This window comes from Ruegeria intermedia, from assembly GCF_900129345.1.
GTDB lineage: Bacteria > Pseudomonadota > Alphaproteobacteria > Rhodobacterales > Rhodobacteraceae > Ruegeria > Ruegeria intermedia.
In genome coordinates this window covers 1-53,729 of sequence record NZ_FQVK01000025.1, presented here as the reverse complement: position 1 = coordinate 53,729, position 53,729 = coordinate 1, and the positions used below count along the sequence as shown (strand labels likewise).

The 53,729-nt window shown below is 63.7% G+C and carries 61 protein-coding genes and 1 pseudogene (1 of these 62 running past the window's edge); 34 read left to right on the top strand and 28 right to left on the bottom strand.

Annotated elements, in window-relative coordinates; genetic code table 11:
- Positions 1-139 carry the 5' portion of a polyprenyl synthetase family protein gene (locus F3H26_RS15910; protein WP_149776993.1) on the bottom strand. The gene continues 860 nt to the left of window position 1, outside the view, so the window shows 139 of its 999 coding nt (coding positions 1-139); the start codon lies at positions 137-139; the stop codon falls past the left edge of the window.
- Positions 140-195: 56 nt separating this feature from the next.
- Between F3H26_RS15910 and F3H26_RS15905 the strand changes: the two genes are divergently transcribed.
- The 3 genes from F3H26_RS15905 (at position 196) to F3H26_RS15895 (ending at position 1,472) form a co-directional block, all read left to right on the top strand.
- Positions 196-411 (top strand): putative signal transducing protein, encoded by a 216-nt coding sequence (locus F3H26_RS15905; protein WP_149776992.1) that lies wholly within the window; start codon positions 196-198, stop codon positions 409-411.
- Complete coding sequence (locus F3H26_RS15900) at positions 408-1,181, top strand: tRNA1(Val) (adenine(37)-N6)-methyltransferase (RefSeq protein WP_149776991.1); 774 nt, start codon at positions 408-410, stop codon at positions 1,179-1,181. Before F3H26_RS15905 ends, F3H26_RS15900 begins: the two co-directional genes overlap by 4 nt.
- 120 nt (positions 1,182-1,301) lie before the next feature.
- On the top strand, positions 1,302-1,472 hold the full coding sequence (locus tag F3H26_RS15895) for a YdcH family protein (RefSeq protein ID WP_149776990.1): 171 nt from the start codon (positions 1,302-1,304) through the stop codon (positions 1,470-1,472).
- Here F3H26_RS15895 and yddG read toward each other — a convergent pair.
- From yddG to F3H26_RS15845, 10 genes are all read right to left on the bottom strand, one after another.
- The gene (gene yddG / locus F3H26_RS15890) at positions 1,462-2,328 is read right to left on the bottom strand and encodes an aromatic amino acid exporter YddG (protein WP_149776989.1); all 867 of its coding nucleotides are present in this window, start codon (positions 2,326-2,328) and stop codon (positions 1,462-1,464) included. The genes F3H26_RS15895 and yddG overlap by 11 nt on opposite strands.
- A complete protein-coding gene (locus F3H26_RS15885) occupies positions 2,325-3,272 on the bottom strand; it encodes a transcriptional regulator GcvA (protein ID WP_149776988.1) in 948 nt (315 codons plus the stop codon). Before F3H26_RS15885 ends, yddG begins: the two co-directional genes overlap by 4 nt.
- 298 nt (positions 3,273-3,570) lie before the next feature.
- Positions 3,571-4,293 carry an acetoacetyl-CoA reductase gene (phbB, locus tag F3H26_RS15880; RefSeq protein WP_149776987.1) on the bottom strand — a complete coding sequence of 241 codons (723 nt, stop codon included), beginning with the start codon at positions 4,291-4,293 and terminating at the stop codon, positions 3,571-3,573.
- 196 nt (positions 4,294-4,489) lie between these two features.
- Positions 4,490-5,665, bottom strand: coding sequence for an acetyl-CoA C-acetyltransferase (locus F3H26_RS15875; protein WP_149776986.1), 1,176 nt, complete (start codon positions 5,663-5,665; stop codon positions 4,490-4,492).
- A gap of 195 nt (positions 5,666-5,860) precedes the next feature.
- Positions 5,861-6,694: an EAL domain-containing protein gene (locus tag F3H26_RS15870; protein WP_149776985.1), complete on the bottom strand. Its 834-nt coding sequence runs from the start codon at positions 6,692-6,694 to the stop codon at positions 5,861-5,863.
- 86 nt (positions 6,695-6,780) lie between these two features.
- Entirely contained in the window at positions 6,781-6,972 is a 192-nt protein-coding gene (locus tag F3H26_RS15865) for a hypothetical protein (RefSeq protein ID WP_149776984.1), read from the bottom strand.
- A gap of 88 nt (positions 6,973-7,060) precedes the next feature.
- Positions 7,061-8,032 carry a sterol desaturase family protein gene (locus tag F3H26_RS15860; RefSeq protein WP_149776983.1) on the bottom strand — a complete coding sequence of 324 codons (972 nt, stop codon included), beginning with the start codon at positions 8,030-8,032 and terminating at the stop codon, positions 7,061-7,063.
- A complete protein-coding gene (locus tag F3H26_RS15855; RefSeq protein WP_149776982.1) occupies positions 8,029-8,415 on the bottom strand; it encodes a hypothetical protein in 387 nt (128 codons plus the stop codon). The genes F3H26_RS15860 and F3H26_RS15855 overlap by 4 nt, the downstream gene beginning before the upstream one ends.
- Before the next feature lie 59 nt (positions 8,416-8,474).
- On the bottom strand, positions 8,475-8,804 hold the full coding sequence (locus F3H26_RS15850; protein WP_149776981.1) for a hypothetical protein: 330 nt from the start codon (positions 8,802-8,804) through the stop codon (positions 8,475-8,477).
- An 81-nt stretch (positions 8,805-8,885) separates the two neighbouring features.
- Positions 8,886-9,452, bottom strand: a complete 567-nt coding sequence (locus F3H26_RS15845; RefSeq protein ID WP_149776980.1) for a TlpA disulfide reductase family protein — start codon at positions 9,450-9,452, stop codon at positions 8,886-8,888.
- Positions 9,453-9,473: 21 nt separating this feature from the next.
- On the opposite strand from F3H26_RS15845, the gene argH reads away from it, so the two are divergent.
- Genes argH through F3H26_RS15830 form a run of 3 tightly spaced genes read left to right on the top strand, consistent with a single transcriptional unit; the run spans position 9,474 to position 11,267 of the window.
- On the top strand, positions 9,474-10,865 hold the full coding sequence (argH, locus tag F3H26_RS15840; protein WP_149776979.1) for an argininosuccinate lyase: 1,392 nt from the start codon (positions 9,474-9,476) through the stop codon (positions 10,863-10,865).
- The gene (locus F3H26_RS15835) at positions 10,862-11,044 is read left to right on the top strand and encodes a hypothetical protein (RefSeq protein WP_149776978.1); all 183 of its coding nucleotides are present in this window, start codon (positions 10,862-10,864) and stop codon (positions 11,042-11,044) included. The genes argH and F3H26_RS15835 overlap by 4 nt, the downstream gene beginning before the upstream one ends.
- Positions 11,045-11,066: 22 nt before the next feature.
- Positions 11,067-11,267: a hypothetical protein gene (locus F3H26_RS15830; RefSeq protein WP_149776977.1), complete on the top strand. Its 201-nt coding sequence runs from the start codon at positions 11,067-11,069 to the stop codon at positions 11,265-11,267.
- 17 nt (positions 11,268-11,284) lie between these two features.
- Here F3H26_RS15830 and F3H26_RS15825 read toward each other — a convergent pair whose 3' ends face one another.
- Both F3H26_RS15825 and F3H26_RS15820 read right to left on the bottom strand, forming a co-directional pair.
- Positions 11,285-11,671 (bottom strand): glycine zipper family protein, encoded by a 387-nt coding sequence (locus F3H26_RS15825; protein WP_149776976.1) that lies wholly within the window; start codon positions 11,669-11,671, stop codon positions 11,285-11,287.
- A 93-nt stretch (positions 11,672-11,764) separates the two neighbouring features.
- Entirely contained in the window at positions 11,765-12,118 is a 354-nt protein-coding gene (locus F3H26_RS15820) for a hypothetical protein (RefSeq protein ID WP_149776975.1), read from the bottom strand.
- A gap of 219 nt (positions 12,119-12,337) precedes the next feature.
- Here F3H26_RS15820 and F3H26_RS15815 point away from each other — a divergent pair, with 219 nt between their 5' ends.
- The 3 genes from F3H26_RS15815 (at position 12,338) to F3H26_RS15805 (ending at position 16,849) form a co-directional block, all read left to right on the top strand.
- On the top strand, positions 12,338-12,943 hold the full coding sequence (locus F3H26_RS15815) for a TetR/AcrR family transcriptional regulator (RefSeq protein WP_149776974.1): 606 nt from the start codon (positions 12,338-12,340) through the stop codon (positions 12,941-12,943).
- A 69-nt stretch (positions 12,944-13,012) separates the two neighbouring features.
- Positions 13,013-14,278 carry a diaminopimelate decarboxylase gene (gene lysA, locus F3H26_RS15810; protein ID WP_149776973.1) on the top strand — a complete coding sequence of 422 codons (1,266 nt, stop codon included), beginning with the start codon at positions 13,013-13,015 and terminating at the stop codon, positions 14,276-14,278.
- Between the two features lie 36 nt (positions 14,279-14,314).
- Entirely contained in the window at positions 14,315-16,849 is a 2,535-nt protein-coding gene (locus F3H26_RS15805; protein ID WP_149776972.1) for a TIGR02302 family protein, read from the top strand.
- Between the two features lie 6 nt (positions 16,850-16,855).
- Here F3H26_RS15805 and F3H26_RS15800 read toward each other — a convergent pair whose 3' ends face one another.
- The gene (locus F3H26_RS15800) at positions 16,856-17,599 is read right to left on the bottom strand and encodes a zinc-ribbon domain-containing protein (RefSeq protein ID WP_149776971.1); all 744 of its coding nucleotides are present in this window, start codon (positions 17,597-17,599) and stop codon (positions 16,856-16,858) included.
- 182 nt (positions 17,600-17,781) lie between these two features.
- Between F3H26_RS15800 and F3H26_RS15795 the strand changes: the two genes are divergently transcribed.
- The 4 genes from F3H26_RS15795 to F3H26_RS15780 are packed head-to-tail and all read left to right on the top strand — an operon-like array spanning position 17,782 to position 20,687.
- Positions 17,782-18,459, top strand: coding sequence for a cell division ATP-binding protein FtsE (locus F3H26_RS15795; RefSeq protein WP_149776970.1), 678 nt, complete (start codon positions 17,782-17,784; stop codon positions 18,457-18,459).
- Entirely contained in the window at positions 18,456-19,355 is a 900-nt protein-coding gene (locus F3H26_RS15790) for a cell division protein FtsX (RefSeq protein ID WP_149776969.1), read from the top strand. The genes F3H26_RS15795 and F3H26_RS15790 overlap by 4 nt, the downstream gene beginning before the upstream one ends.
- The gene (locus F3H26_RS15785; RefSeq protein ID WP_149776968.1) at positions 19,355-20,098 is read left to right on the top strand and encodes a lysophospholipid acyltransferase family protein; all 744 of its coding nucleotides are present in this window, start codon (positions 19,355-19,357) and stop codon (positions 20,096-20,098) included. The genes F3H26_RS15790 and F3H26_RS15785 overlap by 1 nt, the downstream gene beginning before the upstream one ends.
- Positions 20,082-20,687 carry a pyridoxamine 5'-phosphate oxidase family protein gene (locus F3H26_RS15780; protein ID WP_149776967.1) on the top strand — a complete coding sequence of 202 codons (606 nt, stop codon included), beginning with the start codon at positions 20,082-20,084 and terminating at the stop codon, positions 20,685-20,687. Before F3H26_RS15785 ends, F3H26_RS15780 begins: the two co-directional genes overlap by 17 nt.
- On the opposite strand, the gene F3H26_RS15775 is transcribed toward F3H26_RS15780, so the two are convergent.
- On the bottom strand, positions 20,688-21,281 hold the full coding sequence (locus F3H26_RS15775; protein WP_149776966.1) for an NAD(P)H-dependent oxidoreductase: 594 nt from the start codon (positions 21,279-21,281) through the stop codon (positions 20,688-20,690). It abuts the gene before it with no gap.
- 102 nt (positions 21,282-21,383) lie between these two features.
- On the opposite strand from F3H26_RS15775, the gene F3H26_RS15770 reads away from it, so the two are divergent.
- Entirely contained in the window at positions 21,384-21,962 is a 579-nt protein-coding gene (locus tag F3H26_RS15770) for a TetR/AcrR family transcriptional regulator (RefSeq protein ID WP_149776965.1), read from the top strand.
- A gap of 18 nt (positions 21,963-21,980) precedes the next feature.
- Here the strand turns inward: F3H26_RS15770 and lpdA are convergent, their stop codons facing one another.
- From lpdA to mdh, 8 genes are all read right to left on the bottom strand, one after another.
- Positions 21,981-23,369, bottom strand: coding sequence for a dihydrolipoyl dehydrogenase (gene lpdA, locus F3H26_RS15765; protein ID WP_149776964.1), 1,389 nt, complete (start codon positions 23,367-23,369; stop codon positions 21,981-21,983).
- Between the two features lie 68 nt (positions 23,370-23,437).
- Complete coding sequence (locus F3H26_RS15760) at positions 23,438-23,707, bottom strand: hypothetical protein (RefSeq protein WP_149776963.1); 270 nt, start codon at positions 23,705-23,707, stop codon at positions 23,438-23,440.
- A gap of 4 nt (positions 23,708-23,711) precedes the next feature.
- Positions 23,712-25,208 (bottom strand): 2-oxoglutarate dehydrogenase complex dihydrolipoyllysine-residue succinyltransferase, encoded by a 1,497-nt coding sequence (gene odhB / locus F3H26_RS15755; RefSeq protein WP_149776962.1) that lies wholly within the window; start codon positions 25,206-25,208, stop codon positions 23,712-23,714.
- A gap of 6 nt (positions 25,209-25,214) precedes the next feature.
- On the bottom strand, positions 25,215-28,169 hold the full coding sequence (locus F3H26_RS15750) for a 2-oxoglutarate dehydrogenase E1 component (RefSeq protein ID WP_149776961.1): 2,955 nt from the start codon (positions 28,167-28,169) through the stop codon (positions 25,215-25,217).
- On the bottom strand, positions 28,166-28,708 hold the full coding sequence (locus F3H26_RS15745) for a DUF805 domain-containing protein (RefSeq protein WP_149776960.1): 543 nt from the start codon (positions 28,706-28,708) through the stop codon (positions 28,166-28,168). The genes F3H26_RS15750 and F3H26_RS15745 overlap by 4 nt, the downstream gene beginning before the upstream one ends.
- Before the next feature lie 44 nt (positions 28,709-28,752).
- Positions 28,753-29,637: a succinate--CoA ligase subunit alpha gene (gene sucD, locus F3H26_RS15740; protein ID WP_149776959.1), complete on the bottom strand. Its 885-nt coding sequence runs from the start codon at positions 29,635-29,637 to the stop codon at positions 28,753-28,755.
- Between the two features lie 84 nt (positions 29,638-29,721).
- Positions 29,722-30,915: an ADP-forming succinate--CoA ligase subunit beta gene (gene sucC, locus F3H26_RS15735; RefSeq protein ID WP_149776958.1), complete on the bottom strand. Its 1,194-nt coding sequence runs from the start codon at positions 30,913-30,915 to the stop codon at positions 29,722-29,724.
- A gap of 310 nt (positions 30,916-31,225) precedes the next feature.
- Positions 31,226-32,188, bottom strand: a complete 963-nt coding sequence (gene mdh, locus F3H26_RS15730) for a malate dehydrogenase (RefSeq protein ID WP_149776957.1) — start codon at positions 32,186-32,188, stop codon at positions 31,226-31,228.
- Between the two features lie 160 nt (positions 32,189-32,348).
- Here mdh and F3H26_RS15725 point away from each other — a divergent pair, with 160 nt between their 5' ends.
- Entirely contained in the window at positions 32,349-33,104 is a 756-nt protein-coding gene (locus tag F3H26_RS15725) for a sulfite exporter TauE/SafE family protein (protein ID WP_149776956.1), read from the top strand.
- 3 nt (positions 33,105-33,107) lie between these two features.
- Here F3H26_RS15725 and F3H26_RS15720 read toward each other — a convergent pair whose 3' ends face one another.
- Positions 33,108-33,413 (bottom strand): hypothetical protein, encoded by a 306-nt coding sequence (locus F3H26_RS15720; protein WP_149776955.1) that lies wholly within the window; start codon positions 33,411-33,413, stop codon positions 33,108-33,110.
- Between the two features lie 168 nt (positions 33,414-33,581).
- On the opposite strand from F3H26_RS15720, the gene F3H26_RS15715 reads away from it, so the two are divergent.
- The 11 genes from F3H26_RS15715 (at position 33,582) to F3H26_RS15665 (ending at position 42,024) form a co-directional block, all read left to right on the top strand.
- Complete coding sequence (locus F3H26_RS15715; protein ID WP_149776954.1) at positions 33,582-34,439, top strand: HpcH/HpaI aldolase/citrate lyase family protein; 858 nt, start codon at positions 33,582-33,584, stop codon at positions 34,437-34,439.
- Positions 34,440-34,445: 6 nt separating this feature from the next.
- Entirely contained in the window at positions 34,446-35,000 is a 555-nt protein-coding gene (locus F3H26_RS15710; protein ID WP_149776953.1) for an NnrU family protein, read from the top strand.
- 12 nt (positions 35,001-35,012) lie between these two features.
- Complete coding sequence (locus F3H26_RS15705; protein ID WP_149776952.1) at positions 35,013-35,219, top strand: DUF1737 domain-containing protein; 207 nt, start codon at positions 35,013-35,015, stop codon at positions 35,217-35,219.
- The gene (locus F3H26_RS15700) at positions 35,219-36,247 is read left to right on the top strand and encodes a MaoC family dehydratase (RefSeq protein WP_149776951.1); all 1,029 of its coding nucleotides are present in this window, start codon (positions 35,219-35,221) and stop codon (positions 36,245-36,247) included. The genes F3H26_RS15705 and F3H26_RS15700 overlap by 1 nt, the downstream gene beginning before the upstream one ends.
- A 60-nt stretch (positions 36,248-36,307) precedes the next feature.
- A complete protein-coding gene (locus F3H26_RS15695; protein ID WP_149776950.1) occupies positions 36,308-36,970 on the top strand; it encodes a DUF1194 domain-containing protein in 663 nt (220 codons plus the stop codon).
- 213 nt (positions 36,971-37,183) lie between these two features.
- Positions 37,184-37,570, top strand: a complete 387-nt coding sequence (sdhC, locus tag F3H26_RS15690; RefSeq protein ID WP_149776949.1) for a succinate dehydrogenase, cytochrome b556 subunit — start codon at positions 37,184-37,186, stop codon at positions 37,568-37,570.
- Positions 37,571-37,583: 13 nt separating this feature from the next.
- Positions 37,584-37,955, top strand: a complete 372-nt coding sequence (gene sdhD / locus F3H26_RS15685) for a succinate dehydrogenase, hydrophobic membrane anchor protein (protein WP_149776948.1) — start codon at positions 37,584-37,586, stop codon at positions 37,953-37,955.
- A 19-nt stretch (positions 37,956-37,974) separates the two neighbouring features.
- A complete protein-coding gene (gene sdhA / locus F3H26_RS15680) occupies positions 37,975-39,780 on the top strand; it encodes a succinate dehydrogenase flavoprotein subunit (protein ID WP_149776947.1) in 1,806 nt (601 codons plus the stop codon).
- A gap of 12 nt (positions 39,781-39,792) precedes the next feature.
- Entirely contained in the window at positions 39,793-40,572 is a 780-nt protein-coding gene (locus tag F3H26_RS15675; RefSeq protein WP_005978906.1) for a succinate dehydrogenase iron-sulfur subunit, read from the top strand.
- Between the two features lie 134 nt (positions 40,573-40,706).
- The gene (locus F3H26_RS19505) at positions 40,707-40,853 is read left to right on the top strand and encodes a hypothetical protein (protein ID WP_005978904.1); all 147 of its coding nucleotides are present in this window, start codon (positions 40,707-40,709) and stop codon (positions 40,851-40,853) included.
- 325 nt (positions 40,854-41,178) lie between these two features.
- Positions 41,179-42,024, top strand: coding sequence for an urea carboxylase-associated family protein (locus tag F3H26_RS15665; RefSeq protein WP_149776945.1), 846 nt, complete (start codon positions 41,179-41,181; stop codon positions 42,022-42,024).
- A gap of 31 nt (positions 42,025-42,055) precedes the next feature.
- Here F3H26_RS15665 and deoD read toward each other — a convergent pair whose 3' ends face one another.
- Together deoD and F3H26_RS15655 are read right to left on the bottom strand one after the other, a co-directional pair.
- Complete coding sequence (gene deoD, locus F3H26_RS15660; RefSeq protein ID WP_149776944.1) at positions 42,056-42,766, bottom strand: purine-nucleoside phosphorylase; 711 nt, start codon at positions 42,764-42,766, stop codon at positions 42,056-42,058.
- A gap of 579 nt (positions 42,767-43,345) precedes the next feature.
- Positions 43,346-43,594 (bottom strand): hypothetical protein, encoded by a 249-nt coding sequence (locus F3H26_RS15655; RefSeq protein ID WP_149776943.1) that lies wholly within the window; start codon positions 43,592-43,594, stop codon positions 43,346-43,348.
- Between the two features lie 510 nt (positions 43,595-44,104).
- On the opposite strand from F3H26_RS15655, the gene F3H26_RS19500 reads away from it, so the two are divergent.
- Positions 44,105-44,260, top strand: a complete 156-nt coding sequence (locus F3H26_RS19500; RefSeq protein ID WP_188127793.1) for a hypothetical protein — start codon at positions 44,105-44,107, stop codon at positions 44,258-44,260.
- Between the two features lie 314 nt (positions 44,261-44,574).
- On the opposite strand, the gene F3H26_RS15650 is transcribed toward F3H26_RS19500, so the two are convergent.
- Positions 44,575-46,539, bottom strand: coding sequence for a protein meaA (locus F3H26_RS15650; protein WP_149776942.1), 1,965 nt, complete (start codon positions 46,537-46,539; stop codon positions 44,575-44,577).
- Positions 46,540-46,685: 146 nt separating this feature from the next.
- Between F3H26_RS15650 and F3H26_RS15645 the strand changes: the two genes are divergently transcribed.
- The 7 genes from F3H26_RS15645 to F3H26_RS15615 all read left to right on the top strand — a co-directional run bounded on the left by F3H26_RS15645 (position 46,686) and on the right by F3H26_RS15615 (position 53,582).
- Positions 46,686-48,071: a 1-acyl-sn-glycerol-3-phosphate acyltransferase gene (locus F3H26_RS15645; RefSeq protein WP_149776941.1), complete on the top strand. Its 1,386-nt coding sequence runs from the start codon at positions 46,686-46,688 to the stop codon at positions 48,069-48,071.
- Positions 48,072-48,183: 112 nt separating this feature from the next.
- A complete protein-coding gene (ccrA, locus tag F3H26_RS15640) occupies positions 48,184-49,470 on the top strand; it encodes a crotonyl-CoA carboxylase/reductase (RefSeq protein ID WP_149776940.1) in 1,287 nt (428 codons plus the stop codon).
- Between the two features lie 205 nt (positions 49,471-49,675).
- Positions 49,676-49,894: a hypothetical protein gene (locus tag F3H26_RS15635; RefSeq protein ID WP_149776939.1), complete on the top strand. Its 219-nt coding sequence runs from the start codon at positions 49,676-49,678 to the stop codon at positions 49,892-49,894.
- On the top strand, positions 49,833-50,552 hold the full coding sequence (locus tag F3H26_RS15630) for a helix-turn-helix transcriptional regulator (RefSeq protein WP_149776938.1): 720 nt from the start codon (positions 49,833-49,835) through the stop codon (positions 50,550-50,552). The genes F3H26_RS15635 and F3H26_RS15630 overlap by 62 nt, the downstream gene beginning before the upstream one ends.
- A gap of 82 nt (positions 50,553-50,634) precedes the next feature.
- Positions 50,635-51,273: an acyl-homoserine-lactone synthase gene (locus tag F3H26_RS15625; RefSeq protein ID WP_149776937.1), complete on the top strand. Its 639-nt coding sequence runs from the start codon at positions 50,635-50,637 to the stop codon at positions 51,271-51,273.
- 51 nt (positions 51,274-51,324) lie between these two features.
- Complete coding sequence (locus F3H26_RS15620) at positions 51,325-52,857, top strand: ATP-dependent DNA helicase (protein WP_149776936.1); 1,533 nt, start codon at positions 51,325-51,327, stop codon at positions 52,855-52,857.
- Positions 52,854-53,582, top strand: a complete 729-nt coding sequence (locus F3H26_RS15615; protein WP_149776935.1) for an SDR family oxidoreductase — start codon at positions 52,854-52,856, stop codon at positions 53,580-53,582. The genes F3H26_RS15620 and F3H26_RS15615 overlap by 4 nt, the downstream gene beginning before the upstream one ends.
- Here F3H26_RS15615 and F3H26_RS15610 read toward each other — a convergent pair.
- Positions 53,579-53,729 (bottom strand): annotated as a pseudogene (locus F3H26_RS15610) (IS5/IS1182 family transposase); the annotation flags it as partial. The gene F3H26_RS15615 and the pseudogene F3H26_RS15610 sit on opposite strands and share 4 nt — an antisense overlap.

Genomic DNA, 53,729 nt, shown 5'->3' with positions numbered 1-53,729 from the left:
GATGCGCGGTCACCTCGGGAATGCGGGGCGCGTGCTCCGAGGCCATGCGGGTGCGGATCAACGTGTTCACCGCGTCCATTTCGCCGGCCAGCAACTCGGCCAGTCGCTCATGCGGTTTCGAGATCGTGCCGATGTCCATCACACTCCTGTCACAAGGCTCGACTTTCGCCCCGCCTTGCCCTTACATCCATCCCCATGAAAGAACTTCTGCGCAGCACCGATCCGACCGTCATGGCCTTTGCGTCCGCTCTCCTTGAGGGCGAGGATATAGACTGCTTTGAGATGGACGTAAACATGAGCGTGCTCGAAGGCGGAATCGGCATCTTCCCCCGCAGGCTGATGGTGCGGTCCGAAGACCTGGACCGCGCGCAGCGCGTAATGCGCGACAACGACATTCCTCTGGGGCGATGACCGCGTTCACCGATACCGATCTGACCTGCAACGATTTTCTGGGCGGGCGGCTGCGCCTGTGGCAGCCGCGCGACGGGTATCGGGCCGGGGTCGATCCGGTGCTGCTTGCCGCGGCGGTTCCGGCCAGCCCCGGCCAATCGGTGCTGGAACTGGGGTGCGGGGCCGGGGCTGCGGTTCTTTGCCTCGGCACCCGCGTCCCCGATCTGCGCCTGACCGGCGTGGAGTTGCAGCCGGCCTATGCGGATCTGGCCCGGCGGAACGCACGCGAAAACGGCATTGCCTTGTCGGTCCACGCCGCCGATCTGGCGCATTTGCCGTCCGAGCTGCGCCAGCTTCAGTTCGATCATGTCATCGCGAATCCGCCCTATTACCGCGCCGGGGCGCATAGTGCCGCGGCGGATGCCGGTCGCCGCGTCGCGCTGGGCGAACAAACGCCGCTGGCCGCCTGGATCGAGACCGCAGCCCGCCGTCTGGCACCGCGCGGCTATCTGCACGTGATCCAACGCGCCGACCGCCTGCCGGACCTGATGGCCGCCTGCACGGATCGGCTGGGCTCGCTCGAAATCCTGCCGTTGGCGCCGCGCGTGGGACGGGCGGCCGAACTGGTGATCTTGCGCGCGCGCAAAAGCGGACGGGCCGCGTTTCGCCTGCATGCGCCGCTGATTCTGCATCAAGGCGACCGCCATGAGCGCGACGAGGACAGCTATGCGCCCGCGGTGTCCGATGTCCTGCGACACGGGCGGCCGCTGCGCTGGCCCGGGCAGCCTTAGGCAAAGACCAGCCGAAATTGTCGGATTTGTGACAGATTCTGTGCGTCTGCGGCGTGACAGGGTGGAAATGATGTGGTCAACTTCCCATGTGAGATAGATCAACAGAGAAGGAGGATCGCCATGAGCGTGAGCGCACATCTGAGTGAACTGAAGAAGAAGCACGCAAACCTCAGTCTCCAGGTCGAAGAAGCCCAGCGCGCGCCAGGGATTGACGATCTCCACATCGCCCAACTGAAGAAGCAGAAACTGAAGCTGAAGGAAGAGATCGAGCGTCTCTCCGTCAGCGCCTGAGACTGGCCCGCGCCGCAATCGCGGCGCCGCCGGTTATCAACACGGCCGCGATCGCCAGTGTCCACGAGGGCGCGGCGATCCCGGCCACAACCAGCACGAGGGTCGACAGCAGTGGCGCCGCGTACGAGCTGGTGCCAAGCATCTGGATGTCACCCTGCTTGACCCCGATATCCCAGACATAGAAGGCCAGCCCCACCGGACCCAACCCCAGCGCGACGGTCGAGGCCCAGCCCAATGTGCCTTGCGGCCAAATCGTGTCTTCGAGGCCGAAATGCAGCGCCCACGAGGCAAGCGCGGTCAGCATGCAGAACACCGCGACCGAGCTGGTGGGTGTCTGACCCAACCGCCGCGACAGAACGGAATACCCCGACCATGTCAGCGCGCACAGCAGCGCCAAAGCATAGCCGGGCAGGTATTCCGCCTGAAACCCGGCGCTGCCGCCGCCGGTGATGATGAGCGCGGCGCCGGAAAAGCCCAGACAGGCCCCCAGCAGATGCCCCGCGCGCAGGGATTCCCCCGGCAGCAGGCCCGAGAACAGCACGATCAGCAGCGGCCAGAGATAGGCGATCAAGCCCGCCTCGGCCGCGGGCGCCATGCGTAGGGCCGAGAAATACAGCGCGTGGTAGCCGAACAACCCCAGGGCTCCGAAGGCGAACACCTTCCAGCTGATTTGGCGCAACTGGGCCAACCCGCCGCTGCGCCATGTCCAGATCAGCCCCAGCGTGCCGCCGATGCTGAAACAGATCGCGTTCAGCAACAGCGGCGGGGTTGGGGCCGAGCCAACGGTGAACAGGGCCAGCAAGGCCCACAACAGAACGGCGACAAAACCGATGGCGGTGGCGCGGGTCTTGGTCATGCGGGGGAAATCTCTTCGACGGGGATGATCTTGAAACCGTCGGATATGTGCGCGGTTTTTTCGATTTCCGCAAGGAACCAATCGCGAAAGGCCGCGATCTGCGGGCGGGTCTCCTCGCCCTTGCGGCACAGGAACCGGAACCGCGCCTTGGTCTCGATGGCGATCTTGAACGGGGTGACCAGCCGCCCCTCGATCACGTCCTTGATGATCATGGGCCGCCGCCCAAGCGCAACCCCCATCCCCGCCACCGCCGCGTCGATGGCATGGTCGGCGTTTGAAAAATGCGTGCCATGAGTCGGCGTGAAGTCTACCCCGACCGCCCGGAACCACGCGGGCCAGTCGCAGCGCGGGTTCAAAAAACCGATCGAATCGTCATGGATCAGCGGTGCCTCGGTCAGGCTTTGCGGCGTCGGAAACCGCTCGGCCAGTTCGGGTGTCATCACCGGTGTCAGCCACTCGGGGCGCACCGGAACCGAATACAGCCCGTCATCCTGCCCATATCCGAACCGGATCGCCACATCCACGTCGTCGCGATCGAAATCCAGGTTGCGCAGGGTGGCCGAGAACCGCAGGTCGATCTCGGGGTGCGCGCGGGCGAATTCATAAAGGCGCGGCGCCAGCCATTTGGCCGTCAGCGCCGGACCCGCGGTGATCGTCAGCGACGTGTTGTCCTGCAACCGGCGCGTCGCGGCCCAGGCGGCTTGCAGCCGGGCAAAGCCCTCGGCCGCGCCGGGGGCGAGTATCCGCCCGGCCTCGGTCAGTTCGACCGCGCGGTTCAGGCGGCGGAACAGCGGCTGGCCCAGGTGTTCCTCCAGCGACTTGATCTGAAACGACAAGGCTGCCGGCGTGACGTTCAACTCATCCGCGGCCTTTGCAAAGGACATGTTCCGGGCGGCGGCGTCAAAGGCGCGCAGGGCGGTCAGCGGGGGCAGGCGGTCGCTCATTTCGGTTCAAAATTTCTTGTGTGAATCAAGAAAATCTCTCGTTTGTGTTTTTTTCAAACAACAGTCATGTTGGGGTCAAGTCAAGTTCACCTTGTGCAGAAAGAGACGGCCATGATCGAGATGACGACAAACCCCGCCGCTCAAACGGCGATTCTGCGCGCTCATCAGGAGCGTGGCAAGCTGGTCCGGAAAATCTGGAAATTGATCACGGGTTCCCGCTGAGCGCAGCGCGCGCGTTCTTACGGGATAAAAAAAGGGCCGACCCGATGGGTCGGCCCGATTTCCTGCCGATGCGTGTTCAGACGAAGAACTGCGCCCCGTTGGCCGAAATGGTCGAGCCGTTGATGAACTCGGCGTCATCGGCGGCCAGGAACACGACGCAGCGGGCGATCTCTTCCGGTTCGCCCAGACGACCGGCCGGGATCTGGGCGATGATCGATTCGCGCACCTTTTCCGGTACGGCCATCACCATCTCGGTCGCGATGTAGCCGGGACAGACCGCGTTGGCCGTGATGCCCGCCCGTGCGCCTTCCTGGGCCAGTGACTTGATGATGCCCAGATCGCCCGCTTTGGTGGCGGCATAGTTCACCTGCGCGAACTGGCCCTTCTGCCCGTTGATCGAGCTGATCACGATCACCCGCCCGAACTTGCGTTCGCGCATACCCGGCCAGATCGGATGGATGGTGTTGAACACGCCCGTCAAGTTGGTGTCGATCACCTGATGCCACTGTTCGGGGGTCATCTTGTGGAACGGCGCGTCGCGGGTGATGCCGGCATTGGCGACCACGATGTCGATCGGCCCCAGATCCGCCTCGACCTTTGCGATCCCGGCCTTGGACTCGTCATAATCCGCGACGTTCCATTTGTAGGTCGAGATACCGGTTTCTTCGGTGAACTTGGCCGCGGCCTCGTCATTCCCCGCATACGAGGCGGCGACATTGTATCCTTCGGCCTTCAGCGCCTTGGATATCGCCGCGCCGATGCCGCGGGTGCCGCCGGTTACGAGAGCTGTTCGTGCCATTGAGGACTCCTCCGTTGAAAATATGGCTTGATAATGTTGCTATAAAAAATGCTGCAGTTGCGCAATAATCTTTCACGGGCAGATTGCCGCGCCGCAGAAGAGGTGCCGGGTTGCACTATCGGAGTGGCCCTTGCCATCCATTGCGCAAGGGCCACCCGAGACGCGGTTCGGCGGGGCCGGCTGCCTGGCTTTGGCGTCAGAGACGCTCCACGCACATGGCAACGCCCATGCCGCCGCCGATGCACAGGGTTGCCAGGCCCTTTTTCGCGTTCCGGCGCTTCATTTCGAACAGCAGGGTGTTCAGAACCCGGCAGCCCGACGCACCGATCGGGTGGCCGATGGCGATGGCGCCGCCGTTGACGTTCACGATCGAGGGATCCCAACCCATGTCCTTGTTCACGGCGCAGGCCTGTGCGGCAAAGGCCTCGTTGGCCTCGACCAGATCCAGGTCGTCAACCGACCAGCCGGCCTTTTCCAGCGCTTTGCGCGAGGCATAGATCGGCCCGACGCCCATGATCGACGGGTCCAGCCCGGCGGTTGCGTAGGACGCGATGCGGGCCAGGGGCTCGATTCCGCGCTTTTCCGCGTTGTCGGCCGACATCAGCAGAGTCGCCGCCGCGCCATCATTGAGGCCGGACGCGTTTGCCGCCGTTACCGTGCCATCCTTGGTGAAGGCCGGGCGCAGCTTCCGCATGGCTTCGATGGTGGCGCCGTGGCGTATGTATTCGTCGCTGTCCATCACGATGTCGCCTTTGCGAGTCTTGATGGTGAAGGGCACGATTTCGTCCTTGAACTTGCCGGCCTTCTGCGCGGCCTCGGCCTTGTTCTGGCTGGCCACGGCGAATTCGTCCTGCATGTCGCGGCTGATCTGCCACTTCTCGGCCACGTTCTCGGCGGTCTGACCCATGTGATAGCCGTTGAACGCATCCCACAGGCCATCGCGGATCATGGTGTCGATGTATTTCATGTCGCCCATCTTGTGGCCCGCGCGCAGCGATGCCGCATGGGGCGACAGGGTCATGTTTTCCTGACCGCCGGCGCAGACGATCTCGGCATCGCCCAGTTGGATATGCTGAGCGCCCAGTGCGACGGCGCGCAGGCCCGAGCCGCAGACCTGGTTGATGCCCCAGGCCGCGCTTTCCGTGGGCAGGCCGGCGTTGATGTGGGCCTGACGGGCAGGGTTCTGGCCCTGTGCCGCAGTCAGGACCTGACCCATGATGGTTTCGCTCACCTCGGCCTTGTCGATCCCGGCGCGTTCGACGACGGCTTCCAGAACGGCCGCGCCCAGATCATGTGCGGGGGTGTTCGCGAACGAACCGCCAAAGCTGCCGACGCCTGTGCGTGCGGCGGATGCGATTACAACGTTTGTCATTGAGTCATTCCTTTACCGTCATGGTCCAATGGGAAATCTGACGGCGCAGGTCGCAGAGAGCCCCTCTGACGATGCAAGAGCGCCTCGTGATCCCCCGCTCCAGCCCTTCTGCAATAGCGCAATGCTGCATGTGCAGCAACGGACAGCTTGTCTCAGACGGCGACCGGTGGACGGGGAAGCGCGGGCTTGAGGCGATCAACTTGCGGTTTTCTCGGCGCTTTCCTGTTCCCACGGTGGTTTGACCGACGGGGCGCCAAACAGAAATCCCTGCAGGCAATCCACGCCGCTGGCCACCAGGAATTCGGCGTCCTCGCGGGTCTCGACCGATTCGGCGATCACCAGTATTTCGAATTCGCGGGCCACGGCGATCAGGGCGCGGACCAGCGCCTGGTTGTCGGGGTTGGTGCTGATGCCGCGCACGAATTGTCCGTCGATCTTGGCAGCGTCGAAAAAGAACTCGCGGAAATGGCGGAAGCTGAAATTGCTGGCCCCGAAGTCATCGAGCGTGAAGGCGACCCCCTTGTCCTGCAGCCGGTCCATGAAATCGATGACCAGTTCCGGCACCTGCATGGCGGAATCTTCGGAGATCTCCAGGATCAACCGTTCGCCGATGGTGGGATCGCGTTTCAGAAACCGCTCCAACACGCGCGACCAGCGCGCGTAGCCGATCGAGCGCGCGGACATGTTGATGGCCAGTCGGATGTCGGGGTTGCGGGCCATTGCGCGCAAGCCTTTTTCCAGCGCGACGCAATCCAGATCGCGCCCGAGCGGGGTGTTTTCGACCTGTGGCATGAATTCCCGCGCCGGGATCACCCGGCCGGTTTCATCCAGAACGCGTATGAACCCTTCGTAAAAGGCGACACCATGGGGCGGCCGGGCCTGCATCACCGGTTGATAGGCCAAGCGGCATTGCCTGTGCTTGACCGCCTCGGTCGCCATCTGCACCGCCGATCCGTCGCGCGCAGAGACGGCCGAGTTCAGCGGGCTGTCCGCGCCTTCCGGCAGATCTGACAGATCCTTTTTCCCCATCGCGCCGAATCCTTCTGAGACACCGAAATCGAGTCCCGCCCAGTTTCGCGTGCAAGAGGTGAATTTGCGGTTAAGGGCGAGCCGGTTCAGCGGGTGGAGAAGGGGACCAGCCGTACAGCCGCAGCGGCGCCGATGACAGCGCCCAACATCCCGAACCCCATGCTGGCCAGACCCAGAACGAGAAGCCCGGCGGGCGGCTGCGAGGCCAAAGCGCTGAGCATGGCAGTGGCCAGGCCCAGCAGGCCGACGACGGTCGAAAAAGCTGTGAATCGTGACATCGGGGCCTCTGGATCGGGCAATCTGACCAAGTTGATATGGCCCCGAAGGGCGGGAATTCAAGGCCTGCCTGCCATCACCGCCGTGTGATCAGGCCCGTTCCGCCTGTTGGTTGGGCAGATTTTCATCGAATTGCTCGAAACCGGGCGTTCCGAGATCTTCGGGGTGGCGGGCCAGGTGCTTGGCCTTGATCTGCTCGGAGCTGTCGCGGCTGCCGTCATGGCTGTAGCCCGGCGGGGCAAAGCAGTAGGCCAGCCGCTGTTTCAGGGTCAGGCCGGGCTGGGTCGCGTCGCGCCAGATGGCCACCCATTCGTGAAACGCCACCCGCAGTGGGTTGAAGGTGCCGATATTGTGGACCAGGCCATAATCGACCCGGTCGTCCTCTTGCTCGGGGACGAAGGTGCCGAACAGCTTGTCCCAGATGATGAACACCCTGGCATAGTTGCAATCCAGATAGCGCGCGTTGCGGCCGTGGTGGGCGCGGTGGTGGCTTGGGGTGTTCATCACCGCCTCGAACCAGCGGGGCATCTTGCCGATGGCTTCGGTGTGGATCCAGAACTGGTAGATCAGGTTCAGACCGCCGCAGAACAGCACCATCGCCGGGTGGAACCCCAGCAGGATCAGCGGCGCGCGGACGACCATCATGAAGGTGAAGGTATAGGTCCAGGTCTGCCGCAGGGCGGTGGTCAGGTTGTAGTGCTGCGAGCTGTGGTGGTTCACATGGCTGGCCCAGACCCATCGGATGCGATGCCCGAACCGATGCACCCAGTAATATCGCAGGTCATCCAGCACAAAGCACAGGATGATCACCGGGATCGATGTGCCCAAATCCAACGGCGTGATCTTCCACAGCCACATGAAGAACCCGTAGGCGATGAAGCCCAGCAGGAACCCGGACGCGATGTTGCCCGCCCCCATGATCAGCGAGGTAACGGCGTCACGGGTTTCATACCGGCCACCGCGGCCCTTCATGGCGATCCAAAGAAACTCTGCCAGAACGGCGGCGATGAAGAACGGTACGGCCCATTGGACGACATCGGGAAAGCTGATCTGGTCGGTCATGCGGGCTCCAGCAGGTGGCGCCAGTGGCGGCGCTCGGTTTCGTCAAGGCGGATGGTGACGCCGGGGGTGGCGAAGTCGTGGAACTGGACCTCGATGCCCTCGGGGTGGTCGATCCAGTCGAAATCGCGCAGGTGGCGGGCCACCGTATCGGCGCCAAAGGACCACAACAGGCCCGGCCCGGTCTCGGTGCGCACCAGCGCCGCGTGTCCGTCATGGGTCAGGGTGACGTCGATGATGGTGTCGTCGGGAAAATGGCGCACCCATTCGGCGCGCGCGGCATCGGCGCTCAGCACGCGCAGACGCGATCTGCCTGTCAGATGCAGCAGTGCGGTGATGCCGGCAATGCCACCGACCACCAGAACCAGCAGGATTTCCAGCGGCATGATGTCCTCCCGCGGACAGAGTGCAAGCGGGGTCAGGCCCTGTCAAAGGTGGCGTTGCGTCAGGGGGCGTCGTGCGGCTCCAGCAGCTCGTGCCGGACAACGCGCTCGACGAAGGGCACCAGCCCCTCGGGCCCCGAGGCGCGATCCTTGAGGTGAATGCAGATATCCGGTCGCCGCGCCGCGATGATGCCCACCAGTTCGCCGCGCACCTTGTCATCGAGGCCCGCGCCCATGATCGCGCAGGCGATACGCGGTTCGGCGTCCAGTTGCCGCCGTACCTCGTCGGGATCATGCGCGCCCAGCCACCGGATCGGAAGGTGGTCCAGTTGCCGCGCCACGTCGCCGATCACGTTGGGCAGCCGGCCGATCAGCAAAACCACCGGTTTCATCTCAGCCTCCTGTCTGTTGCCAATGAAAAACCGGCCCTGTTCAGGCCGGTTCCAGTCTAGCACAAAAGGCCCGTCAGGTGGTCAGCTTTCGGGGTTCAGCAGGGCCGCGATGATCGCCTTGGCACTGTCCGAGTTCCATTCGGCATCGCCGATCAGCCGCGCGATTTCCTGGCCGTCGGGGTCGATGATCACGGTGATCGGCAGGCCGACGATGCCCATCTCGCGGGCGACGGCCTGTTTCGGATCCTGGTGGCGGGGCAGGTTGGTGATGCCGTTTTCGTCAAAGAACTTCTTGATCCCCGCGGGCGAGTTGCGCCCGGTGGCCAGCGTCAGAACCTCGAACCGGTCTCCGCCGAACTCCTCCTGCAGCTCTGCGATCTGGGGCATCTCCTTGCGGCAGGGCGCGCACCAGGTGGCCCAGAAGTTCAGCAGAACGTATTTGCCGCGGTAATCCGCCAGCGTGGCGGTGCCACCGTCATCTTCCAGCAGGAATTCCGCGTCCGAGACCGGTTTCGGCTCGGAATGCAGGATCAGGCGTTTCAGGCTGCCGTCGCGCAGGTCGGCCAGGGCCTGGGTGTCGGCGGCCAAAGCGGCATTTGCACCCAGCGCAAGGGCCATATAAAGGGGGATCAGACGAAACAGGCGCATATCAACTCCGGGTTTTCCAGCATGACCGAACAATCCTCGAACCAGATGTGGGGCGGCCGCTTTGCCGCCGGGCCAGACGCGATCATGGAGGCGATCAACGCCTCGATCGGGTTCGACCGACGGATGGCGGCCCAGGACATCGCGGGCTCGCGTGCCCATGCCGCCATGCTGGCCGCCACGGGCGTTATTACTGATAGTGATGCCGAGGCCATTCGGGAAGGGCTGCTCACCGTTTTGTCAGAGATCGAACGCGGCGAGTTCCAGTTCTCGACCGCGCTGGAAGACATCCACATGAATGTCGAGGCGCGCCTGAAAGAAATCATCGGCGAACCCGCTGGCCGCCTGCACACGGGCCGCAGCCGCAACGACCAGGTGGCGACCGATTTCAAACTGTGGGTCCGCGATCAGCTGGACGCCGCCGAATCCGGCCTGCTGGCCCTGATCCGCGCGCTTCTGGCGCAGGCCGAGGCCGGGGCCGAGTGGGTCATGCCTGGTTTCACCCACCTGCAGACCGCACAGCCCGTGACCTGGGGCCATCACATGATGGCCTATGTCGAGATGTTCGGCCGCGACTTGTCCCGCGTGCGCGACGCGCGCGCCCGGATGAACGAATGCCCGCTGGGTGCTGCGGCACTGGCCGGCACGTCCTTCCCGATCGACCGGCACATGACGGCGCAGGCGCTGGGCTTTGACCGGCCCGCCGCCAACTCGCTGGATGCGGTCAGCGACCGCGACTTCGCGCTGGAATTCCTGTCGGTGGCCTCGATCTGCGCGGTGCATCTGTCGCGCTTTGCCGAAGAACTGGTGATCTGGTCTTCGGCCCAGTTCCGTTTTGTCACCCTGTCTGATCGGTTCTCGACCGGATCGTCGATCATGCCGCAGAAGAAGAATCCCGACGCCGCCGAACTGATCCGCGCCAAGGTGGGCCGGATCTTTGGCGCCAACACGGCGCTGATGATGGTGATGAAGGGCCTGCCGCTGGCCTATTCCAAGGACATGCAGGAAGACAAGGAACAGGTCTTTGACGCCGCCGACAACTGGATGCTGGCACTGGCCGCGATGGAAGGCATGGTCAAGGACATGACCGCCAACCGCGACAGCCTGGCCGCCGCCGCCGGCTCGGGCTTTTCCACCGCGACCGATCTGGCCGACTGGCTGGTGCGGGTGCTGGGCCTGCCCTTCCGTGATGCGCACCACGTCACCGGATCGCTGGTCGCCATGGCCGAGAAGAAGGGCTGCGACCTGCCCGATCTGACGCTCGAGGACATGCAATCGGTCCACGCGGGCATCACGCAGGATGTCTATTCTGTCCTTGGCGTGGAGAATTCGGTAAACTCGCGCCAGTCCTATGGCGGTACGGCCCCGGACCAGGTCCGGGCGCAGATCGCCCGCTGGAAGGAGATGCTGGAATGACAACCTTGCGCGTGATTGCCCTGATCGGGGCCGCCTTCACCTTGGCGGCCTGCGGCGCCGACGGAGAGCCCGTGCAGCCGACTCTGAACGCCAATGTGGGCGTGTCGAGCAGCGGCGCATATGTCGGTGGCGGGGTTGGCCTGCACAAGGGGCCGGTCAGCGTGTTCTTGGGTATCTGACCCATGGGCCTTTGAAATCGACATGCCCGTCGCCATCTGGCAAGTGACCCAAAATGAAGGCTCCGACATGAAACTCCTCGGCATCGTCTTGATGCTTGCGGTTTTGGCTGCCTGCGAAACCGCGAACCCACAGGCTTCGCGGCCGGTGGAAGAGCCCGCGCGCTCGGGACCCGGAGTGTCCGTTTCCGGTTACGCGCGGGTGGGGGTTTCCAAGACCTTCTGACCGGTCGGCGGCGGTTCTCAGCCGGCCACGGGGTGCCCGCGCTGACGCAGGCACTCGATCAGGATGTCGCGCCGGGTATTGCGCATGTCGGCCGCGCCAGCGACGGCCCCCGCCGCCGATCCCACGGCCGCACCCGCCAAAGCGCCTTCGGCGTTGCCAACCGTGTCGTCCGACAGGCCGGCCAGCGCGCCGACGCCGGCCCCGATCAGGGCCTGCGACCGGGTTTCCGGGTTCCACAGGTTCTGGGACTTCGCCAGCGCGCGGCACTGTTCAAGATCAGCGGCATAGGCCGGGCCTGGCTCGGCGGCCAGAACGGGTTGGTGTTGCGCCCCGGTGCCGCTGCAGGCGGCCGTGATCAGGGCCAGCGGCAAGGCCGCCAATGTGAAACGTTCCTTGAACAACATGAGTTTTCCTTTCGTTTGGGATGTTCAACAGCTGTCGGTGCCACGCCTGTCGGGGCGTGGCCCAAGCTCTGGTCCGGGTGTGTGAGGGCGGGTTCAGATATGGCCCAGGCCGCGATGGGCCAGCGCCAGGACATAAAAAGCCAGGATGAAATCCAGAATCTCGACCAATCCCAGCATCAGCGGAATCGGGTCGGGTGATGTCGGGAACACATGGCCCAGGTCCATCAGGACCACGAAGATGTACCCCCAGGCCGCCACGATGGCACCCCAGCTTGCGGCAGCCGAGCCGCGCAGCATGGCCACCGCCGACCCCACGGCCAGCAGGGCAAGCGCGATCAGAAAGGCGTTGAAACCCCAGAATACCGTTCCGCCCAGCCCGGAAAAGTCGCGGGTCTCGATCGGGCCGCCGGGGACCAGCGTGACAAAGCTGGCGACGAGGACAAGCATCAGTTTGGCGGCTGTGGCCGTGGGTTGAGATGTCGAAGGCCGCGTCGGACCCGAGTTGATTTGTGATGAATGCACCATGACAGAATCCCTTTAATGACTGACGGGTCATAAATGGAGATCGGTTTAATGACCGTCAAGTCACTAAAAGATTGAATTCGCGTGACGCGGCGTCCAATCTGCGTCAAGAGAGGCGCGCCGGAAGAAAATCGGGGGGGCAAGATGCCGAAGATCGTCGATCGGGAAGAGATGCAGGGGCGCATATTGGATGCGGCCATGACCTGTTTTCTGGATCAGGGCTATCACGCCACCAAGATGCAGGACGTGGCCCGCAAGGCCGGGATGGCCAAGGGTACCCTGTATCTGTATTTCCAAAGCAAGGAGGAAATGCTGCTGGCGTTGCTGCAGCGATATTTCGACGATATCCGCGCGCGCATCGGCATGATCCCGGCACCGCGAACGCTGGACCAATTCATGATGGGGCTGCGCCTGACCATGCCTGCCGACCGGCTGGCCGCCACGCGTCTGTTCTTTGACGTGCTGGGCCCCGGTTTCCAGGACCCGCGCGCGGCCGAGATCATAGGCGGGTTCTTCGCCTGGCTTGCCGATCACTATGCGGACCAGTTCGCCCCCCTGATCCGCGCGGGTGAAATCCGCAGCGACCTGAGTGCGCAGGCCGCGGCGCAGGCGGTAACGGCGATGCTGGACGGGCTGGTGATCCATCTGGCGATCTTCGGGGTCGAGGAAGATGTCTTCGAGGCCCGGCGCGATGCCACGCTGGCCCTGCTCGAGGCCGGTCTGAGGGGCGGGGCGTCCATAGCGGGCTAGGCCCTGTTCGCACGCCTGCGTGGCAAACCCCGTTGATCCGCAGGGCCGTTATGGTCTAAGCGCGCAGACATGGATCATTTTCTGTACCGCGACGGCGCGCTGCACGCCGAGGATGTCCCGATCGCCCGCATCGCCGAGGCGGTCGGAACGCCGTTCTATGTCTATTCCACGGCCACGCTGCTGCGGCATTTTCACCTGTTCGACGACGCCTTGGCGGGCACCGACCATCTGGTCTGCTATGCGATGAAGGCCGCCAGCAACCAAGCGATCCTGAAAACGCTGGCGCAGGCGGGCGCGGGGATGGACGTGGTTTCGGGCGGCGAATACCTGCGGGCCAAGGCGGCGGGCGTGCCGGGCGACAGGATCGTGTTCTCGGGCGTTGGCAAAACGGCCGAGGAGATCCGCACCGCTCTGACCGGCGGGATTCGACAGTTCAACGTCGAATCCGAACCCGAGATGGAGGTGATCAACGCCGTCGCGCAGGACCTGGGCGTGATCGCGCCGATCACCGTGCGGGTGAACCCGGACGTGGACGCCAAGACCCACGCCAAGATCGCCACGGGAAAATCCGAGAACAAATTTGGCATTCCGATCGCCCGCGCGCCGCAGGTCTATGCCCATGCCGCCAGCCTGCCGGGGCTGAAGGTGGTGGGCATCGACGTGCATATCGGCTCGCAACTGACCGATCTGGAGCCATTCCGCCTGGCCTACTCCAAAGTCGCCGAGCTGACCGAACAGCTGCGCGCACAGGGCCACGATATTCACCGTCTGGACTTGGGCGGTGGGCTGGGCATCCCCTATGCGCGTTCGAACGAGGCGCCGCCTCTGCCGGTCGAATACGGCGCGATGATCAAGGAAACGCTGGGCCATCTGGGCTGCGAGATCGAGATCGAACCGGGCCGTCTGATCGCGGGCAACGCGGGGCTGATGGTGTCGAAGGTGATCTATGTGAAGTCAGGCGAAGGGCGCGATTTCCTGATCCTTGACGGGGCGATGAACGACCTGATCCGCCCGGCCATGTACGACGCCTATCACGACATCGTCCCCGTCATCGAGCCTGCTCCGGGCGTCGAACAACGCCCCTATGACATCGTCGGCCCGGTCTGCGAGACCGGTGATACGTTCGCCAAGCAGCGCAACATGCCGCCGCTCAATCCCGGCGATCTGGTCGCTTTCCGCAGCGCCGGTGCCTATGGCGCGGTGATGGCCAGCGAATACAACACCCGGCCGCTGATCCCCGAGGTTTTGGTGAATGGCGATCAATTCGCGGTTATTCGTGAACGGCCCACCTTTGACGAAATCATAAACCGCGATACCATACCGGAATGGCTCTGACGCGATGACCGTGCGGGCCTGACCCGGAGGCCCGCCGTGACCGACAGACCGAACCTGCCCATCCCCAAGGCGTCCCTGTGGCTGACCCATGCCGGGATGCTGGCCGAGCAGGCGTTGCAGGCGTTCTGGCCGTTCCTGTCATTGCTGATGCTGGTTCTGGGCCTGCTGATGCTGGGCGTTCAGGACATGGTCGGCGTCGAAACGGTCTGGATTGCGGGCGGGTTGGCCGGCTTGGCGCTGTGCGCTTCGTTGATCTGGGGTGCGCGCAGGTTTCACCTGCCAACCCGGGCGCAGGCGCTGGTCCGTTTGGACGAAACCCTGCCGGGACGGCCCATCCAGGCCTTGATGGACGATCAGGCCATCGGCGCGATGGACCCGGATTCGGTGGCGCTGTGGCGGGCGCACCAGGCACGAATGGCCGCGCGAGCGGCCCAGGCCGGTCCGGTCCGGCCGGATCTGGATCTGAACCGGCGTGATCCCTTTGGCCTGCGCTTTGTCGCCATGCTGGCGCTGGTGGTGGGGTTGGTGTTCGGCTCGGTCTGGCGTATCGGGTCGGTGACGGAAATGACGCCGGGTGCCGCGACGGCGGGTCAGGGTCCCAGCTGGGAAGGCTGGGTCGAGCCGCCGCGCTATACCGGTTTGCCGACCCTGTATCTGGCCGATCAGTCCGGCCCGACCCTGTCGGTGCCGCAAGGAAGCCATATCACCTTGCGATTCTACGGCGCGGTCGGGGCGCACAGCCTGACGGAAACCACCTCGCGCGGCGGGGCCGAGGCCGCAACGGACCCGGAACAGGATTTCATCGCCGAGCAGTCGGGCCGCCTGTCGATCGAAGGTCCGGCCGGGCGGGACTGGGCGGTCCAGATCATCGCTGACACGCGGCCGCAGATCGACGTGACCGCACCCCCGACCGCCGAGGCGGGAGGGCAGATGAAGCTGCCCTTTGCGGCGCGTGACGATTACGGCGTGGTTTCGGGCGAGGCCCGGATCGAGCTGGATCTGGCCGCGGTCGACCGCCGTTACGGCCTGTCCGCCGCGCCCGACCCGCGCGAGGCCATCACCGTGCCGCTGCCGCTGCCGATTGCCGGCGACCGCAGTGATTTCACCGAGGACCTGATCGAGGATTTCTCGCAGCACCCCTGGGCGCATCTGCCGGTCAGGATTACGCTGTCGGTGCAGGATGCGGCCGATCAGACCTCGGATGCCGAACCCTATCAAACCGCCCTGCCGGCGCGTCGGTTCTTTGATCCGCTGGCCGCGGCTGTGATCGAACAGCGGCGCGATCTGCTGTGGGCGCGGGCCAACGCGCCGCGCGTGGCGCAAGTGCTGCGCGCCGTATCGCACCGCCCCGAGGACATCTTCCGCTCGGAAACCGCCTATCTGCGCCTGCGCGTCCTCCTGCGGCGGCTGGAAACCTTCACCGAATTCGGTCTGAAACCGGAACAGCAGGAGGAAATCGCCCAGGCGCTGTGGGATCTGGCCCTGTTGATCGAGGAAGGCACGCTGGCGGATGCGCTGGAACGGATGCGCCGGGCGCAGGAACGGCTGACCGAGGCGATGAAGAACGGCGCCAGCGACGAAGAAATCGCCGATCTGATGCAGGAACTGCGCGAGGCGACCGACGAATATCTGCGCCAACTGCAGCGTCTGGCGCAAGAGGATCAGAACGGCCAGCAGGGTCAGCAGAACCAGAACGGCGAGACCATGCAGATGACGCAGGATGATCTGCAGCGCATGATGGACCGCATTCAGGAGCTGATGGAACAGGGCCGGATGGCCGAGGCGCAGCAGGCGCTGGAGGAATTCCAGCAGATGATGGAAAACATGCGGGTGACCCAAGGTCAGGGCCAGGGCGGCCAGTCGGAAGGGCAGCAGGCCATGGAAGGTCTGGCCGAAACCCTGCGCGACCAGCAGGGCCTGAGCGACGAGGCCTTCCGCGACCTGCAGGAACAGTTCAACCCGGGAGCTCGGGCTGGTGAAAGCCAGGGCAACGAGGGCCGGTCCGGCGGGCAGGGCCGGGGTCAGAGTCACGACGGCCAGGGCCAGGGATCGAACCAGGCCGGTGAGGGCGAGACCGGGCAGGGGTCGCTGGCCGATCGCCAGCAGGCGCTGCGCGATGAGTTGAATCGACAGCAGCAGAATCTGCCCGGGGCCGGAACGCCCGAAGGCGACGCGGCGCGGGAATCGCTGGGCCGCGCCGGACGGGCGATGGACGAGGCCGAACAGGCCCTGCGCGATCAGGATCTGGCCGAGGCCATCGACCGCCAGTCCGAAGCGATGGAGGCCCTGCGCGAGGGCATGCGATCACTGGGCGAGGCCATGGCCCGGAACCAGCAGAACCAGCCGGGTCAGGGCACGCAGGATGGCGACATGCGGGCCAACAACCGCGATCCGCTGGGTCGGAATCCGGGCGCGGCAGGGTCGATCTCGACGGACGAGAACCTGCTGCAGGGCGAAGACGTCTATCGCCGGGCGCGCGAGCTGTTGGATGAAATCCGCCGCCGTACCGGCGAAACCGATCGCCCGAAGATCGAACTCGACTATCTCAAGCGGTTGCTCGAACGGTTCTGAGGCGGCCTATTCGGCCGCCGAACCCGCCTGCGTTTCCAGCCAGATACGGGCCTTGTCGACCAAGGTCACATAGGACTGAAGGGCCGGTTCGGCCTGGGGTACCGCCTCGCTGATCTGGCGGGCATTTCCGTATATCAGAAACAGCACCACGCCGATGATCAGCATCAGGGCGAACCCGCGCATGAACCCGCCCGAGCGGCGCGGTGATGCCGCGGGTTCGGCGGCGGGGTTTGCCGCTGCATCCCCGCGCAGGCTGGAATTGATGCTGTCCACGTCCGGCAAGGAGTCGGTCTGCGCATCGCCGCCAGCGATTTCCGTGGCAGCGGGCGGCTTGGTGTCGGGCGCCGGTTTGGGCGGAGTGTCCAGGCCCAGATCCGGCTGGCTTTCCAGGCTGGTGCCCTCCTTGGCGCGCAATTCCGCCTCGCGGGCGGCCTCCTCCTGCAGAATGCTGGCGACCGAGGGGTCCACGCTGCTGCGCGGCTCCGGTTTGGGGGCTTCGGATCCGGGCGCAGGTCTGGCCGAGTCTTCCGGCTTGGGCGCGGATGGCTCGGCCGGGTCTTCAGGCGGCGTCTCGGCCGCGGTTGGCGCGGGCTCATTTTCCGCCACATTCGCCTGACCGTCCTTGTCGGGATGCTTGGGTTGGAACCATGTCTGTTCACAATTGGAACATTGAACGTCACGACCGGTTTCCGGAATGACATCGTCCGGTACTTCGTACTGGGCGTTACAGTTCGGGCATGTTAGTCGCATACAGCCTCCGCGGCCGGCAAGGGCCAGTTCGTCATTTTTCCAAGGATGATAGTCCGTTAAGACATATCAGCAAAGCGCGATTTCCGCAGGTCGCGCCAAGTGTCGCCAAATGGACCCGGTGCGGGCATTGAAACCGGGGGCGGGCTCGGGCAAGAAGGGCGCAACCGAAAATGGGGGCAGGCGTGATCGAGCTGGAAAATGTCAGCTACGGCTATGGTGGCGGCGAGCTGCTGAGCGATGTGTCGGTTCAGTTGCAGCCGGGGTCGTTCCATTTTCTCACCGGGCCGTCGGGCGCGGGCAAGACCACGCTGCTGAAGCTGTGCTATGGCGCGCTGCTGGCCAGTTCGGGGCGGATCAGCGCCTTTGGACAGGACATCGCCCGGCTGGACCGCGATCAGATGGCGCTTCTGCGCCGCCGGATCGGGGTGGTGCATCAGGACTGCCGGTTTCTTGACCACATGACCCTGGCCGAGAACGTGGCCCTGCCATTGATGGTGTCGGGGCGTACGGACGAGTCCCGCCGCGCCGACCTTGCCGAATTGCTGACATGGGTCGGCCTCGGCAGCCGCATGGACGCCCTGCCGCCCGAACTGTCGGGCGGTGAGCGGCAACGGGCTGCGCTGGCCCGCGCGGTGATCCTGTCGCCCGACGTGGTACTGGCGGACGAGCCCACCGGAAACGTGGATTGGGAGATGTCGCAGCGGCTGATGCAGCTGTTGATCGAGCTGAACCGCATGGGCAAGACGGTGGTGATCGCCACCCATGACCTGAGCCTGATCCGGGCGGCCAAAAGCCATGTGCAGGCGCGGGTGCTGCGGATCTCGCAGCGTCGGCTGCATCTGGCGGGGGCAGACCTATGATCGGGCAGGACATCCGTACACTGTTGCGCCGCGACACACGGGCCGACCGCGTGGTGCCGCCCACCGGCTTCACCGCCCATCTGACCCTGTTCGTCTCGGGCGCGATGGCGTTTCTGGCCGTGTTCGCGCTGGCGCTGTCGCTGGCTGCGGGCCGGTTGGCCGATCGCTGGGCCTCGGAGCTGGCCGGAGCGGCCACGCTGCGGATCAATGCGCCCGCTGAACAGCGCGCCGCGCAGACGCAGGCGGCGTTGGAGGTTCTGAAACAGACTCCCGGCGTGGCCTCGGCCCGCGCGCTCAGCGCCGAGGAGCAGGCCGCGCTGCTGGCCCCCTGGTTCGGGCCGGATCTGCCGCTGGACACGCTGCCGGTGCCGCAACTGATCGAAATCATCGAGGGCGAGCCGGGGCTGGACACGATGGGCCTGCGCCTGCGGCTGGCGGCCGAGGTGCCCGGCGCAGTTCTGGATGACCATTCCCGCTGGCGCGAGCCGCTGGTCGATGCGGCCAACTCGCTGCGGCGGTTGGGCTGGATCTCGATCCTGCTGATCGGCGGGGCCACGGCGGCGATGATCACGCTTGCGGCCAATGCTTCGCTTGCGGCCAACGCCCAGATCATCGAGGTGCTGCGTCAGGTCGGTGCACGCGACCGTTTCATCGCCGGTGCCTTCGTGCGGCGCTTCACCTGGCGCGCGTTTTTCGGTGCCGTGGTGGGGACGGTTCTGGGCCTGACCGGGGTGCTGCTGCTGCCCGAGGCATCGGATGCGGGCGGTTTCCTGACCGGCCTTGGATTCCAGGGCGCCGACTGGCTGCTGCCCGCCGTAATCCCCGTTTTGGGCGCAGCCGTGGCCTTTGCCGCGACATGGTCGGCGGCCCGTCGCAAATTGAAGGAGCTTTCGTGATGGCAATGGCGGTCCAATGGGTGCGCTCGCTGATCTTCATGGTCACGATCTACGCCTGGATGGCGGTTCTGGGCCTGGTGTTCGCGCCCTATGCGCTGTTCTCCAAGCGCGGGGCACTACGCGCCTGCAAGATCTATGCGCGCACGACCATATGGCTGGCGCGCTGGATGGTGGGCATTCGCGGCGAGGTGCGCGGCAACGTGCCCACGGGCGAGGTGGTGATCGCGGCCAAGCACCAGTCATTCTTTGACATCATCCTGATTTTTGACGCGGTCCCCCACGGCAAGTTCATCATGAAACGCGAACTGCTGTGGACTCCGATCATCGGCATGTACGCACGTCGGCTGGGCTGTATCCCGGTCAATCGCGGCAAGCGTGGCGCGGCGGTGGCCAAGATGGTCAAGGACGTCGCCAAAGAGTTTACCGAGCCCGGGCAGTTGGTGATCTATCCGCAGGGCACCCGCGTGGCGCCGGGGGTCTACAAGCCCTACAAGGTCGGCACCGCTGTTCTGTACGAGGGGCTGGGTTTCCCCTGCGTGCCGGCGGCCACCAATGTCGGTGTCTTCTGGCCCCGGTCGGGGATTCTGCGCAAACCCGGCCATGCGATCGTCGAGTTCCTGGCCCCGATCGAACCGGGCGTTGATCGCGAATCCTTCCTGGCCCGGCTGGAAGAGGTGATCGAGACGCGCTCGAACGAATTGATGCGCGAAGTGGGGTTTGATCCGGATGCAGTTCATCGATGACATCACCGCGCTCGAGGCGTTGTACGGCACCCCCGGTGCCGCTTCGTTGCGCAAGGTCGCGCGGCAACTGACGCCGCTCTATCGCAAGTGGATCATGGCGTCGCGTCTGTGCGTACTGTCCACGGTAGGGCCCGAAGGGGGGGATGGCAGCCCCCGGGGCGATGACGGCCCGGTGGTCACGGAACTGGACCCCGGCACCCTGGCCTTGCCCGACTGGCGCGGCAACAACCGCCTGGACAGTCTGCGCAACATCGTGCGCGATCCGCGTGTGGCGCTGATGTTCATGGTGCCCGGCTCGAACAACGTGGTGCGGGTGAACGGCACCGCCCGTTTGACGGCCGATGCCGACCTGCGCGCCCGGTTCGAGAAAAAGGGCAAGCAACCGGCCACCGTGATCGTCATCGAAATCGGGGAAATCTACACGCAATGCGCCCGCGCGCTGATGCGGGCCGAAACCTGGACCGGCGGTGATTTCAGCGCCGGGTTGCCGACAGTGGGCGAGATCCTGGCCGAGGTGTCGCAGGGCGAGGAAGGCGGCGCACGCTATGATCGCGAATGGGGCGCGCGCGCCGCAAAGACGATGTGGTGATCACGCTGCGGCCGCGCCCAGACGGGTGACCTGCGCGATCCATTTCTGGACGCTGCGCCGCTCGGGATAGCTGGCACCGGAAAACCAGGTGAATCGCGTCGGCTTGAACCCGACGAACCCCAGAACCTGCCCGCGCATCTGGTGGATCAGCGCCCGGCGATAGGCCAGCCGCATGAACCAGCCCGGCGTGTCCGAGGTAATGATGACCCGCGCGGTCCGCCCGCCCAGCATCGGCGCCGGCAGCCCCAGCTTGTTGGGATTGCGGGTGTCGAACGTTCGGCCCGGGATGAACATCCGGTCGATCAGCCCCTTGAGCTTGGCGGGCAGACCGCCCCACCACATGGGCGTGGTCAGAACCAGATGATCGCTCCATTCGAAGTCCTGCAGAACCTGTTCCAGAACCGGCTCCAGCGGTTTGAAATCATGATAGTTGCCTTGCCCGAAATCGAAATCGAACTCCAGATCGCTGAGGTGAACGGTCTTCACGTCGTGCCCCTCGGCGCGGGCGGCTTCGGCATAGGTGTCGGCAAAGGTGCGCGACAGGCTGCTTTCGGCGGGGTGACCGTCGAGGATGAGGATTTTCTTGGGCTGCATCGGGGTTCTCCTGAAATTGACCACGGTCAGTTTATAGAATCAAAAATTGACCACGGTCAATATTAAATTTGACCACGGTCAAAAAATATGCGAACAAGCCTCATGCAAAAGACGATTCAGCAACGAACCCTGAAAACCCGCGCCAAGCTGCTGCAGGCGGCGGCGGACGTGGTGCAGAAAAACGGATACCAGGCATTGCGCGTGGAAGAGGTGGTGCAGGCCGCCGGCGTGGCCAAGGGCACCTTCTTTGCCCATTTCCACGACAAGGACGCGTTGATGGAGATCCTGATCGGCGAAAAGCTGGACGCCTGTCTGGATCAGGCGCAGGCGGCGGAACCGCCGAAAACCGTGCCCAAGATCATCGAGGCCCTGGCCCCGGTGCATGAGTTCATGATGTCGGAACGCTATGTGTTCGACCTGCTGATCCGCTATTCCGGCGCCGCCGCGATCTCTGAAATCGGGCCGATCGCCTATTGCTTCGAGAAATACTTCCGGATCGTGATGATGTGGCTGGATCAGGCCGAGGTCCGGCAGGACGTGCCGACCGACCTGCTGGCCGAGGGCGTGCAGGCCTTTGCCATCCAGGCCATGTCACTGAAATTCTGCGCCCTGCATTCGGCGACGACCTTCACCGACCGGCTGGAAACCTATCTGCGGGCGTGGCTGTCTCCGGCGGCCTGACCGCCGGAGCCGAAATCGTCAGGCGTGGATCGGACCGTCGCCGCAGGCCAGCGCCGCCTCGCGCACGGCCTCGGAATAGGTCGGGTGTGCGTGGCATGTCAGCGCCAGATCCTCGGCCGAGGCGCCGAACTCCATCGCCACGCAGACCTCGTGGATCAGGTCGCCCGCGCCGGGGCCGATGATGTGGCAGCCCAGGATGCGGTCGGTCTCCTTGTCGGCCAGGATCTTGACGAACCCGTCGGCGGCAAAGTTCGCCTTGGCGCGGCCATTACCCATGAAGCTGAACTTGCCCACCTTGTAGGCGCGGCCCTGCTCTTTGAGGGTAGCTTCGGTCTCGCCGACATTGGCAACCTCGGGCCAGGTGTAGATCACGCCCGGAATGACGCCATAGTTCACGTGCCCATGCTTGCCCGCGACCACTTCGGCGGCGGCCATGCCTTCGTCTTCGGCCTTGTGGGCCAGCATCGGGCCTTCGATCACGTCACCGATGGCGTAGATGCCCGGCACGTTGGTCTGCCAGTCCTTGCCGACCTTGATCTGGCCGCGCGGAGTCAGCTCGACCCCCAGCGCATCCAGCCCCAGCCCGTCATGGAATGGCTTGCGCCCGGTGGCGACCAGAACGGTATCGGCCTCGATCACGTGCTCACTGTCATCCTTGCGCAGCTTGTAGGTTACCTTGGCCTTGGTCTTGGTGGCCTCGGTCTTTTGCACGGCGGCGCCCATGACGAAGTTCAGGCCCTGTTTTTTCAGGATGCGCTGGAAGGTCTTCTGCACCTCGGGGTCCATGCCCGGGGTGATGACGTCCAGATATTCGATCACCGTCACCTCGGCGCCCAGACGCTGATAGACCGAGCCCAGTTCCAGCCCGATCACGCCTGCGCCGATCACCACCAGCTTTTTCGGGATCTTGCCCAGCTCCAGCGCGCCGGTCGAGGTCACGACGACCTTTTCGTCGACCTCGACGCCGGGCAGCGACGCCGCCTCGGAGCCGGAGGCGATGATGATGTTCTTGGCCTCGTGCACCTCGTCGCCGACCTTGACCTTGCCCGCCGCCGGGATCGAGCCCCAGCCCTTGAGCCAGTCGATCTTGTTCTTCTTGAACAGGAACTCGACGCCTTTGGTGTTGGTGTCGATCACGTCCTGCTTGTAGGCCAGCATCTGTTTCCAGTCGACCGAGGGGCTTTTGCCCTTGAGGCCCATCTTGGCAAAATTGTGCTCGGCCTCGTGCAGCTGATGGCTGGCATGCAGCAGCGCCTTGGACGGAATGCAGCCCACGTTCAGACAGGTGCCGCCCAGCGTCTCGCGCCCTTCGACGACGGCGGTTTTCAGGCCCAGCTGCGCGCAGCGGATGGCGCAGACATAGCCGCCGGGACCGGCGCCGATTACGATGACGTCATAGTTAGCCATTTTGTTCTCCCAAATCCGCGGAGTTTTTTTGAACGGCGGCCCCAAGGGCGGGCCGCCGGTGTTTCGGCCTAGACCGGTGTCAGCAGCTTGACCTGAATATGGGCCACGCCACCGCGTTCGTGATGCATGGCCAGTTCTTCCGAGTCGAAGAACGCCCGCGCCTTGTTCAGGTCGGCAACCGCGAACAGCGCCACCGCGTGGTCGGCCTGATCGGGATCTTTCCACACATGCAGATCAACGATCCCGGCCGCCTTGCGCATGGGCTGATCCTCGCGGAACACCTTCAGCCAGGCGTCGAAATCGGCCACGTCGGCCTGCCAGAGTACATGCGTTGCCATGCGATTACAGGTCCATCAGCAGGCGGCGCGGATCTTCCAGCGCCTCTTTCACGCGCACCAGGAAGGTGACCGCGCCCTTGCCGTCGACGATCCGGTGGTCATAAGACAGCGCCAGGTACATCATCGGGCGGATCTTGATCTCGCCATTGATGACCATCGGGCGTTCCTGGATCTTGTGCATGCCCAGAATACCCGACTGCGGGGGGTTCAGGATCGGCGAGGACATCAGCGAGCCATAGACGCCACCGTTCGAGATGGTGAAGGTGCCGCCTTGCATCTCGGCCATGCTCAGCTTGCCTTCGCGGGCGCGCTTGCCTTTCTCGGCGATGGCCTTTTCGATTTCAGCGAACGACATCCGGTCGGCGTCGCGGATCACCGGAACCACCAGGCCCTGCGGGGTGCCGGCGGCCACGCCCATGTGGACGTAGTTCTTGTAGACGATTTCGTTGCCGTCGATCTCGGCATTGACCTCGGGCACCTCTTTCAGAGCGTGGCAGCAGGCCTTGGTGAAGAACGACATGAAGCCCAGGCGCACGCCGTGCTTCTTCTCGAACTGGTCCTTGTACTGATTGCGGATGGCCATCACCTCGGTCATGTCCACCTCGTTGTAGGTGGTCAGGATCGCGGCGGTGTTCTGCGCGTCCTTCAGGCGCTTGGCGATGGTCTGGCGCAGGCGCGTCATGCGCACGCGTTCTTCGCGCGCGGCATCCTCGGCGGCCACGGGCGCGCGCGGGGCAGCGGCCGGTGCCGGGGCGGCCGCGGCAGGGGCGGCGGTGGCCACGGCGCGCGCCACGTCTTCCTTCATGATGCGGCCATCGCGGCCGGTGCCGGTGACCTGATCGGCCGACAGGCCGGCCTCGGCCATGGCCTTTTCAGCCGACGGCGCGTTGGCCACGTCCTTGCCGATGGCGGCTGCCGCGGGGGCAGGTGCGGCCGCCGTCGGAGCAGCGGGCGCGGCGCCTGCTTCAGCGCCCGAGATCACGGCAAGTTTGCCGTTGGCCTCGACGGTTGCGCCTTCGGGGGCCAGGATCTCGGCCAGAACGCCGGCGGCGGGGGCGGGAACCTCGACCGAGACCTTGTCGGTTTCCAACTCGCACAGCATCTCGTCCTGCGCGACGGTGTCGCCCACCTTCTTGAACCAGGTCGAAACGGTGGCTTCTGTCACGGATTCACCCAGAGTGGGCACCATCACGTCGACGCTGCCGCCCGGGGCCGCAGGGGCAGCCGCAGGGGTGGCTTCGGCCTTGGCCGGGGCGGCACCCTCACCGGCCTGGATCGTGGCCAGAAGGGCATCGACTCCCACGGTCTCGCCTTCGGCCGCGACGATCTCGCCCAGCACGCCGGCAGCGGGCGAGGGCACCTCCACCGTGACCTTGTCGGTCTCGAGCTCGCACAGCATTTCATCGACCGCCACGGTGTCGCCGGGCTTTTTGAACCAGGTCGCAACGGTGGCTTCGGTCACCGACTCGCCAAGCGTTGGAACACGAACTTCAATCGTCATCGTTTCTTATCCTTCAATGCTCAGCGCTTCGTTCACGAGCGCCTCTTGTTGGGCTTTGTGTTGGCTGGCCAGGCCCGTCGCGGGCGAGGCCGAGGTGGCGCGGCCCACATAGCTGGGCCGGGTGTGCTTGGCGCCGATCCGGGTCAGGACCCATTCGATGTTGGGTTCGATGAATCCCCAGGCGCCCTGGTTCTTGGGCTCTTCCTGGCACCAGACCATCTCGGCCTGCTTGAACCGCTCAAGCTCGTTGATCAGCGAATGGGCCGGGAACGGATAGTATTGCTCGATCCGCAGCAGATAGATGTCGTCGATCCCGCGCGCGTCACGTTCTTCGAGCAGGTCGTAGTAGACCTTGCCCGAACACATCACCACGCGCTTGATCTTGTCGTCAGGCACCAGCTGGGTGTCCGAATTGCCCTTTTGCGCGTCATCCCACAGCACCCGGTGGAAGCTGGACCCGGTGGTGAAGTCCTCGGCATTGCTGATCGCCAGCTTGTGGCGCAGCAATGATTTGGGCGTCATCAGGATCAGCGGCTTGCGGAATGTGCGGTGCAGCTGACGGCGCAGGATGTGGAAATAGTTCGCAGGCGTGGTGCAGTTGGCGACGATCCAGTTGTCCTGGCCGCACATCTGCAGGAACCGCTCCAGTCGCGCTGACGAGTGCTCGGGGCCTTGCCCCTCGAACCCGTGCGGCAGCAGGCAGACCAGACCAGACATGCGCAACCACTTGCTTTCGCCCGAGCTGATGAACTGGTCGAACATGATCTGCGCGCCGTTGGCGAAATCGCCGAACTGGGCCTCCCACAGAACCAGCGCGTTGGGCTCGGCCAGCGAATAGCCGTATTCGAAGCCCAGAACCGCGTATTCCGACAGCATCGAGTCGATCACCTCGTACTGCGACTGTCCGGGGCGGATGTGGTTCAGCGGGTAATAGCGCTCTTCGGTTTCCTGGTTGATGAAGCCCGAATGGCGCTGGCTGAAAGTGCCGCGGGTGGCGTCCTGACCCGACAGGCGTACCGGATAGCCCTCGGTCAGCAGCGACCCGAAGGCCAGCGCCTCGCCGGTGGCCCAGTCAAAGCCCTGACCGGTTTCGAACATCTGCTTCTTGTGTTCCAGCAGGCGGCCCACCGTCTTGTGCAGGGCAAAGCCTTCGGGCACCGTCACCAGCGCCTTGCCGACCTCGGCCAGGGTGTCGGGCGAAATCGCGGTTTCGCCACGGACGTACTCGTCCTTGTTCTTGTCCAGATGCGACCAGCGCCCGTCCAGCCAGTCGGCCTTGTTGGGCTTGTATTCCTTGGCGGCCTCGAACTCGTCGTTCAGATGCGCCTGGAAGGCGGCCTTCATGTCCTCGATCTCGCCCTCGGGGATCAGACCGTCCTTGACCAGCCGCTCGGTGTACAGCGACAGCGTGGTTTTGTGGGTCTTGATCTTCTTGTACATGATCGGGTTGGTGAACATGGGCTCGTCGCCCTCGTTGTGACCGAACCGGCGATAGCAGAACATGTCGATGACCACGTCCTTGTGGAACTTCTGCCGGAATTCGGTCGCGACCTTGGCCGCATGCACAACCGCCTCGGGGTCGTCGCCGTTGACGTGGAAGATCGGCGCCTCGACCATCAGCGCGATGTCGGTCGGGTAGGGGCTCGAGCGCGAGAAATGCGGCGCGGTGGTAAAGCCGATCTGGTTGTTCACGACGATATGCATGGTGCCGCCGGTGCGGTGCCCGCGCAGGCCCGACAGGCCGAAGCCTTCGGCCACCACGCCCTGCCCGGCAAAGGCCGCGTCACCATGCAGCAGAACGCCCATGACCTGAGTGCGCTCGGTGTCGCCGTGCTGGTCCTGCTTGGCGCGGACCTTGCCCAGAACAACCGGGTTCACCGCCTCCAGGTGCGAGGGGTTCGCCGTCAGCGACAGGTGCACGGTATTGCCGTCGAATTCCCGGTCGCTGGATGCGCCAAGGTGGTATTTCACGTCGCCCGAGCCGTCCACGTCCTCGGGCTTGAAGCTGCCGCCCTGGAATTCGTTGAAGATGGCGCGGTAGGGCTTGCCCATCACGTTGGCCAGGATGTTCAGACGGCCGCGGTGCGGCATGCCGATGACGATTTCCTTCAGACCCAGCGCGCCGCCGCGCTTGATGATCTGTTCCATCGCCGGGATCAGCGCCTCGCCCCCGTCCAGGCCGAACCGCTTGGTGCCCATGTATTTCACATGCAGGAACTTCTCGAAGCCCTCGGCCTCGACCATCTTGTTCAGGATCGCCTTGCGACCCTCCTTGGTAAAGGCGATTTCCTTGCCGTAGCCCTCGATCCGTTCCTTCAGCCAGGCCGCTTGTTCAGGGTCGGAAATATGCATGTACTGCAGCGCGAAGGTGCCGCAATAGGTGCGCTTCACGATCTCGACGATCTGGCGCATGCTGGCCATCTGCAGGCCCAGCACGTTGTCGATGAAGATCGGCCGGTCCATGTCGGCCTCGGTGAAGCCATAGGTCTTGGGATCCAGTTCGGGGTGGGGCTCGGTCGAGCGCATGCCGAGCGGGTCCAGATCGGCCACCAGGTGCCCGCGGATGCGGTAGGCCCGGATCAGCATCAGGGCGCGGATCGAATCCAGCACCGCGCGCTTGACCTGCTCGTCGCTGACTTCGACGCCGGCTTTGGCGGCCTTTTCCCTGATCTTGTCGCCCGCCGCCTTGGCGTCGGTCTCGGCCCATTCGCCGGTCAGGGCGCCGGTCAGGTCGTCATTGGGCATCGGCGGCCAGTCGGGGCGCGCCCAGGACGGGCCCTGCGCCTCTTTCTGGACGTCGGGTGCTGCGTCTCCCATCTGCCGGAAAAACTCGGCCCAGGCCGCGTCGATGGCGCCGGGGTCCTTGGTGTACTGGGCGTAAAGCTGCTCCAGATACTCGGCATTGTGCCCCTGCATGAAGCTCGAGGCATGGAAGGCGGAATTGGGCGAGTGTTCGGTCATTGGGCTACCTCATATGGGTTGGGACCGTATTTGTTTGTGCCTGGCTGGCTGGGGCGGGACAGCCACCACAGCACCAGCAGGGGCGACACGAAAAGAACCAGCAGTGTCGGGATCACGATCAGCAGCGTGGCGCGGGTGAGCAGGATGTCGAGGTTTCCGCCATGCTGAAAGCTCGAGGCGAGGCCGATGCCAAAGACCAGAACGGCCGCGGCCCCCACGATCAGAAGGATCGGCAGCAGCGCATACAGCCCGCTGCGCCCGGTGTCGTGCATCCGTCGCCAGGCCACGGCCAGATGCGGGAAAAACACGATCAGCCCGACGATGGTCTGGACCGGCTGGCTGGATACTGCAGTAACCGAGGTTCCGGTCTCGGTCTGGACGGTCGTGACCTGGGTGAAGAACAGCCAGTCGATGACCGCGGCGATCGCGTTCCAGATCACGATGAACAGGAAGAAATACCAATACTCGGGGCGAGAGGCCCGCCCCGAGAAGGTCAAGTATTTGGAGAAACACGTTTTGACGGCTTCGGTGAAGGTCATGTGTTTCGCTCCGCTGGGGCCGGCCCGCAGATCGGGCCGGCAGGTTACTTGCCGATCGCTTCCAGCACGGCCTCGCCCAGCTTGGCGGGGCTTTCGGCCACGACGATGCCGGCGCTGCGCATGGCTTCGATCTTGTCCTCGGCACCGCCCTTGCCGCCGGCGACGATGGCGCCCGCGTGACCCATGCGGCGGCCCGGAGGCGCCGTACGGCCAGCGATGAACCCGGCAACCGGCTTCTTGCGGCCCTTCTTGGCCTCATCGGCCAGGAATTGCGCGGCTTCTTCCTCGGCCGAGCCGCCGATCTCGCCGATCATGATGATCGACTCGGTCTCGTCATCGGCCAGGAACCATTCCAGCACGTCGATATGCTCGGTGCCCTTGATCGGGTCGCCGCCGATGCCCACGCAGGTGGACTGGCCCAGACCCACATCGGTGGTCTGCTTGACGGCCTCGTAGGTCAGCGTGCCCGAGCGCGACACGACGCCGACCGAACCACGCTTGTGGATGTGGCCGGGCATGATGCCGATCTTGCAGGCGTCGGGCGTGATGACACCGGGGCAGTTCGGGCCGATCAGGCGCGATTTGCTGCCTTCCAGCGCGCGCTTCACCTTCATCATGTCCAGAACCGGGATGCCTTCGGTGATGCAGACGATCACTTCCATCCCGGCGTCGATCGCCTCGAGGATCGAATCCGCGGCAAAAGGCGGCGGCACATAGATCACGGTCGCGTTGGCCTCGGTCACGTGCTTGGCCTCGTGCACCGAGTTGAACACGGGCAGGCCCAGATGGGTCATGCCGCCTTTGCCCGGCGTCACGCCGCCGACCATCTTGGTGCCATAGGCGATGGCCTGTTCAGAGTGGAACGTGCCCTGCGAGCCGGTGAAGCCCTGACAGATCACTTTGGTATTTTCGTCGATGAGGACTGCCATTTGGCGTTCTCCTGTTTTCGGCGGGGTCCGACCCGCCAGCATTCATCGGAATGGCGGGCCGTGACCCGCCCTGCGTTATCGGGTTCAGCCTTTGACCGCCTTCACGATCTTCTGCGCGGCATCGTCCAGGTTGTCGGCGGCGATCACGTCCAGGCCCGAGCTGTTGATGATCTCTTTGCCCTTCTCGACGTTGGTGCCTTCCAGACGCACCACCAGCGGAACCTTCAGGCCCACCTCTCTCACCGCGGCGACGACGCCCTCGGCGATCACGTCACAGCGCATGATGCCGCCGAAGATGTTGACCAGGATGCCTTTGACGTTCGGGTCGCTGGTGATGATCTTGAACGCCTCGGTCACTTTCTCTTTGGTCGCGCCGCCGCCCACGTCCAGGAAGTTGGCCGGCTCGGCTCCGTACAGCTTGATGATGTCCATCGTCGCCATGGCCAGGCCCGCGCCGTTGACCATGCAGCCGATCTCGCCATCCAGCGCGATGTAGTTCAGGTCGTACTTGCTGGCTTCCAGCTCCTTGGGGTCTTCCTCGGTGGTGTCGCGCAGCTCGGCGATGTCGGGGTGGCGATAGATCGCGTTGCCGTCAAAGCTCAGCTTGGCGTCCAGCACCTTGAGGTCGCCGCCTTCGGCCACGATCAGCGGGTTGATCTCCAGCATCTCCATGTCCTTCTCGACGAAGGCCTTGTACAGGATGCCCATCAGACGCACGCATTGCTTGACCTGCGCGCCTTCCAGGCCCAGCGAAAAGGCGATGCGGCGGCCGTGGAACGGCTGATAGCCGGTGGCCGGGTCAACCGAGAAGGACAGGATTTTCTCGGGCGTCGCGGCGGCCACTTCCTCGATGTCCATGCCGCCTTCGGTCGAGCACACGAACGAGATGCGGCTGGTCTGGCGATCGACCAGCAGGGCCAGGTACAGCTCGCGCTCGATGCCCGATCCGGCCTCGATGTACACGCGGTTGACCTGCTTGCCCTCGGGGCCGGTCTGGTGCGTGACCAGCGTGCGGCCCAGCATCTTTTTGGCTTCTTCGGCGGCTTCCTCCACCGATTTGGTCAGACGCACGCCGCCCTTGTCGCCGGCGTCGGGTTCCTTGAAATGCCCTTTGCCGCGGCCCCCGGCATGGATCTGCGCCTTGACCACCCAAAGCGGGCCGTCCAGTTCACCGGCTGCGGTTTTCGCCTCTTCCGCGCGCAGCACCGCGCGACCGTCCGAAACCGGCGCGCCGTAGCTGCGAAGAAGGGCCTTGGCCTGATATTCGTGAATGTTCATCGAAACTGTCCCGTCTGACTACGATTGGATCGTTATAGGGGTGTCTAACGGGCAAAATTAAAGGGTTTTCTTACCGGAAGAAGGTTTTTGCCGAGGATTTTCCATATTTGTGATCACGGCATTTTGGGGTGTGATCACAAATATGAGGCAACTTGCGAAATGATTCGATGTGTGATCGGCCGAGCCCGGGGCGCCTTGGAAATCTGTGGTTGCGCCAACAATTGCCATCCAATTGTTGGGGCGCGCAAACGACGTTCGCAAATAAGAAACCGGCCCCTGCGGGGCCGGTTCGCAATTGTCCGGAATGGATTTACGCCAGCGAGTTGTCGATGCCCTTGCAGGCCTCGACCAGACCTTTCACGGCGTTGACGGACTTGTCGAACATTTCCTGTTCTTCGTCGTTCAACTGGATGTTCACGATCCGCTCGATGCCGCCGGCTCCGATCACGGTCGGGACGCCTACATACATGCCCTTCACGCCCAGCTCGCCATCGCAATAGGCGGCGCAGGGCAGAACGCGCTTCTGGTCTTTGAGATAGGCCTCGGCCATCTCGATCGCCGAGGTGGCAGGCGCGTAATAGGCCGAGCCGGTCTTCAGCAGGCCGACGATCTCGGCGCCGCCGTCACGGGTGCGCTGCACGATGGCGTCCAGCTTCTCTTGCGTGGTCCAGCCCATCTTGACCAGATCGGGCAGCGGGATGCCCGCAACGGTCGAATAGCGGACCGAGGGAACCATCGTGTCGCCGTGGCCGCCCAGAACGAAGGCGGTGACGTCTTTCATCGACACGTCGAACTCTTCGGCCAGGAAGTGGCGGAAGCGGGCCGAGTCCAGCACGCCGGCCATGCCGCAGACCTTGTTCGCCGGCAGGCCCGAGAACTGTTGCAGCGCCCAGACCATGGCATCCAGCGGGTTGGTGATGCAGATGACGAACGCGTCGGGTGCGTGGGCGGCGATGCCTTCGCCGACCGATTTCATGACCTTCAGGTTGATGCCCAGCAGGTCGTCGCGGCTCATGCCCGGCTTGCGCGGCACACCGGCGGTCACGATGCAGACGTCTGCGCCGGCGATGTCCTCGTAAGACTGGGTGCCCTTCAGCTTGGCGTCAAAGCCCTCGGACGGGCCGGATTCGGCGATGTCCAGCGCCTTGCCTTCCGGGATGCCCTCGGCGATGTCGAACAGAACGACATCCCCCAGTTCCTTCATTGCAGCGAGGTGGGCAAGCGTGCCCCCGATCTGACCTGCGCCGATCAGCGCGATCTTGGGTCTGGCCATTTGGATTGTCTCCGGTCGGTTTTGAAATCGCGGTTTTGCTAGTCGCTAAAACGCCGTTGCGCAAGGGTTCTGCGGCGCGGCATGCGACCGCATACCGTTTGCCTGTCCCCTTCCGGTTGCGCTAAACCACCCGCAGGACAAGCCGTTTCGGGGCTGCTGCATGGTCGAATTGAACCTGATGTTTTTTGTCGTGGCGATCCCGGCCGTGATCTTTGCGGGCATTTCCAAGGGCGGCTTCGGCTCGGGCGTGGCGTTTGCGTCGGCGTCGATTCTGGCGCTGATCCTCGATCCGGGGCAGGCGCTGGCGTTGATGCTGCCGATCCTGATGGTGATCGACCTGGCCACCCTGCGCCCCTACTGGAAACGGTGGAGCTGGCCCGACGCGCGGCTGCTGATGCTGGGGGCGGTGCCAGGCGTGGCGCTGGGCGCGCTGCTGTATCGGGCGACCGACGAAGACCTGCTGCGCCTGCTGATCGGCGGCATCTCGGTGGGCTTCGTGGTCTGGCATGTGGCGCAATCCCGCGGCTGGGTGCGCGGTTTCGCCAACCGCCTGCCGCCGCCGGCCGGGCTGTTCGCGGGGCTGGTCGCCGGGTTTACCAGCTTCGTCAGCCATGCCGGTGGCCCGCCCGCCGCTGTCTACCTGCTGTCGCAACGCCTGACGAAAACCGAGTTCCAGGCCACCACCGTGCTGGTCTTCTGGGTCATCAACATCGCCAAGTTCGTCCCCTATGCCTTCTTGGGCATGTTCACCCTGCAGACCGCCTGGGCAGACCTGCTGCTGACCCCCTTCGCCATCCTCGGCGCCTGGCTGGGCGTGCGCGCCCATTGGATGATGTCCGAGCGGCTGTTTTTCGGCATCGCCTATGTGCTGTTGACCCTGACCGGATCAAAGCTGATCTGGGACGCGCTGACCTGACGCTCAGGTGTTCGGCGGCAGCGCCTCGGCCAGCGTCTCATAGGCCTCGCCCGCAGCCACCAGACAGGTCAGCCCGTTGGGCAGGGTGACCGTGATCGTCCAGGTGCCGGTTTCGTCCGAGGCAAAGATCTCCATCACTGCCCCCTGCCGCGCCATGCCGATGCCGCGCCGGGTCTCGCCATAGGTCTCGGCCAGCCGCTGCAGCACATCCGGCCGGGGCGCACAGTTCGGCGTCTGCGCCTGTACCTGCTGTGCCGCCAGCACCATGATGCCCAGCCCCATCGTCATCTGAAACAACCGCTCATTCATTTCCGGCCCCCTTTGCCTGTTGACCGGACCAAGGCTGCCGGAACCCTCTGCAATTGCGGTAAAACCACCGCGCGTTGCGTCACATGCTGCAATGCGGCGATTTGGGCCTTGAAGTTTCCGGTAAAAAATGCCCCATTCTGCGCAACTTTATTTCAATGAGAGGTTCCCATGGACCCCCGCCAGCGCCCCTACCGCTCTGTCCTGTATATCCCCGGCTCCAAGGAGCGGGCGCTCGACAAGGCGCGCACGCTGCCCGTCGATGCCATCATCTTCGATCTCGAAGACGCGGTGGCCGCCGATGAAAAGGACAATGCACGCGAAACGCTCAAGGCCGCGCTGGCGACGGGTGGTTATGACCCGCGCGTCAAGATCGTGCGAATCAACGGTCTGGACACCCCTTGGGGCCGCGCCGATGCCGAGGCCGTGCGCCAGATGGATGCCGACGTGGTTCTGCTGCCCAAGGTCAACTCGGCCGCCGACGTGGATGCGCTGGCCGCGATCACCGGCGACCTTCCGATCTGGGCGATGATGGAAACCCCGCGCGGCATGCTGAACGCGGCCGAGATCGCGGCGCATCCGCTGATGGCGGGCTTTGTGATGGGCACCAATGATCTGGCGAAAGAACTGCAGACCCGCTTCCGCCCCGACCGTCTGCCGCTGATGACCTCGCTGGGCCTATGCCTGTTGGCCGCCAAGGCCGAGGGGCTGGTGATTATCGATGGCGTCTACAACGCCTTCAAGGATACCGAAGGTCTGGTTGCCGAATGCGCGCAGGGCCGCGACATGGGCTTTGACGGCAAGACCCTGATCCACCCCGCGCAGGTCGAGACCGCCAACACCGCCTTCGCCCCCTCCGAGGCCGAGATCGACCTGGCCCGCCGCCAGATCGCCGCCTTCGAAGAGGTCGAGGCGCAGGGGCAGGGCGTTGCCGTGGTCGATGGCAGGATCGTGGAAAATCTGCACGTTGTAACTGCCCGCGAAATTCTGGCAAAAGCAGAGGCGATATCAGCTTTGCAAGCGGGGTAAGCCAGCATGGGCTTTGTTCTTCTCATTCTCGGTGTGGCGCTTTGGTGGGCCGCGCATCTGTTCAAACGCCTGATGCCCGCGCGCCGCGCGGCCATGGGCGACGCCGGAAAGGGCGCCGTCGCGGGCGCGCTGGTCGTGTCGATCCTGCTGATGATCTTCGGCTATCGCATGACCGATTTCATCCATGTCTGGGCACCGCCCAGTTTCATGGTCCATGTCAACAACCTGCTGGTGCTGATCGCGATCTGGATGATGAGCCCGGCCGGAACCAAGGGCAGGCTGCTGAACAAGGTGCGTCATCCGATGCTGGGCGGGTTCAAGCTCTGGGCCATTGCGCATCTGCTGGTCAATGGTGATCTGGCGTCGATCATCCTGTTCGGCGGCCTGTTGGCCTGGGCCGTGGTCGAAGTGATCGTCATCAACAAATCCGAGCCCGACTGGACCCCGGGCGAGCCCGGAACGCTGGGCAAGGATGCGATGTTCTTCGTGGCCTCGATCGTGCTGCTGGCCGTCATCGGCTACATTCACGGGCTGGTCGGCCCGTCTCCGTTCCCGGGCTAGGCAGGTGCCGTGATGGCGAAACTTTATCGACTGCTGACCGAAGAGGACACCTCGGCCTTCTGCCACAAGGTGTCCCAAGCGCTGGCCAAAGGGTGGGATCTGCACGGCTCTCCGGCCTATGCGTTCGACCCGTCCACCAGCAAGATGCGCTGTGCGCAGGCCGTGACCAAGGAGGTCGCGGCCGACTATTCCCCCGACATGAAACTGGGACAGCAATAATGGCAAAAACCAATCCGGGCCGCTTTTTCGAGGACTACTCCATCGGGCAGGTGCTGCACCACGCGGTGCCCCGCACCGTGACGGAGGGCGAGCGCGCGCTCTATCATGCGCTCTATCCCGCGCGCCACGCGCTCTATTCCTCGGACGAGTTCGCCCGGAGCTGCGGCCTGCCGCAAAGCCCGATCGACGATCTGGCGGCGTTCCATGTGGTGTTCGGCAAGACGGTGCCGGATGTGTCGCTGAACGCGGTCGCCAATCTGGGCTATGCCGAAGGTCGCTGGCTGCAGCCGGTCTATCCTGGCGACACCCTGCGGTCGGAATCCGAGGTGATCGGGCTGAAACAGAACTCGAACGGCAAGACCGGCGTGGTCTGGGTGCGCACGCGCGGGCTGAACCAGCGCGACGAGGTGGTCATCGAATACGTGCGCTGGGTGATGGTGCGGAAATCGAACTTTGATGTGCCGGCGCCCGAAACCGTGCTGCCGGACCTGAAAAAAGCGCTGGAACCCGGCGACCTCGTGGTGCCGAGCGGGCTGGATTTCAGCAAATACGACTTTGCTCTGGCCGGTGAACCGCACCGCTGGGGAGACTACCAGATCGGCGAAACCATCGACCATGTCGACGGCGTGACCGTGGAAGAGGCCGAGCACATGCTGGCCACCCGCCTGTGGCAGAACACGGCCAAGGTGCATTTCGACCTGACCTTCCGCCCCGATGGGCGGCTGATCTATGGCGGCCACGTGATCTCGATGGCGCGCGCGCTGTCGTTCAACGGGCTGGCCAATGCGCAGATGATCGTCGGTCTGAATGGCGGCGCCCATGCCAACCCCTGTTTCGCAGGCGACACCATCAAGGCCTGGTCCGAAGTGCTGGACAAGGCCGAAACCGGCGTGCCCGGCGTGGGTGCGATCCGGCTGCGACTAGTGGCGACCAAGGGCGGCGAGCCCTTTGCGCTGCGCGGCGCGGATGGAAAATACAGCCCCGACGTCCTGCTGGATCTGGACTATTGGGCGCTGATGCCGATCTGAACGGGCTGACCCCCACAGTCTTGTGATCCCGACCGGGCCGAACCGTGCTAGGTTCGGCTCATGTCTTATCTGCGTATCCTTGCTGCCGCGCTCTGCCTTGCCCGCCCGGCGCTGGCCTGCGATCTGGCGCTGGCGCTGGCCGTGGATGTGTCCGGCTCGGTCGACAGTTCGGAATACCGCATTCAGATGGATGGCCTGGCGGCCGGGTTGCGCGACCCGGTCGTGTCCGAGGCGCTGGTGCGCGGCCAGGCCCGGCTGATGTTGGTGCAATGGACTGGCGCGTCGCGCCAGCGCATCACCATCCCCTGGACCCGCATCGACAGGTTCGACGCGGTGGACGCATTTGCCGAACAGGTGGCGACCGATCCCCGCGTGTGGCGCAATTTCTCGACCGCGATCGGCGAGGCGTTGGAAATGACCGTGAACAGTTTTCTGGACGTACCAGACTGCAAGCGCCGCCTGATCGACATCTCGGGCGACGGGGTGTCGAACGAAGGCATCGAGCCGACCGAGATACACGACCTGCTGCGCCGTCAGGGGATCACCGTGAACGCCATCGCCATCGAGGAAAGCGAGCCAGACCTGACCGCCTATTTCTATGAAAACGTCATCGTGGGCGAAGGCGCTTTCGTGGTCTCGGCTGCGGGTTTCGAGGACTATCCCGAACGCATCCGCAAGAAACTGCTGCGCGAAGTCACCCGTCAGACGGCCAGGTTCAAGTGATTAAAAAGATTCGTGATCACATAGCTTGCGGCCTGAAAACGCTGATATTGACGGGCGTCGGCAGGATTTGTGATCACGAGATTATTTTGCGTGATCACAAAATCGGCCAATCAGGTCATTTGCGCGCAATTTGCTCTTTTTTGCACCTGCGGCGCGTGACAGAGATGTAAAAAGCAGTAAAACCTTCCATAGCCAACCCAAAAAGGAGCCGCCATGGCCGATGTCAATCGGGGGAACCGCCCGCTTTCGCCGCATCTGTCGATCTATCGTCCACAGTTGACCTCTGTCACCTCGATCCTCACGCGGATCACCGGCAACGCCATGTTGGTAGCGGCGCTGCTGATCGTGTGGTGGTTCCTGGCCGCGGCGACCTCGCCCGAGGCCTATGCGACCGCCAACGCCGTGATCACCTCGTTGCTGGGTGATCTGGTGATGGCTCTGTCGCTGTGGGGGTTGTGGTACCACACCCTGGCCGGCATCCGTCACCTGATCTGGGACAACGCCGTCGGGCTGGACCTGCCCACCGCCTACAAGCTGGGCTGGGCGGTCGTGATCGGATCGGTCGTTCTGACCCTCGTCACCCTTTTGATCGTTGCATAAGCGGAGGCCTGACATGCGTTACCTTACCGACCGCAAGCGCGCCCTTGGCCTGGGCTCGGCCAAGTCCGGCACCCAGCATTTCTGGGCGATGAAGGTCAGCTCGGTTGCCTTGCTGATCCTCGTGCCGCTGTTCGTCTTTACCTTCGGGCCGACCCTGGGCCAGCCCTATGACGTGATGCTGGACTATTATTCGCGTCCGTTCCCGGCGATCGTTGCGGCGCTGACGTTGGCCGTCGGCTTCAAACATTTTGCTGATGGCGCGCAGGTGATGATCGAGGACTACGTGCATGGCACGCTTGAAAAGGTTCTGATCATCCTCGTGACCTGTCTGTCCTATGGCGCGGCCGCCGCTGGCATCTTTGCCATCGCCCGCATCGCCCTCTAACACCCCGGAGCTGAAAGAAATGGCTGCATACGAATACGAAACGCACGAATATGACGTGGTTGTCGTCGGCGCCGGTGGGGCCGGGCTGCGGGCCACGCTGGGCATGGCCGAGCAGGGCCTGCGCACGGCCTGCGTGACCAAGGTTTTCCCGACGCGCTCGCACACCGTTGCCGCGCAGGGCGGCATCGCGGCGTCGCTGTCCAACATGGGGCCCGACCACTGGCAATGGCACATGTACGACACCGTCAAGGGCTCGGACTGGCTGGGCGATACCGACGCGATGGAGTACCTCGCGCGCGAGGCGCCCAAAGCGGTGTACGAGCTGGAACATTACGGTGTGCCGTTCTCGCGCACGGAAGAAGGCAAGATCTATCAGCGCCCCTTCGGCGGCCACACCACCGAATTCGGTGAAGGCCCGCCGGTGCAGCGTACCTGCGCCGCGGCCGACCGGACCGGCCACGCGATCCTGCACACGCTGTATGGCCAGTCGCTGAAGAACAACGCGGAATTCTACATCGAGTATTTCGCGATCGACCTGATCATGTCCGAGGACGGGCAGTGCCAGGGTGTCGTCTGCTGGAAGCTGGACGACGGCACCATGCATGTGTTCAACGCCAAGATGGTGGTGCTGGCAACGGGCGGGTATGGCCGCGCCTATTTCAGCGCGACCTCGGCGCATACCTGCACCGGCGACGGTGGCGGCATGGTGGCCCGCGCGGGCCTGCCGCTGCAGGACATGGAATTCGTGCAGTTCCACCCGACCGGCATCTACGGCTCGGGCTGTCTGATCACCGAAGGCGCCCGCGGCGAGGGCGGGTATCTGACCAACTCGGAAGGCGAACGGTTCATGGAGCGCTATGCGCCCCACTACAAGGACCTGGCGCCGCGTGACTATGTCAGCCGCTGCATGACGATGGAAATCCGCGAAGGGCGGGGTGTGGGCAAGAACAAGGACCACATCCACCTGAACCTGTCGCACCTGCCGGCCGAGGCCTTGGCCGAGCGGCTGCCGGGGATCTCGGAATCGGCCAAGATCTTTGCCGGCGTCGACGTGACCAAGGAGCCGATCCCGGTTTTGCCGACGGTGCATTACAACATGGGCGGCATCCCGACCAACTATTGGGGCGAGGTGCTGAACCCGACCGCCGACAACCCCACCGCCGTGGTGCCCGGCCTGATGGCCGTGGGCGAGGCCGGCTGCGCCTCGGTGCACGGCGCGAACCGGCTGGGCTCGAACTCGTTGATCGACCTGGTGGTGTTCGGCCGGGCCGCCGCGATCCGCGCCGGCAAGGTGGTGGACCCCGAGGCGCCGAACCCGGTGCTGAACAAGGCGTCGGTCGACAAGGCCTTCGACCGGTTCGACGCGCTGCGCAACGCCGATGGTTCGACCCCGACCGCCGAGCTGCGGCTGGAAATGCAGAAGACCATGCAGGAAGACGCAGCCGTGTTCCGCACCGCCGAAACGCTGGCGCAGGGCGTCGAGAAGATGACCGCGATCGCCGCCAAGCTGAACGACCTGAAGGTTACCGACCGCAGCCTGGTCTGGAACAGCGACCTGATGGAGACGCTGGAGCTGACCAACCTGATGCCCAACGCGCTGGCCACCATCGTGGGTGCCGAGGCGCGCAAGGAATCCCGCGGCGCCCACGCGCACGAGGATTTCCCCGAGCGCGACGACGAGAACTGGCGCGTGCACACCGTGGCGCGGGTCGAGGGCAACTCGGTCGAGTTGAGCTATCGCCCGGTCATCGTCGATCCGCTGACGCCCGAAGAGCAGGGCGGCATCAGCCTTGAAAAGATCGCGCCCAAGGCGCGGACCTTCTAAGGAGAGGAACACATGGTACAACTGACCCTCCCCAAGAATTCGCGCATCACGACGGGCAAGACCTGGCCCAAGCCCGAAGGGGCGACCAACGTGCGCAAGTTCCAGATCTATCGCTGGAACCCGGACGATGGACAGAACCCGCGGGTCGATACCTATTTCGTCGACATGGACGATTGCGGGCCGATGGTTCTGGATGCGCTGATCTACATTAAGAACAAGATCGACCCCACGCTGACCTTCCGCCGGTCCTGCCGCGAGGGGATCTGCGGTTCCTGCGCGATGAACATCGACGGGATCAACACGCTGGCCTGCATCTACGGCATGGACGAGATCAAGGGCGACGTGAAGATCTATCCGCTGCCGCACATGCCGGTGGTCAAGGACCTGATCCCCGACCTGACGCATTTCTATGCGCAGCACGCCAGCATCATGCCCTGGCTGGAAACCAAGACCAACCCGCCCGAAAAAGAGTGGCGGCAGTCGATCGAGGACCGCAAGAAGCTGGACGGCCTGTATGAATGCGTGATGTGCGCCAGCTGCTCGACCTCGTGCCCCAGCTACTGGTGGAACGGCGACCGCTATCTTGGCCCCGCCGCGCTGCTGCATGCCTATCGCTGGATCATCGACAGCCGTGACGAGGCCACGGGCGAGCGTCTGGATGAGCTTGAGGATCCGTTCAAGCTGTATCGCTGCCACACGATCATGAACTGCGCCAAGACCTGCCCCAAGGGTCTGAACCCGGCCAAGGCGATTGCCGAGATCAAGAAGCTGATGGTCGAACGCACCGTCTGATTTCTCAAGAAGTGCACTTGCCGCGTTGCGGCAAGTGCATGGCCCACATGCGAAATCATCGGATGTGCGCCGCCCCGGTCGGGCTTATGTTCGGCACTGGGGAGGAGTGACGGATTGGAAACAGGATCACTCCGATGAAAACCGAAAACAGCACCGCCAAAACCGATGCAGCCGAAGCCCTGAAGTTGCTGGAGCAGGCCTGGGCCTATTACACGCCCGAGCCGGCGGACCACGCCGAGGACAAGGAGCCCGAACTGTTCGAATACGCCAACGCGGCCTGACCTGCGGCGCGGGCTGGGCTTGAACACCGGCACGATGTAAGCGAAGCAGAGGCATGCCTGTTCTTCTGCTTCTGCTCGCCGCCGGTGTATTCGCCTATTTCTTCTGGCGTTCGCGCACCTCCGCGCTGACGCGCGACTGTCGGTGGCGGCGACGCCGGAAGGACGGGACTTGGAGCTGTGCTTTCTGCGGCGCCGTATCCCGATCCGAGGCGCAGCCGAACCGGTGCGCGCGAACCAAAACCTGACATTTTGGCGCCAGCGACTCCTTGGGGTTTCCCGCTGCCGCGATCTGCGTCACTCTGTCGAAAACATGGACGGACGCAGCATGACGAACCCACCACCCGACGCCGCCGCCCGCCGGGCCATCGCTCCGGTGATCTGCTATCCCAATGACAGCCTTCCGGCGCCGGACATGCCGCTGCTTGCGGCGGCCCGGTCAACCGCGCGCAAAACGGGCGAGGTTCTGGTGCCGCCACGTGACGCGCGGTGTTTCAAGGTTCCGGCCGGGCATTTCTTTCGCATTACTTCGGTCGAGGGCCCGCAGGTCGGTGACCTGAACCTGTGGAACCTGCACGATCTGTCCGAGCGGTTCTATTCCGGCAAGACCCGCGCGCTGCACGGAACCCACGTGACGACGGGCGAGCGGCTGTGGTCCAGCTTTCCCCATCTGCGCCCGATGGCGACGATCGTGGCCGACACGCTGGACTGGTACGGCATCGACGAATATGGCGGGTCGGTGCACGATGTGATCGGAACGCGCTGCGACCCCTACACCGGCAACCTGCTGTCGGGCTCGCAGTATCACCAGTGCTGCCATTCCAACCTGACCCGGGCGCTGGCCGACCATCTGGGCCTTTCGCTGGCCGAGGCCGAGCCGGCCATCCACGACGTGCTGAACGTGTTCATGTGCACCGGCTTCACCCGCGATACCGGGCAGTATTTCATGAAGGCGTCGCCGGTGCGTCCGGGCGACTATCTGGAGTTTTTCGCTGAAATCGACCTGTTGGGCGACCTCAGCGCCTGTCCCGGCGGGGATTGCTCGGCCGAGCATTCATCGGACGCCGCCGCCTGTCATCCGCTGTTGGTCGAGGTATTCGCGCCTGCCAAAGGTGCGTTGACCGGATGGCAAAGTCCGGCGCCCAATGGGTATGATCGCTCGCACGGGCGCTGAGGCCCGGGAATAGCCCCCGGGCCGGTTGGTCTCAGGCGTTCGGGAAGGCGGCCTGCAGCGCAATTTCCACCATGTCGCCAAAGCTGCTCTGGCGCTCGGACGAGGGCAGGGCCTCGCCGGTCAGCAGGTGATCGGACACGGTCAGAACCGCCAGAGCGCGGCATTTGTGCCGTGCGGCCAGGATATACAGCTCGGCGGCCTCCATCTCGACACCCAGGATGCCGTGGCGCACCATCTGCTCGTTCAGGTCGGGGCGTTCGTCATAGAACACGTCGGATGAGTAGATGCCGCCGACATGCGTCGGGGTGCCTTTGGCCTCGGCCGCCTGCACGGCCGCCTGCAACAGCGACCAGTCGGCGCAGGGCGCGAAGTTGATCTCTTTCATGATGCCCCGAGACGGCGTGCTGAGCGTCGTTGACGTCATCGCAATGATCACATCGCGCAGCTTGACGTTTTCCTGCATGCCACCGCATGACCCAATGCGGATCAGGGTCTTGGCACCATAGTCGCGGATCAGCTCATTGACGTAGATCGACAGCGAGGGCATTCCCATGCCGCTGCCCTGAATGGTGACCGGATTGCCTTTCCATTCGCCGGTGAACCCCAGCATTCCGCGCACATCATTGATCTGGCGCACATTGCTCAGAAAAGTCTCTGCCGCCCATTTCGCGCGATAGGGATCGCCGGGCAAAAGCACGGTTTCGGCGATATCACCCTTATCGGCACCAATATGAATTGTCATTTTGACGTTTTTCCCGTTCAGATTGGCCTTGTTGCACAAGTCGGGGTTCAAGCAGAATATCCCTTTCCCCGGACAAACCTACCCTATGGACACTTTGGCGGGTATGCCAAGTGCAGATTGGCGGTCGGAGCCGCGACACGTACTTGGATTGCCACGATCTACCGGTCGCGGTACCCCGGCATCAAGGGTTCGCCAGGGTGTTTCGCTCCGCTCGCGACCGCGTCCAAGCCAAAGCCGAAAAACAGAGTTGCACCAACCGGCGGGATACTATCCACGGTTCGCAAGGACTGACAAACGGGCTGAGCCGTCGTCAGGATTCCGCTGACCCCGGTACGGTTTCTTCGATATTGTGCCGCTGGATGACAAAAAGACCGGCGCGATCCCGAGACGCCCCCTATCTGATCTCGTATGCGTGATTGCAGGGTTTCGGAAACAGAATCGTTTGCTCCGAGTTGAAAGAGATATCTCAAAGGCAAATGGGCAAGGAAAAACCTCGGTGGGGTGTTTCCCCCATGGACGCCGCCGTGTTCCTTTCAGAGAGACGCAAATGAGATTTGCCGCCGTCCATGGCCCGGCATGTCACCCTGGGGTGATGCCCCGCGTGCGGAAGATCACCGCCTTCAGCTTTCGGCTGATCGCCCGTGCTGGATCATGGGCGTCAACTCGCGTGGCCAGAATGCCTTGCGCTCTCGTCCTGTCACTCAGCGACAGCGAACAGAAACAGTGTTGCTGGCTCAAATCCGCGACCGGTTTCGCTTTTCCGGCGGCAGCCATGGCCGTCTGCGCCGGGCCGAGAAACTGAAAGAAACCGGATCCGATGTCGGGCATCGCCGCGCCGGCCGCCCAAAGCAGGAGAATGGCATCGAACTGAAGCGAATCAAGAGGTGGAGGGCCACGACCGACAGCCGGCACAGATTCGAAATCGCGTCGCCCCCTTTGAATCAAGGCTTCGCTGCTGATCGCCCAAGGGCTGCATTCATCCCACCGACGGTGGCTCCAATACGGTTCACGCGATTGTCGGAAGCTTTTGCGCCGACATGGCTTCAAGATTCCGCTGACCGGAGTCGGCAATCGTTGTTACAACCGGCGGTCGAAGCCTGGCACAAGCCAATCAAGTCAATGCCTCGTGGCGCCGGGGTCGCCACTTTTGAGCTCAAGAACGGGTTCTGCAATCCGGGAAGACACCACTCCGCCCTCCGCTGAAAAAGCCCTCTGGCCTTTGAAAGAAAGACCACTTGAATGAGAAGCCGGTGCGGCACGAAAACATGAAGGACCCGCTGCGTCGACGTCGCCGAAAAATTCTCGCGCGGGGCTTCGATCTCACATCTGATTGGCGCGGTGCTGACCGAGGAGAACGACCAATGGCGGGCCGCCAGCCCGTACATGCAGGTCGAGGTCTTTGCCCAAACCGGCCACGAGGAGATGAACCCGATCCTCTGCATCGAAGCCGGCCGACCATGCCCGCAGACCACACGACAGATATCGCCGACCTGAGGGACGTGACCCGAAAAAATCCGAGATGGCGTGCGGCGGCAACTGCATGTTCAGGACGAAACAAGCCTGAAACGAGGGGCAATTGGAACTCTGCTGCAGACAACGCATGCCGTTCGGTGGCGGCATCCAGACCATCTCAGCGTCGAACCCGGGCTTACGGTGATCCAACCGGCATGGGCACCGTGTCAGTCGGAGGGCATTTTCCCGGCACGCCCTCCAGCCATCATCTTGGATTCAAACAACGAGTCTCCCACCTGAAATTCGCGAGAAAGCCAGCCCGAACGGAAGCGGGCCTGTGAAACCGAATGTGGATATCAGGCAGCCAGAGTTTCCGGGTCAGCCAAAGAGATGATATCGCCCATGATCGCATTCAGTTCGAAATTCTTGGGCGTATAGACATTGGCAACACCCATCGATCTGAGGCGATCCGCGTCCTCGTCCGGGATGATGCCCCCGACGACAACCGGAATATCACCCAAGCCGGCTTCGCGCAGGCGTGTCATGACTTCCTGGACCAGCGGCAGGTGGCTGCCGGACAGGACCGACAGCCCGATCACATGGGCCTGCTGTTCGATGGCCGACTCCACGATTTCCTCGGGGGTCAGGCGAATGCCGTCATAGGTGATATCCATGCCGCAGTCGCGGGCGCGGAAGGCGATCTGCTCGGCGCCGTTGGAATGACCGTCCAGCCCCGGTTTGCCGACCAGGAATTTCAGGCGACGCCCGAGGCGGTCGCTGACCGCATCCACCGCCGCGCGCAGATCGTCCAGACCCTCGGTTTTGTTCGAGACCGACCCCGAAACGCCCGTCGGACCGCGATAGGTGCCAAAGACGCGGCGCATCTCTTCGGCCCATTCGCCGGTGGTGACGCCGGCCTTGGCTGCGGCGATCGAGGGCTCCATGATGTTGGCACCCGATTGCGCGGCGGCGCGCAGATCGGCCAGAGCCGCGGCCACGGCGGCCTCGTCGCGGGCGGCACGCCAGTCGTTCAGGCGCGCGATCTGTTCCTGTTCGACCGCCGGATCGACGACCATGATCCCGCCATCCTCGGTCTGCAACGGCGAGGGTTCGCCCTCCGTCCAGCGGTTCACGCCGACGACGATGGTTTCATTGCGCTCGATCCGGTTGAGACGCTCGGCGTTGGAATCCACCAGCCGCGATTTCATGTAGTCGATCGCCGCAACCGCACCACCCATCGAGTCCAGATTGGCCAGTTCAGCCCGGGCGCCCTGCTTCAGTTCCTCGACCTTGGCGTCGACCACCGGGTTGCCATCGAACAGGTCGTCGTATTCCAGCAGGTCGGTCTCATAAGCCAGGATCTGCTGCATCCGCATCGACCATTGCTGGTCCCAGGGGCGCGGCAGGCCCAAGGCCTCATTCCACGCTGGCAGTTGCACCGCGCGGGCGCGGGCCTTTTTCGACAGCGTCACGGCCAGCATTTCGATCAGGATGCGATAGACGTTGTTCTCGGGTTGCTGCTCGGTCAGGCCCAGCGAGTTGACCTGAACGCCATAGCGGAACCGGCGGAACTTGGGGTTCTCCACGCCATAACGTTGTTGCAGGATTTCATCCCAAAGGTCGACGAAGGCCCGCATTTTGCACATTTCGGTGACAAACCGGATGCCCGCATTCACGAAAAACGAGATGCGGCCGCACAGCGCCGGAAAATCCTCGGCCGGAACGCGGGGGCGCAGCTCGTCCAGTACCGCGATGGCAGTGGCCAGCGCATAGGCCAGCTCCTGCTCGGGCGTCGCGCCGGCCTCTTGCAGGTGATAGGAACACACATTCATCGGGTTCCATTTTGGCACGTTCGAGTAACAGTACTCGGCGACGTCCGCGATCATCTTGAGCGAAGGTTTGGGCGGGCAGACATAAGTGCCGCGGCTCAGGTATTCCTTGATCAGGTCATTCTGCACCGTGCCCTGCAGCTTGGACACATCGGCGCCCTGTTCCTCGGCCACCGCAATATACAGCGCCAGCAGCCAGGGGGCAGTGGCGTTGATCGTCATCGAGGTGTTCATCTGCTCCAGCGGGATCTGGTCGAACAGCACCCGCATGTCGCCCAGGTGGCAGACGGGCACCCCGACCTTGCCGACCTCGCCCCGTGCCAGGGTGTGATCGCTGTCATATCCGGTTTGCGTCGGCAGATCGAAGGCCACCGACAGGCCGGTCTGCCCTTTGGACAGGTTGGATCGGTAAAGCGCGTTCGAGGCTTTGGCCGTGGAATGACCGGCATAGGTTCGGATGAGCCAGGGGCGGTCTTTCTGCGTCTGCGTCATGGTCAGAGCCTCATGCGTCGATGGGTAACAATATTTCTCTCATGGGTTCTAAAGCGCAATTTTCAGCACATGTCAATTCGCTGCGTTGCGGCATGTACCGTGTGCTGCCGATTGTGACGGCGGCGGTTTGATGGCACTGTGCCGGCATGACGCAGACCGTTGAGTTGCCAATTTGGCTGTTTGTTCTGATCGTGGTGTTTGCTGCGGTCACTTTTGCCTCGCATTTCCTGTTCCCGTCGGTGCGCTGGTTCTTTCGCCGCCGGCTTGAACGCGCCGTCGAACAGCTGAACCAGCGCCTGCAACGGCCGATCCAACCGTTCAAACTGGCGCGGCGGCATGACATGATCCAACGCCTGATCTACGATCCGCAGGTGGGACGTGCGGTGCAGCAGCATGCCAAGGAACACGGGGTGCCCGAGGCGGTCGCGTTCGAACAGGCCCGCCGCTATGCGCGCGAGATCGTGCCGTCGTTTTCCGCCTTCACCTATTTCAGCTTTGCGATCCGGCTGGCGCGGTGGCTCAGCAATGCCTTCTACCAGGTGCGACTCAGCTATGCCGACGAACAGGCGATCAGAGACATCGACCCGGATGCGACGGTCGTGTTCGTGATGAACCATCGCAGCAACATGGATTATGTTCTGGTGACCTATCTGGCCGCACGGCATTCGGCGCTGTCCTATGCGGTCGGCGAATGGGCGCGGGTCTGGCCGCTCAGCCGGCTGATCCGCGCAATGGGCGCCTATTTCATCCGGCGCAGGTCCGGCAGCGAACTGTACCGGCAGGTCCTGGCCAGCTATGTCCGCCTGGCCACCAACGCCGGCGTCACGCAGGCGATGTTTCCCGAAGGTGGTCTGAGCCTGACCGGGGCGCTGGGGCGGCCCAAGCTGGGGCTTCTTAAATACATCATCGACGGAACGTCGCCGGATGGTCGCGACGTCGTGTTCGTGCCGGTTGCGCTGAACTATGACCGGGTGCTGGAGGATACGATTCTGACCGCCGCCGCCCTGGGCAGCGAACGGCGGTTCCGCGCGCGGATCGGCGTGATCACGAGATGGTGTCTGAAGCAGCTGTGGCGCCGTATCATCGGGCGCTACAAGCGGTTCGGCATGGCGTCGGTGCGTTATGGCCGCCCCATTTCGCTGCACGAGTTTCGGCGACAGGGCAGCCGTGATCTGATGACGGATCTGGCCCGCGAACTGATGCGCCGGATTGGCCGGGCGATTCCTTTGGTACCAGCGCCCGCCGCGTGTTGGCTCGTTCGCGAGAACGGCCCCATCTCCGAGGCTGACGTTCAGTCACGCATCGCCGGACTGATGCGGCAGGAAGGGGCCACGGAGGAAGATCTGGAGGCCGTCTCTCCGGCGATCGAACAATTGGTCGAAAGACGAATACTGCGCAGAAACAACGGCATGTTGTCGCCCTCGGTCGAGCGGGTGGAGTTGATGCAGTACTACGCGGCTTCTGCTCCGATCGGCCCGGACCCGGAGGATTCTGCAGATGCGAAGGATATTTCTGCGGCCGCAAGGTCATAAAATTACAAACTTGACCTAAAACGGGTTGCAAAATTACTCTGCGGTCAATATCCCAGCCTATGAAGCGCGCGATTCTGCGTCGCGGCGAACATGTTTGACAGAGGAGGCCACAATGGCTTTGGACACCGACAGCGGCATCGCGTCCTACGAGGCACCGGAAAAAGACCTCTACGAGATGGGTGAAATCCCGCCGATGGGATATGTGCCCAAAAAAATGTATGCGTGGGCCATCCGCAAGGAGCGCCACGGTGAGCCCGACACTGCGATGCAGTTGGAGGTGGTCGATGTTCCCAAGCTGGACAGCCACGAAGTGCTGGTTCTGGTGATGGCGGCGGGTGTCAACTACAACGGCGTCTGGGCCTCGCTCGGCAAGCCGATCAGCCCCTTTGATGGCCACAAGGCCCCGTATCACATCGCGGGCTCGGATGCGTCGGGCATCGTCTGGGCGGTGGGCGACAAGGTGAAACGCTGGAAGGTCGGCGACGAGGTCGTGATCCACTGCAACCAGGACGATGGCGACGACGAAGAGTGCAACGGCGGTGACCCGATGTATTCACCCAGCCAGCGCATCTGGGGCTATGAAACGCCCGATGGGTCGTTTGCGCAATTCACCAACGTGCAGGCACAGCAGCTGATGCCGCGCCCCAAGCACCTGACCTGGGAAGAAAGCGCCTGCTACACGCTGACGCTGGCCACTGCCTATCGGATGCTGTTCGGGCACGAGCCGCATGATCTGAAGCCGGGCCAGAACGTTCTGGTCTGGGGCGCGTCGGGTGGTCTGGGCTCTTACGCGATCCAGTTGATCAACACGGCCGGCGCCAACGCCATCGGCGTGATCTCGGACGAAAGCAAGCGTGACTTCGTCATGGGGCTGGGCGCCAAGGGCGTCATCAACCGCAAGGATTTCAACTGCTGGGGCCAGTTGCCCACGGTCAACACACCCGAATACGCCGAGTGGTTCAAGGAAGCCCGCAAATTCGGCAAGGCGATCTGGGACATCACCGGCAAGGGCGTGAATGTCGACATGGTATTCGAGCACCCCGGCGAAGCCACCTTCCCGGTCTCGACCTTCGTGGTGAAGAAGGGCGGCATGGTGGTCATCTGCGCCGGCACCACCGGTTACAACCTGACCTTCGACGTACGCTACATGTGGATGCACCAGAAGCGCCTGCAGGGGTCGCATTTCGCGCATCTCAAGCAGGCGTCGGCCGCGAACCGGCTGATGCTCGAACGGCGGTTGGATCCCTGCATGTCCGAGGTGTTTCCCTGGAATGAACTGCCCGAAGCCCACATGAAGATGCTGCGCAACGAGCACAAGCCCGGCAACATGTCGGTTCTGGTTCAGGCCCCGCGCACTGGTCTGCGCACCCTCGAAGAGGTCCTGGACGCCCGCGGTTGAGCGGGGTGCCCTGACACATCAACGCTCGCGAATCGCTCCGGCGCCTCGCGGGCGTTTTCCGTTCTGCAGCCCCTTCTTGAACTTCAGACGCTTGGAGATTTCCGACCCGCCATTTTTGGGGAGTAGAAAGCAGCGAATATGCAACAAAACCACACACATGTTATGGTTGTGTTAACCCTTCGTTAACTGTTTCGGAGCGACCCTGATGGCGCAGAATGAGTGGATACTGGACGTACTGTCGGACCTCAACGCCTTCGCAGTTGCCAATGGGCTGACGGCTTTGGCGGAACAGCTTGATGACACGAAGCTGATTGCAGCGGCCGAGATTGCGTCCCTCGAGCGTGAGGCGCGGGCACCGTCGAATGGGAACGAAGTTCGATTTGAGTCGGGTCCTGGAGGACTTGGAAAACACCAGCACGCTTGACGAGCTGGGCGCGGTTGCCGTCGGGCTTCGCGACAAGCTGAAAATCGATCACATCGTGTATCACTGGGTCGATGGTGGCGGCGACCAATATGGGTGCACGACCTATCCCGACGCCTGGGTCGCGCGCTATCAGGAGCGCAACTATCATCGCATTGACCCGGTCATTCTGGGGTGTTTCCAACGGTTTCAGCCGGTTGACTGGAAAGCGTTGGACTGGTCGGGCAAGGTCGCCAAGGCCTTTTTGAAGGATGCGTTGGCGCACGGGGTCGGCAATCAAGGCTACTCGATACCGATCCGCGGCCCGAATGGCCAGTTTGCCCTCTTTACCGTGAACCATTCATGTACGGATGACGCGTGGCAGGCCTTCATCGGCGCGTATGGCCGCGAACTGATCCTGATCGCGCACTATTTCAACCGCAAGGCGCTGGAATTCGAGCGGTCCCGGCAACCGGACTCGCCGCGCTCGCTGTCGCCGCGCGAAATTGACGCCATGACCCTTTTGGCCCTTGGCTACAGTCGGGCTCAGGTCGCGCATTCGCTGTCGATCTCCGAACACACGCTGCGGGTCTATATCGAAAGCGCGCGAGCCAAGCTGGGGGCGTTGAACACCACACATGCTATCGCAAAAGCCCTCAGCCGGGGATTAATAGTGGTTTAAGGGCCGCGCGGCCCGCACATAGTTAATTAACCATGGCTTTGTACCCCCTTCGTTCCAGCACTGGACGACAAGGGGAAAAGTCATGCTGCGTTATTTATACGCTGACGAACTTCACAAATTTCCGAAATTGGCCGAGGGGATGTTTCGCGACCGCGCCGATCAATTCAAGACCCGCCTGGGGTGGGACGTTCACGTCAACGAAAAAGGCGAGGAGCGGGACCAGTATGATGATCTGAACCCGCTGTATGTGATCTGGGAAGAACCGGATGGCAGCCATGGCGGGTCCATGCGAATTCTGCCGACGACGGGCCCGGTCATGGTGACTGACGTATTCGGGCATCTGACCGGAGGCCAGCCGATTCGCAGCCCCCTGATCTGGGAAGTGACCCGGTTCTGCCTGTCGCGCGGTGCCAGTCCGCACACGGCCGGTGCCATCATGCTGAGCGGCGGCGAGGTGATGGAGGGCTTTGGCCTGACCCACATCGCGGGGGTCTTCGATGCGCGCATGATTCGCATCTATCGCCTGATCGGGTCGTCTCCGATCGTGCTGGGGTCAGAGGGAACCGGGCGCGACCAGATTTCGGTGGGGCTGTGGCCTTACTCGGCCGAGGACTGCAACCGCGTGGCCGAGCGGGCGGGCATCCCACGCGAGCTGTCGCGGCTGTGGTTCCGAACGGCCTTCGGACCGACGGCCCGGCACCGGTTTGCACTGTCTGCCTGACGTTGGATTCCGCATCTGGCGCCGGCTGGCGCGGCCTTGTAGGGTCGCGCCATGTCTCTGCCCAAGGTCACATTTTCCGCAGATCAGGCCGCCGCCTTCGACAGCATCACCCAGATGCTGAAAACCGCTGGTGTGGACCTGGACGACGATGCGCTGCTCAAGCTGCCCGGCCAGGGCGAATCGGGGGTCATGGCGGTGATCGGCAAGGCCGGGTCGGGCAAGACCCTGCTGTTGGCCGAACTCTACAAGGCGCTGGCCGAGACCGGAGTTCAGATCGTTTCGGGCGACTATGAAAGCCGCAAATCGAAGGACAAGCGCAGCCTTGCGATTCTGGCTCCGACCAACAAGGCCGCCAGCGTGTTGCGGTTGCGCGGTGTTCCGGCCACCACCATTCACCGGATCCTCTACACGCCGGTCTATGATCCGGAATACGAACGGATCGCCGAGTGGCTGGCGGGCAACGACGACCGCCCCGAGATCGAAGGCCTGACCGACGAGGCGTTGGACCGCGCGGCCGCGTTCTATGCCAACAACAAGTCCATCCCCGGTGCCCTGGCCGCCGCTGGCCTACGCGGATCGGATTTCATCACCGGCTGGAAACGGCGCGACGAGCCGCTGGATATCGGGTTCGTCGATGAGGCCTCGATGCTGGATGACCGCCAGTTCGAGGATCTCAAGGAGATCTTTCCCACCCTGCTGCTGTTCGGAGATCCGGCGCAGTTGGCACCGGTGAACCAGTCCGGGTCGATGGTGTTCGATGCTTTGCCCGAACCGCGCAAGCTGATCCTGAACCGGGTGCACCGGCAGGAGGCCGACAACCCCATCCTGGATCTGGCCCATGCGCTGGCCGATCCGGCCATGGGGTTCGAGGATTTCGAACGCCTTGTCGAGCAGACCGCCCGCACGGATGACCGCGTGGTCTGGGGCCAGCGGGTCGAGGTCGACCTGATGGCCCGCAGCCCGGTTCTGGTCTGGCGGAATGCGACGCGTATTCGGCTGATCCAGGCCTTCCGCCAGGTGCATGGCGCCCCCGAGACCGAGCTGTTGGAAGGCGAACCGTTGATCTGCGACGGGATCGAGCTGCCGCTGAAGCACCGCAAGAAGCGGCTGGACCTCGAGGCGCGCGGGCTGATCAAGGGCGCGCAGGTGATCTATCTGGGGCCGGGGCGCAAGCCGGGGTTCTCGCGGCTGCATGTCATGGGGGCCGAAGACCCGCAGGTCAGCGCCGCGTCGATCGTGCAGATCGAAAAACCCGACGAGGAAGAGCCCTTCATCCCCTTTGCCGCGCGCATGGGGGCCACGTTTCTGCATGGGGCCGCCGTGACGATCCACAAGGCGCAGGGCTCGCAATGGGACACGGTGCAGGTCTTTGCCCCTGACCTTTACGCCGCCGCCCGCATGGGCCGGACCGAGGCGGGGCAACCCCTGTGGAAACGGCTGGCCTATGTGGCCATCACCCGGGCGCAAGAGCGGCTGATCTGGGTGGTGCGCAACCGGCTGTCCAAGCCAAGCCATCCGTTGCGGGTTGACGACCTGCGCGCGGTCCCGGCCGCAAAACTTACGCTGGAGGCGGAGGAAACATGAAAACGATCATCGTAACCGGGGCAAGTTCGGGCATCGGTCGGGCCACCGCCGAGCTGTTTCTGGATCAGGGCTGGCAGGTCGGCCTGCTGGCGCGCAGCGCGGACAAGCTGAGCCAGATGGCCGCCGCGCGCGAAAACGCCATTCCGCTGGTGGCTGACGTGACCGACCCCCAAGCGGTGTCAGCGGCCTTCGATGAATTTCAGGCGAAAGCCGGGCGGTTGGACGTTCTGTTCAACAACGCGGGTATTTTCGCGCCCGCAGGCACGATCGACGAAATCGCGCTGGACGACTGGTATCAGAGCGTCAACGTGAACCTGAACGGGATGTTTCTGTGCGCCCGTGCCGCGTTCGGCGCGATGCGGCGGCAGAGCCCGCAAGGTGGACGCATCATCAACAACGGCTCGATCGCGGCGCATGTGCCGCGCCCGAATTCGGTGCACTACACCGCCACCAAACATGCCATAACCGGTTTGACGCGCAGCCTGTCCCTGGACGGGCGGGCCTTTGGCATTGCCTGTGGTCAGATCGACATCGGAAACGCGCGTACCCCGATGGTGCAGGCTCTGGTCGAACGGGCCATCGCCGAAGGGCGCGAGCCGGACCCGACGATGGCGGTCGAGGATGCGGCCCGGTCGGTTCTGCACATGGCCTGCCTGCCGCCCGAGGCAAATGTTCAGTTCATGACCGTCATGGCCACCACGATGCCCTATATCGGCCGCGGCTAGGTCACCGACTCATAGACGCGCGACCAGATGCGTGTTGCGGCGAGTTTGACTGGGGCGAGGAAGTTGGCGTCATGTTTCTCGTATCTGGTGGCGATGGCCCTGTAGTGCTTGAGCTTTGAGAAAAACCGTTCGATCCGGTTGCGCCGC

What these genes read in the sequence shown, in the direction of transcription:
- F3H26_RS15905 (WP_149776992.1), top strand. Translation starts at nt 196, where the DNA reads ATGAAAGAACTTCTGCGCAGCACCGATCCGACCGTCATGGCCTTTGCG.
- F3H26_RS15900 (WP_149776991.1), top strand. Translation starts at nt 408, where the DNA reads ATGACCGCGTTCACCGATACCGATCTGACCTGCAACGATTTTCTGGGC.
- F3H26_RS15895 (WP_149776990.1), top strand. Translation starts at nt 1,302, where the DNA reads ATGAGCGTGAGCGCACATCTGAGTGAACTGAAGAAGAAGCACGCAAAC.
- yddG (WP_149776989.1), bottom strand. Translation starts at nt 2,328, where the DNA reads ATGACCAAGACCCGCGCCACCGCCATCGGTTTTGTCGCCGTTCTGTTG.
- F3H26_RS15885 (WP_149776988.1), bottom strand. Translation starts at nt 3,272, where the DNA reads ATGAGCGACCGCCTGCCCCCGCTGACCGCCCTGCGCGCCTTTGACGCC.
- phbB (WP_149776987.1), bottom strand. Translation starts at nt 4,293, where the DNA reads ATGGCACGAACAGCTCTCGTAACCGGCGGCACCCGCGGCATCGGCGCG.
- F3H26_RS15875 (WP_149776986.1), bottom strand. Translation starts at nt 5,665, where the DNA reads ATGACAAACGTTGTAATCGCATCCGCCGCACGCACAGGCGTCGGCAGC.
- F3H26_RS15870 (WP_149776985.1), bottom strand. Translation starts at nt 6,694, where the DNA reads ATGGGGAAAAAGGATCTGTCAGATCTGCCGGAAGGCGCGGACAGCCCG.
- F3H26_RS15865 (WP_149776984.1), bottom strand. Translation starts at nt 6,972, where the DNA reads ATGTCACGATTCACAGCTTTTTCGACCGTCGTCGGCCTGCTGGGCCTG.
- F3H26_RS15860 (WP_149776983.1), bottom strand. Translation starts at nt 8,032, where the DNA reads ATGACCGACCAGATCAGCTTTCCCGATGTCGTCCAATGGGCCGTACCG.
- F3H26_RS15855 (WP_149776982.1), bottom strand. Translation starts at nt 8,415, where the DNA reads ATGCCGCTGGAAATCCTGCTGGTTCTGGTGGTCGGTGGCATTGCCGGC.
- F3H26_RS15850 (WP_149776981.1), bottom strand. Translation starts at nt 8,804, where the DNA reads ATGAAACCGGTGGTTTTGCTGATCGGCCGGCTGCCCAACGTGATCGGC.
- F3H26_RS15845 (WP_149776980.1), bottom strand. Translation starts at nt 9,452, where the DNA reads ATGCGCCTGTTTCGTCTGATCCCCCTTTATATGGCCCTTGCGCTGGGT.
- argH (WP_149776979.1), top strand. Translation starts at nt 9,474, where the DNA reads ATGACCGAACAATCCTCGAACCAGATGTGGGGCGGCCGCTTTGCCGCC.
- F3H26_RS15835 (WP_149776978.1), top strand. Translation starts at nt 10,862, where the DNA reads ATGACAACCTTGCGCGTGATTGCCCTGATCGGGGCCGCCTTCACCTTG.
- F3H26_RS15830 (WP_149776977.1), top strand. Translation starts at nt 11,067, where the DNA reads ATGCCCGTCGCCATCTGGCAAGTGACCCAAAATGAAGGCTCCGACATG.
- F3H26_RS15825 (WP_149776976.1), bottom strand. Translation starts at nt 11,671, where the DNA reads ATGTTGTTCAAGGAACGTTTCACATTGGCGGCCTTGCCGCTGGCCCTG.
- F3H26_RS15820 (WP_149776975.1), bottom strand. Translation starts at nt 12,118, where the DNA reads ATGCTTGTCCTCGTCGCCAGCTTTGTCACGCTGGTCCCCGGCGGCCCG.
- F3H26_RS15815 (WP_149776974.1), top strand. Translation starts at nt 12,338, where the DNA reads ATGCCGAAGATCGTCGATCGGGAAGAGATGCAGGGGCGCATATTGGAT.
- lysA (WP_149776973.1), top strand. Translation starts at nt 13,013, where the DNA reads ATGGATCATTTTCTGTACCGCGACGGCGCGCTGCACGCCGAGGATGTC.
- F3H26_RS15800 (WP_149776971.1), bottom strand. Translation starts at nt 17,599, where the DNA reads ATGCGACTAACATGCCCGAACTGTAACGCCCAGTACGAAGTACCGGAC.
- F3H26_RS15790 (WP_149776969.1), top strand. Translation starts at nt 18,456, where the DNA reads ATGATCGGGCAGGACATCCGTACACTGTTGCGCCGCGACACACGGGCC.
- F3H26_RS15785 (WP_149776968.1), top strand. Translation starts at nt 19,355, where the DNA reads ATGGCAATGGCGGTCCAATGGGTGCGCTCGCTGATCTTCATGGTCACG.
- F3H26_RS15780 (WP_149776967.1), top strand. Translation starts at nt 20,082, where the DNA reads ATGCAGTTCATCGATGACATCACCGCGCTCGAGGCGTTGTACGGCACC.
- F3H26_RS15775 (WP_149776966.1), bottom strand. Translation starts at nt 21,281, where the DNA reads ATGCAGCCCAAGAAAATCCTCATCCTCGACGGTCACCCCGCCGAAAGC.
- F3H26_RS15770 (WP_149776965.1), top strand. Translation starts at nt 21,384, where the DNA reads ATGCAAAAGACGATTCAGCAACGAACCCTGAAAACCCGCGCCAAGCTG.
- lpdA (WP_149776964.1), bottom strand. Translation starts at nt 23,369, where the DNA reads ATGGCTAACTATGACGTCATCGTAATCGGCGCCGGTCCCGGCGGCTAT.
- F3H26_RS15760 (WP_149776963.1), bottom strand. Translation starts at nt 23,707, where the DNA reads ATGGCAACGCATGTACTCTGGCAGGCCGACGTGGCCGATTTCGACGCC.
- odhB (WP_149776962.1), bottom strand. Translation starts at nt 25,208, where the DNA reads ATGACGATTGAAGTTCGTGTTCCAACGCTTGGCGAGTCGGTGACCGAA.
- F3H26_RS15750 (WP_149776961.1), bottom strand. Translation starts at nt 28,169, where the DNA reads ATGACCGAACACTCGCCCAATTCCGCCTTCCATGCCTCGAGCTTCATG.
- F3H26_RS15745 (WP_149776960.1), bottom strand. Translation starts at nt 28,708, where the DNA reads ATGACCTTCACCGAAGCCGTCAAAACGTGTTTCTCCAAATACTTGACC.
- sucD (WP_149776959.1), bottom strand. Translation starts at nt 29,637, where the DNA reads ATGGCAGTCCTCATCGACGAAAATACCAAAGTGATCTGTCAGGGCTTC.
- sucC (WP_149776958.1), bottom strand. Translation starts at nt 30,915, where the DNA reads ATGAACATTCACGAATATCAGGCCAAGGCCCTTCTTCGCAGCTACGGC.
- mdh (WP_149776957.1), bottom strand. Translation starts at nt 32,188, where the DNA reads ATGGCCAGACCCAAGATCGCGCTGATCGGCGCAGGTCAGATCGGGGGC.
- F3H26_RS15725 (WP_149776956.1), top strand. Translation starts at nt 32,349, where the DNA reads ATGGTCGAATTGAACCTGATGTTTTTTGTCGTGGCGATCCCGGCCGTG.
- F3H26_RS15720 (WP_149776955.1), bottom strand. Translation starts at nt 33,413, where the DNA reads ATGAATGAGCGGTTGTTTCAGATGACGATGGGGCTGGGCATCATGGTG.
- F3H26_RS15715 (WP_149776954.1), top strand. Translation starts at nt 33,582, where the DNA reads ATGGACCCCCGCCAGCGCCCCTACCGCTCTGTCCTGTATATCCCCGGC.
- F3H26_RS15710 (WP_149776953.1), top strand. Translation starts at nt 34,446, where the DNA reads ATGGGCTTTGTTCTTCTCATTCTCGGTGTGGCGCTTTGGTGGGCCGCG.
- F3H26_RS15705 (WP_149776952.1), top strand. Translation starts at nt 35,013, where the DNA reads ATGGCGAAACTTTATCGACTGCTGACCGAAGAGGACACCTCGGCCTTC.
- F3H26_RS15700 (WP_149776951.1), top strand. Translation starts at nt 35,219, where the DNA reads ATGGCAAAAACCAATCCGGGCCGCTTTTTCGAGGACTACTCCATCGGG.
- F3H26_RS15695 (WP_149776950.1), top strand. Translation starts at nt 36,308, where the DNA reads ATGTCTTATCTGCGTATCCTTGCTGCCGCGCTCTGCCTTGCCCGCCCG.
- sdhC (WP_149776949.1), top strand. Translation starts at nt 37,184, where the DNA reads ATGGCCGATGTCAATCGGGGGAACCGCCCGCTTTCGCCGCATCTGTCG.
- sdhD (WP_149776948.1), top strand. Translation starts at nt 37,584, where the DNA reads ATGCGTTACCTTACCGACCGCAAGCGCGCCCTTGGCCTGGGCTCGGCC.
- sdhA (WP_149776947.1), top strand. Translation starts at nt 37,975, where the DNA reads ATGGCTGCATACGAATACGAAACGCACGAATATGACGTGGTTGTCGTC.
- F3H26_RS15675 (WP_005978906.1), top strand. Translation starts at nt 39,793, where the DNA reads ATGGTACAACTGACCCTCCCCAAGAATTCGCGCATCACGACGGGCAAG.
- F3H26_RS19505 (WP_005978904.1), top strand. Translation starts at nt 40,707, where the DNA reads ATGAAAACCGAAAACAGCACCGCCAAAACCGATGCAGCCGAAGCCCTG.
- F3H26_RS15665 (WP_149776945.1), top strand. Translation starts at nt 41,179, where the DNA reads ATGACGAACCCACCACCCGACGCCGCCGCCCGCCGGGCCATCGCTCCG.
- deoD (WP_149776944.1), bottom strand. Translation starts at nt 42,766, where the DNA reads ATGACAATTCATATTGGTGCCGATAAGGGTGATATCGCCGAAACCGTG.
- F3H26_RS15655 (WP_149776943.1), bottom strand. Translation starts at nt 43,594, where the DNA reads ATGCCCGACATCGGATCCGGTTTCTTTCAGTTTCTCGGCCCGGCGCAG.
- F3H26_RS15650 (WP_149776942.1), bottom strand. Translation starts at nt 46,539, where the DNA reads ATGACGCAGACGCAGAAAGACCGCCCCTGGCTCATCCGAACCTATGCC.
- F3H26_RS15645 (WP_149776941.1), top strand. Translation starts at nt 46,686, where the DNA reads ATGACGCAGACCGTTGAGTTGCCAATTTGGCTGTTTGTTCTGATCGTG.
- ccrA (WP_149776940.1), top strand. Translation starts at nt 48,184, where the DNA reads ATGGCTTTGGACACCGACAGCGGCATCGCGTCCTACGAGGCACCGGAA.
- F3H26_RS15635 (WP_149776939.1), top strand. Translation starts at nt 49,676, where the DNA reads ATGGCGCAGAATGAGTGGATACTGGACGTACTGTCGGACCTCAACGCC.
- F3H26_RS15630 (WP_149776938.1), top strand. Translation starts at nt 49,833, where the DNA reads ATGGGAACGAAGTTCGATTTGAGTCGGGTCCTGGAGGACTTGGAAAAC.
- F3H26_RS15625 (WP_149776937.1), top strand. Translation starts at nt 50,635, where the DNA reads ATGCTGCGTTATTTATACGCTGACGAACTTCACAAATTTCCGAAATTG.
- F3H26_RS15620 (WP_149776936.1), top strand. Translation starts at nt 51,325, where the DNA reads ATGTCTCTGCCCAAGGTCACATTTTCCGCAGATCAGGCCGCCGCCTTC.
- F3H26_RS15615 (WP_149776935.1), top strand. Translation starts at nt 52,854, where the DNA reads ATGAAAACGATCATCGTAACCGGGGCAAGTTCGGGCATCGGTCGGGCC.